The following is a 41,174-nucleotide window of genomic DNA, read 5'->3' as shown; positions in this document are numbered from 1 at the left end:
TTTTGCGCACCTGCCCCACCGCGGCGCCCCACGCGAGCCGCCCGCTACACTCGTCCATGGACCCCGCGCGGCGTCCACCCTGTGAACCTCCCCAGGGCCGGAAGGCAGCAAGGATAAGCAGGCTCTGACGGGTGCGCGGGGTCCGCTTTCATGTCCGGGGGCCCGCAACTCGAGACCTGTCGGTGGTTGCCGGTAGTCTCGCGGCGTGGCTCTCGCGCTGTATCGGAAGTACCGCCCGGCGACCTTTGCCGAGGTCGTCGGCCAGGAGCATGTCACCGAGCCGTTGCGCACCGCGCTGGCGTCGGGCCGGATCAACCACGCGTACCTCTTCTCCGGGCCGCGAGGCTGCGGGAAGACGTCGAGCGCCCGGATCATGGCCCGCTCGCTGAACTGCAAGCAGGGCCCCACACCCGATCCGTGCGGCGAGTGCACCTCGTGCAAGGCGCTCGCGCCGGAGGGTTCCGGCAGCGTCGACGTCACCGAGCTCGACGCGGCCAGCCACGGTGGCGTCGACGATGCCCGCGAGCTGCGCGACCGCGCGTTTTACGCCCCCGCCGACGCGCGGTATCGCGTGTTCATCATCGACGAGGCGCACATGGTCACCACGCAGGGCTTCAATGCCCTGCTGAAGATCGTCGAAGAGCCGCCTGAGCACGTCATCTTCATCTTCGCGACCACCGAGCCGGAGAAGGTCCTCCCGACCATCCGCTCGCGGACGCACCACTACCCGTTCCGGCTGATCCCACCGGGCGCGATGCGAGGGTTGCTGGAGAGCAATATCGCCGCCGAGGGAGTCACCGTCGAGCCGGCGGTGTATCCGCTGGTCATCCGCGCAGGTGGCGGGTCCGCCCGGGACACGCAGTCCGTGCTCGACCAGCTGCTGGCTGGCGCCGGGCCCGATGGCATCAGCTACAGCCGCGCGGTGTCGCTGCTCGGGGTCACCGACGTCGCACTGATCGACGACATGGTCGACGGGCTGTCCGCCGACGATTCCTCGGCGGTGTTCGGCACGGTCGAGAAGCTGACCGAAGCCGGCCACGACCCGCGCCGCTTCGCTACCGACCTGCTGGACAGGCTCCGCGACTTGGTCATGCTCCGCTCGGTGCCGGACGCCGCCGAGCGCGGTCTGGTGTCGGCCCCGGAGGACGAGCTGGGCCGGATGGTCGCGCAGGCCGAGCGGGTCGGGCTCGCGACGTTGTCGCGTTACGCCGAGATCGTCCACAACGGACTTCTGGAGATGCGCGGGGCCACCGCGCCCCGGCTGGTGCTGGAACTGCTGTGCGCCAGGATGTTGCTGCCCTCGGTGTCCGAGGATGAGGCGGCCTTGCTGCAGCGGCTCGAACGTCTTGAGCGCCGGGCGGTTTCGGGCGGACCTGCCGTCGCGGCCGGTGGGCAGCCGGCCGCTCCGGTCGCCGAGGCGCCCTACCAGCGGCCGTCGCAGCAGCCCGCCGCTGCTCCGGCAGCGCAGCCCGCAGCCGCTCAGGCCGCGCAACCCGTTGCGGCGCCGGTGGTCGCGCCCCCTCCGCCAGTCGCCCCACCCGCCGCGGCCCGGCCTGTCGCAGCCCAGCCGGTCGCAGCCCAGCCCGTCACGCCGCCTGCTCCCGCTCCGGTCGAGCAGCCTGCCGCGGACGCCGAAAGCAGCGGCGGAGTGGACGCAGCCAAGATGAGGCAGCTCTGGCCGCAGATTCTCGGGTCCATCCGCAAGATGCCCAGCGGCCGCAGCACCGAGGCCATGCTCACGCAGGCGACGGTGTACAGCGTCGAGGGCAACGCGGTCACGTTGACGCACAGCGCCGAACCGCTGGCCAGAAGGCTCTCCGAGCAGCACAACGCGGAAAAGATCGCGGCCGCGCTGTCGGATGTCCTCGGCGGGACTTGGCAGGTCCGGTGCGTGCACGGCACCCCGTCCAACGCGCCGGCCAGGCCCGCCAATGCGCCCGCCCAAGCCCGGCCGGCCCAGGCCACAGCCGCGGAGCGGTCGTACACGCGACCCTCCGCGTCACCTCAGCCTGCCGCCGCTGCCCCGCCGCCCCCGGCCGCTCCGCCTGCCCCCGTCAAGCAGCCCGAGCGTCCGACGCCGCCTCCGCAGCGGCCTACCCCGGTCCAGACCGAGCCGGATATCCCGCTGCCCCCCGAGCCGTCCGACGAAGACGATGACGACGTCTACTCGCCCGACTCCAGCCCCGCTCCGCCACCGCCTCCGCCGGACCCCGAGCACGACCCGGACGCCCGCGCGCACAAACTCCTGTCCGAACACCTCGGCGCCCGCCTGCTGGATTAGGCCGTGTCCCGTGGATCTCGGTCGATGGGATTCGTGATCCAGGTGGTCGCTGGCAAGGCGGAGCGGTGCCCTCGTACCGGTGCTGTACCCGGGCATCGCGACAACGCGGCAAGCGGCCGCCTGGGCGCGGACACCGCGACCATGGATCTGCGGGACACGGCCTAGGCCCCGACGTAGGTTTCGATCGCGGCGGCGATGGCGTCGGCGTAGCGCTGGCGGCCGTCAGCGCTCGACATCGTGGCGGCGTCGGCGGCGTCCCGCATGTTGCCGCACTCGATGAGCGCGGCCGGCCTGGTGGACAGGTTGAGCCCGCCGAGGTCCGGCCGCGGGAACAAGCCGTTCTGCCCGATGTAGTTGGCCGTGGTGAAGCCCTTCGCGCGGATCCCGTCGCGGAGCACGGTCGCTAGTTTCGTCGTCGGCGCGCCCTGCTCGGCGTTCAGCGGCGGTGACGAGGTTTCGACGTGGAAACCGTGTGCCCCAGCCGAATTCGACCCGTCGCCGTGGATGGAAACCACCGCCGTCGCGTTCGCCGCGTTCCCGATCTCCGCGCGCTTGTCGACGCACGGGCCGACACCGGAGTCATTGTCGCGGGTGTAGACGACCTTGATGCCGTTGGCTTCCAGTTCGGCGCCGACGCGCTTCGCGACGTCGAAAGTGAAGGCGTGCTCGGGGTAACCGGCGTTGGTCGAGGTGCCCGTCGTGTTGCAGGCTTTCGTCTGGCCGCGCCCGGCCGGGACGAGTCTGTTGATCTCGGCAGGGTTTTTGGCGTTCGCGCCGTTGTGCCCCGGGTCGAGCACCACGACTATCCCGGACGACGGCGGCTTGGCTGAAGAGGACGACGTGCTGGGCGGCGGGGGCGGACTCGGTGTGCCCGTCGGTGACGACGTTGTTACCGGAGCCACTGGAGTCACCGGAGTGGTCGCGGCGGGTGCCACCTGACCGTCCGGCTGACAGCCCGCGAGCAGGATGAAGGTGGCCACTACCGGAAGAACCGCTCGCCTACGCACGGCGACCACGGTGCCACACCGAGGACGGCTAGTCTGGAAGACACGTGCGTTCTCCGCAGGAAGGATCTTCTCGATCATGGTGCAACCCGGTGGTGGCTTCGACATGCAGGCGATCCTGCAGCAGGCTCAGCAGATGCAACAGCAGCTGGCGTCCGCGCAGGACGAACTCGCGAACACCGAGGTGACGGGCACCTCCGGCGGCGGGCTCGTCACCGCGACGGTGACCGGCGCGATGGAGCTCACGAACCTCGTCATCGACCCGAAGGTCGTCGACCCCGAGGACACCGAAACCCTCGCCGACCTGGTCGTCGCCGCCGTGCGTGACGCCTCGGCCAACGCGCAGAAGCTCACCGAGCAGAAGCTGGGCCCGCTGGCCGGCGGCCTCGGCGGCGGCATGCCGGATCTCGGCGGGCTGGGCGGCCTCGGCGGCCTCGGACTTCCGGGCGCCTGACTTGTACGAAGGTGTAGTCCAGGACCTGATCGACGAGCTCGGGCGGCTGCCCGGCGTCGGTCCGAAGAGCGCGCAGCGGATCGCTTTTCATTTGCTGGCAGCCGATCCCGCCGATATCGGGCGGTTGCAGGACGTGCTCGGCAAGGTCAAGGAAGGCGTGCAGTTCTGCGAGATCTGCGGCAACGTCTCCGAGCAGACCACCTGCCGCATCTGCCGTGACACCCGCCGCGACCTCACGGTCATCTGCGTGGTCGAGGAGCCCAAGGACGTGGTCGCGGTGGAGCGCACCCGCGAGTTCAAGGGCCGCTACCACGTGCTCGGCGGCGCGCTGGACCCGCTTTCGGGCATCGGCCCGGAGCAGCTGCGGATGCGGGAGCTCCTCGCCAGGATCGGCGGCGCCGAGGTCACCGAGGTGATCGTCGCTACCGACCCGAACACCGAGGGCGAAGCGACCGCGACGTACCTGGTCCGCATGCTGCGCGACTTCCCCGGCCTGTCCGTCACGCGCCTCGCGTCGGGCCTGCCGATGGGTGGCGACCTCGAATTCGCCGACGAACTCACCCTCGGCCGCGCCCTCTCCGGCCGCCGCGCCATGTAGGACTCGTGAGTGTTCCGGCGAGCTAGAGGCGGCCGGAACGCTCACGAGTCAGCAGTAGCCCAGCTGCGCGAGGGTGTCCACGATGACCTCGCTGGGGTGGTACTTGCCCATCAGCGACGCGGTGCGGCGGTTCTGGTAGCTGTCGAGGAACTCCCGCAGCTTGTCCGCGCTCATCTCGGTCAGCAGCACGTTCTGGCCGATGCCCACGTGCCGTTCGGTGCGGTGCCGGTGGATCGCGCACGGCACGCCGAGGTAGCCGCATTCCTCCTGCAGCCCGCCGGAGTCGGTGACGACGTACTCGGCCCGCGCGATCAGCGGCAGAAACTTCAGGTACCGCAGCTTCGGTCGGAGCTGGAAGTTCTCGTCGAACAGGTTGCCCAGCCCGAGCCGTTCGATCTTCTCGCGTTCGGGCGCGCCGGCCATGTACAGCACCGGCAGCTTCCTGCTCTGCTCACGCAGGATCTCGAGAGCCTCGCGGTACTTGTCTGCTCGCGACAGCAGTTCGAACCGGTGCAACGTGGCCAGGCCGAACTTCTCCGGGAGCCCGTCGAGCACGGGTTCGTCGACGGCTTGGCGCATAGAGTCGATCGCCGTGTTCGCCTCGGTGTCGACGACGACGCCGCGGGCCCGGCGCAGGTTCCCGACCTCGCGGGACGTCGGCGCGAAGTGGATGTCGACGAGCTTGCCGGTGATCTTGCGGTTGAGCTCTTCGGGGAACGGGCTCCGGATGCTGCCGGATCGCGCGCCGGCCTCGATGTGCGCGACGCGGGCCTTCAGCACGTACTTGCCGATCAACGCGCCATAGGGCGTGGTGAACGTGTCGCCGTGCACCATCACCAGCGGCGGGCGGCCGTCCGCCGCGAGCGTTTCCCGCAGCTCGGCGCGCCTGGTCCAGGCCGTACGCGCGACTGCCGCGGCCCACGCGGGCACTTGGGCTGGGGTCTCGAGGTTGTGCGCGCGGTCCTTCGGCACCAGCCAGACCGCGGGTTCGGGCAGGTGCAGGTCGGCCAGGACGTCGGCGACCTCGTCGACGTGCTGCGCGGTGAACCAGATCTCCGGGGTCGTGCCGCGTTCGGTGATCGCGTGATGGACCGGCGCGATTTTGATCAATTCCGCCGTGGTGCCAAGAATGAAAGTGATCACCGGACGCCTTTTCTGCTCAGGGATCCGATGCTGGGCACATCGTGACCGGAGACGCAGGATAGCCTCGCCCGGGTGAGTGCGAATTCGCCGAGGCTCAGTGTGGTCATTCCGGTCTGCAACGAGCAGAACTGGATTGACCGCTGTGTCGACGCGCTGAGTGCTTCGGCGCGGGCGGCGGACTGGCCGATCGAGCTCGTCGTCGTCGATGACGGCAGTACCGACGCGACCCCGGAAAAGCTTGCTACGCTGGGAAAACGCTACGACATTGCGGTGCTCAGCCAGGCTAATGCCGGCCGGTTCGCCGCCCGGGCCGCCGGTCTCGCGAAGGCGTCCGGTGAGTGGGTCCTGCTGCTGGACAGCCGGGTCATCGTCGATATCGGGTCGTTGAGTTTTCTGCAAGAGCAATTAAAAGAATCACCCGATCGTATGGTCTGGAACGGGCATATCGCGGTTGCTTCGGAACACAATCCGTATGCGGGCTTCATGGCCGGGCTGGTCAAGATCGGCTGGCGTCGCTATTTCTCGGACCCGCGGTTGACTTCGTTCGGGATCGACGATTTCGACAGCTACCCCAAGGGCACGACGTTGTTCTGCGCGCCGAAAGAGCTCCTCGAGGCTTCCGTCGCGGCGTTCTCGTCGCTGTTCGAGGACACGCGTCTCTCCAGCGACGACACCCGGATGCTGCGCTGGATCGCCGAGCGGCGGCGGATCAACCTCTCCCCGGAGTTTTCCGCGACCTACCACGGGCGTGACTCGCTCAAGAAGTTCGCCGCCCAGTCGTTTTTCCGCGGCACGACGTACGTCGACTCGTACCTCGCCTCCCCGGGCCCCGCGCGCAACGCCATGTTCGGTGCGCTGGCAGTCGGTGTGGCCGGACTCGGATTCGCCGCGAAGCGCCCGAAAACGACCGTTGCGGCCGGTGTCGCGGGAGCCGTTGCGGCCGGTGCCGTGGTCAAGCGATGCGGCGGGACGACGGCGGAAGCCCGCGCGGTGACCACCTTGCTGCCACTCTTCGCCACCGGCTTCGCCGCAGGCCTCCTCCGCGGCCTTTTCCTGGCTCTCCGCGCGCGCTCCCGTCGAGGACCCCTCGGGGCCACCCTTGTGGCGTTGAACGCCAACGCGGCGGCCGCCATCAGGATGGCCCCGAGGGAACGTGAGCCGCACCCATGACCACCGCCACGAAGCCGCAAAACGGCACGGCTGGGAAGTTGGGGCTGTCGCTGCTGGTGTCGATGGGCTTGGGGTACGTCCTCACGGTCGCGTGCGCGCGGCTGCTGCAGCCCGCCGACTACGCCGTGTTCATCACCTTCTGGGGCCTGGTCATGGGCCTCGGCAGCACGCTTTCCCCGCTCGAACAGGAACTCTCGCGCCAGTCCGCGGTCGCGGCCCTCACCGGCGGCCGCGCGGGAAAGCCCGCGTTGCGCGCGATCGGCGTCGGCATCGCGGCGGTCGTGGCCTTTTCTGTCGTGATCCTGCTGCCGCCGATCAACAACCGGCTGTTCAGCGGACATTGGGCGCTCGCGCTGATCGTGCTCGCCGGCGGGGTCGCGTTCGCCTGCCAGTTCGGCGTGCGCGGTCTGCTGATCGGACAGCACCAGGTCAGGCCGTTCGCCGGGCTCGTGGTCGCCGAACCCGCCGTCCGCGCGCTGCTGCTGGGCCTGGTCGTGGTGACGGCGGTTTCCGGGCTCTGGACGCTGTCGATCGCCGTCGCCGCCGGTTCGTTCGCCTGGCTGCTGTTCCTGCGCCCCGCTCGTCGACTTGTCGACGTCCACCTCGACGGCGAGTCCTGGCCGGTCATCACCCGCCGGATGCTGGTGCTGCTGCTCGGCGCCGCCCTGACGGCCAGCGTCATCACCGGCTACCCGGCGCTCGTCGGCCTGCTCGCCCCGGGCGGCGACAAGGCCAAGACCGGCGGGTTGTTCGCCGCCCTGGTCGTCGCGCGGATCCCCCTGACGCTGATCGGCCCGGTCCAGTCCCTTGCCGTGCCGTTCGTGGTCAGGCTGTCGGCCACTGACGCGGGTAAGCACAAACTGCGTCGCGTACTCGTGCTCGGCACGGCTGGGGCGCTCGTCGTGGCGGCGGCCGGCGCGCTGGTGGGCGACCTGGTCGGGCCCTGGGCGGTCGCCCTGCTCAACGGGTCGAAGTACCAAGTCGCGGGCTGGGCCGTCGCGGGTCTGGTGTGGTCCTCGGTGCTCCTCGTGCCGATGCAGTTGCTGACCGCGGTGCTCGTCGCGCGCACACAGGCGAACCGCGTGCTCGTGACCTGGGCGGTCGTGACCGTGACGGCGTCGGCGATCCTTCTGTTCTTCCCCGGCGACACGGTGTCGCGCGCCGTGATCGCGTTGGCCGCCGCCCCCGTAGCCGGTCTCGTTGTCGTGCTCGCCTTCGTGCTTGAAAGGTCCCGATGAACGTTGTGGTCGTGGTGCTCGCGTTCTGGCTGCCGGGCCTGGTGTTCGGCGCGGCGATCCGATTGCGGGGCTGGACCCTGGCCGCGAGCGCGCCCGTCCTGACCTTCGGCCTGGTTGCGCTTGGCATCCCCGTGCTAGGCGCGCTCGGTATTCGCTGGAACCTGCTCGACGTCGTGTTGTGGACGCTGGTGCTGTCCGCGCTGGGATTCGCCGGGTCGTGGCTCTTCCTCCGCCGGAGCGACAAGAGCGACCAGAGCGGCAAGCCGGACGAGCCGAAGCTGCCCCTGCGCGATCACCTGGTCATCGGCGGCGGTGTGCTCATCGGGCTCGCCGTCGGCGCGGTGACGTTCCTGCGCGGCGCCAAGAGCATCGACAACGTCCACCAGAGTTCGGACGCGCCGTTCCACGGCAACCTCGTCCGCTGGATCGCCGAGCACGGCGACGCGCGGCCGTCGACGGTCGGCACCATCGCGAACCTGCCGAACGAGACCCACTACTTCTATCCCGACACCTACCACGCGCTGCTCGCCTTGATCCTCGACAAGGCCGGGCTGGCGATGCCGCAACTGCTCAACCTCGCGGCGTTGACGGTGATCCTCTGCGTCCCCGTCGGCATCGCGGCGCTCGGTGTGGCCTGGCGGCTGCCTCCGATCGCGACCGCGGCCGCCGCCGCGGTGTGCACCTGGTTCACGGCGTTCCCTTACGACCTGCTCTGGCGCGGGCCGCTGTGGCCGTACGCGGCCGGCGTCGCGCTGATCCCAGCGGTGCTCGCGCTGGCACGGCGTCTGCTGGAACCGCGTGGCATAGCGGGTCCGGTGGCGATCTCGGTCGGCGTCGCCGGGCTGACCGGCCTGCACAGCAGTGTGGTCTTCGTTGTGGTGGGCTATTTCCTGCTGATCCTGCTCGCAGTCGTGTTTCGGTTCGAGCCGATCAACTGGCGCCGGTCATGGCCCTCGCTCGTCGCCACCGCGGTGGGCAGTGGCGTGCTCGCGGTGCTCCTGATCCTGCCGTCGCTGTACAACGCCGCGGGCGTGACGTCGGCGTCCTGGCCGACGTCGGCGACCGTGTCCGGGGCGGTCGGCGAAACCATCACGTTCTCGCCGATGGCCGCCGTGCCGCTGTGGTGGATCGGTGTCCCGGCGATTGTCGGGGTATTCCTGCTGGTCAAGCACCGGCGGATGCTGTGGCTGGTCGGCGCGTACGTGGTCTTCGGCGGCCTGTTCGCCGCGGCGGTGTCCATCGATACGCCGCTGGTGCACACCCTTGGCAGCATCTTCTACAACGACCAGTACCGGATCGGCGCGCTCATCCCGCTCGCCGGCGCGGTCGCGTTCGGCGAGTTCGTCAACACGGCGTCGGGCAGGATCGCCGCGTGGCGACCGAACTGGAGGCCCGCGACAGCGACGCTGGCCTGCGCGCTTGTGCTTGGACTGGTCTTGGCCGCGCTGAGCAAGGGCGGTTACATCGGCCGCAACGCCGCGCGGTTCGCGACCAGCTACACCGATGGGCCCACTGTCAGTAGACAGAAGGAAGCCGCGTTCGAGTGGTTGGCGGAGCACACCCTTCCCAGCGAGCACGTGATGAACGACTTCACCGACGGCTCCGAGTGGATGTATGCGCTCGACGGCGTCATGCCCGTCGAGTGGAACTTCTACGGCGCCGACCGGGGCACCGAAGCCAACTTGCTCACCTTGCGCCTCAACAACATCGATCAGGACCCGAGCGTGCGCAAAATGCTCGGTGACCTCAAGGTCCGCTACGTCTTGGTGGGCAAGGGCTTGATCGCGGGCAAGCCGTCGGCCGCGGCCGGATTGGCGAACCTGGACGCGAATCCGGTGTTCCGCGTGGTCTACCGGAACCCGGACGCGACGATCTACGCCATCGACGGTCAGCCGGACGTCGTGCGCCCCGCAGCCCCGTAACGTGCGGTAATGGGGTGTGGTCACCCATTCGAGTAAGCAGGTCCGCGCGTAGCGTCGCGGCGTGGCCGTAGCGACCGATCGTGTGCTGGTGGTGATGCCTGCGCTCAACGAGCAGGCCAGCGTCGCCGCGGTGATCACGCACGTGAAGCAATCGCTGCCGGGGATGGACGTGCTCGTCGTCGACGACGGGTCCTCCGACGACACGGCCGCCCAGGCGCGGCAGGCCGGCGCGCAGGTCGCGCGGCTCGCGGTCAACCTCGGTGTCGGCGGCGCGATGCGCACCGGTTTCCGCTATGCCGTCGCCCGCGGGTACACCGTCGTCGTCCAGGTCGACGCCGACGGTCAGCACGATCCCGACGAGGTCGCCGCGTTGCTCGACGCGCTCGAAGACGCGGACATCGTGATCGGCTCCCGGTTCGCGGGCAAGGGCGCGTACCAGGCCCGCGGCCCGCGCAAGTACGCGATGGTCGTGCTGTCATTGGTGTTCTCGCGGCTGGCGAAGACCAAGCTCACCGACGTGACGTCCGGGGCCAAGGCGATGGGGCCGCGCGCGATCAAGCTGTTCGCCGGGTACTACCCCGCCGAATATCTCGGCGACACCGTCGAATCACTCGTCATGGCGATCCGCGCCGGACTGCGGATCAAAGAAGTCCCGGTGCTCATGCGGGAACGGACGGCGGGCACGCCGAGCCATTCCCCGATCAAATCGGCGGTGTATCTCAGCCGCGCCGGGTTGGCGCTGCTGCTGGCTTTGGTCCGCCGCCGTCCGGCGATCGACTCCTCCGATTCCGCCTAAAAGGGAACTCTTATGGCCGGTTGGCGCATTCTCAGTATCGTCATCGCGTGTCTGGTGCTGTTCGTCGTCATCGAAATGATGCGCCGCCGGAAACTGCGGGAGAAGTACGCGGGTCTCTGGCTGGTCGTCGGCATCGGCGTGGTCGTGCTCGCGGTCGTCCCGGCCGCCGCGCAGTTCATGGCTCGGCTGACCGGCGTCGAGACGCCGTCGAACCTGGTGTTCTTCATGGCCGGAGTGGTGCTGGCGCTGGTCGCGCTGCATCTGTCCACTGAGGTCGGACGCCTCGAGGAGGAGATGCGCACGGCCGTCGAGGAGAGCGCGCTACTTCGCTGCGAGCTCGAGGACAGCCGACGCGAACTCGAGGCCAGGCTTATCGCGCTGGAAGCTGCCACTGCCGTGCCGGACAACGTCAGGCGACTTCCCGGCATCCGCTTCGCCCGCGCCTACCACTAAGCCCCTACAGTTGGCGGCCTTCACGTCGTTCGGACGGCAGGCGGTTATGGACGCGGAACTCGACGCGCTGCGGGCGTCGGCGGCGAAGCTGGGCGGGGTCCGCGTGCTGGCCATCGACGGCCCCTCCGGGGTCGGCAAGTCGACACTCGCGGCTGAGGTCGTCAGCGCGTTGCGCGCCGCCGGAGCCAGCGTCGAACTGGTCGCGTCGGATGACTTCGCGACCTGGGCGGACCCGGTGTCGTGGTGGCCGTGCCTGGTCTCCGGGGTGCTCGAGCCGCTAAGTCTTGGTCGGCCAGGGCGATACCGGAAGATGGTCTGGGCCGATCGAGTTCCCCGGCTCGGGCCGTGGGTCGACGTCGCGGTGCCGGAAATCCTGGTACTGGAAGGTGTTTCGACCGGTCGGGCGTCGATGCGGCCGGCGCTGTCCAGGTTGTGGTGGGTCGACGGACTTTCGCCCGCGGAGTTGCTGGAGCGCGCTGTCGCCCGTGATGGCGAGGCCGACAGAGGTTCGCTCAGCGAGTGGCAGGCCTTCGAACGCGGTTGGTTCACCGTTGACAACACCCGGCTTCACGCGGATCATACGGTGCTCAGGGCATTCAGGTGATCACTCTGGGGTGATGACAATTACGGCTTAGCGGACAAAACCGGCCAAAGTTTCACGATCGTGATCTTACAGACTTATCTGATGGATGAGTTCCGGTTACTGTCGGCGGTCACATAAGTCCGGTTCGTCCCGACTGTCCTGTGCCGGGTAAGCCGAACATCTCCCAAGGGGTGCCAGATGCTGCAAACGCGGTTGGCACGAACACGCCGGATAGCCCTGATCGGGCTAGCCGGCGCACTCGTGCTTTCACTGTCCGCCTGTGCCGAGTCCAAGCGTGACGAGGGCGGGGCGGGGAAGACCGGTGGCACCCTCGTGTTCGGCGCGGCCGGCGCGCCGAAGCTGTTCGACCCCATTTTCAATGACGAGGGCGAAACGGACCGCATCACGCGGCAGGTGTTCGACACGCTCATCGCGTTCAAAGAGGGCACCACGGAGCTGACTCCCGGCCTCGCCGAGAAGTGGACAGCCAGCCCGGACGGTAAGACCTGGACGTTCGACCTGCGCAAGAACGTGAAGTTCCACGACGGCACCGCGTTCAACGCCGCGGCCGTCTGCTTCAACTTCGACCGCTGGTACAACATGAAGGGCGCGCCTGCCCAGAGCCAGATGATCTACTACGGCGATATCTTCGAGGGTTTCGCGAAGAACGAAGGCGACGCCAGCGGGAAGCCGCTCTACAAGTCCTGTGAAGCCAAGGACGACAACACCGCGGTCCTCAACCTCAATGCCTACAAGGGCGCGTTCCCGGCCGCCTTCGGGCTCGGTTCGTTCAGTATTTCCAGCCCGGATGCGCTGAAGAAGTACGACGCCGACAAGGTCACGCAGTCCGGCGAATCTTTCTCCTACAGCGATTACGCGCTCTTGCACCCCACCGGCACCGGGGCGTTCAAGTTCGAGTCTTACGACAAGAACGCGCAGACGATCACCCTGGTCCGCAACGAGGATTACTGGGGTGACAAGGCGAAGCTCGACAAGATCGTCTTCAAGGTGATCACCGACGAGAACGCGCGCAAGCAGGAGCTCAAGGCCAAGACGATCGACGGCTACGACCTCGTTTCGCCGCAGGACTATGCCGGGCTCAAGACCGACGGGTTCACCGTCACCCCGCGTCCCGCGTTCAACCTGCTCTATCTGGGCATCAACCAGAAGGGCAACCCGGCGCTGAAGGACCTGCGGGTCCGTCAGGCACTGGCGTATGCGCTGAACCGGGAACAGCTGGTCCAGACCAAGATGCCGGAAGGCGCCAAGGTCGCCAAGGAGTTCCAGCCGGAGACGCTCGCCGGATATGCCCCGGACGTGCAGGAATACCCGCACGACGTCGCCAAGGCGAAGGAACTGCTGGCCGCCGCCGGCGCGTCCAACCTGACGCTGAAGTTCTACTACCCGACCGAGGTCACCCGGCCGTACATGCCGAACCCGCAGGAGATCGCGTCGGCGCTGTCGGACGACCTCAAGGCCGTCGGCATCACGATCCAGCTCGTCCCCGAGCCCTGGAACGGCGGCTACAAGGACGACATCCAGAAGTTCGGCAAGCAGGACATCCACATCATCGGCTGGAACGCGGACTACGCCGACGCCGGCAACTTCCTCGGCACGTTCTTCGGCCGGGAGAAGGCGGAGTTCGGCTTCACCAACCAGGCCCTGTTCGACGAACTGTCCAAAGCGGACTCGACGGTAGACCCGGCCGCCCACGCCGCGGCCTACCAGCAGGCCAACCGTGACCTCATGTCGAAGTACCTGCCGGCCGTGCCGATCCTGAGCTCGCCGCCCGCCTTCGTCACCGCCGCGAACGTCACCGGCATGACGCCGAGCCCGCTCAACAACGAACACTTCAACACCGTCAGCAAGGGATAACCTCACGCGGCACTAATTAGCCGACAAGGGGTGGGCGTCGACGACGCCCGCCCCTTGCCCGCCACCTGGGGCTAACGCAAAGGGAAATCCATTGCTCCGATTCATCACGCGTCGGCTGCTACAAGCGATACCGACGCTGCTCGTACTGTCCATTTTGGTCTTCGCGTGGCTGCGCTCACTGCCCGGCGGTCCCGCCGGGGCCCTGCTGGGCGACAAGGCGACCCCGCAGAAACTCGCGGACCTCAACCACGTCCTCGGGCTCGACCAGCCCATCTGGGCGCAGTACCTCGACTTCCTCGGCCGAATCCTGTCCGGGGATTTCGGGAACTCACTCGCCAGCGGTGACACCGTGCTCGCCGAAATCGGCCGCGCTTTCCCCGCGACCGTCGAACTGACCGTGAGCGCGTTGTTCTTCGCGATCGTCGCGGGCATTCCGCTCGGCTACCTGTCCGCGAAGTACCGCGGCCGGTTCTTCGACACCAGCACGCTCATCGGCACTCTCGTCGGGGTCGCGATTCCGGTGTTCTTCCTCGGGATCCTGTTCAAGTTCCTGTTCGCGTCGGGCCCCTTCCTGCACATCCTGCCGCCGTCGGGGCGCGCGTCGATCGACATCGACGCCACGCACGTCACCGGGTTCGCCGTGCTCGACGGGCTGCTGACCGGCGAATACGACGCTTCCGCCGACGCCATCCAGCATCTGATCCTGCCTGCCATCGCGCTGGGCACGATCCCGCTGGCGGTGATCGTCCGGATCACCAGGGCGTCTGTTCTCGACGTGCTCAACGAGGATTTCGTGCGGACGGCCAACGCCAAGGGGCTCGCCGCGCGCACGGTCCGCGGCCGGCATGTCCTGCGCAACGCGCTGCTCCCGGTGTCGACCACGATCGGTCTGCAGACCGGGCTGCTGCTCGCCGGCGCGGTGCTGACCGAGAAAGTGTTCAACTGGGGCGGGATCGGATCCCTGATGGCAGAAGGCATCGAGAGACGTGACTATCCACGGCTTCAGGCGCTGGTCCTGCTCGCCGCGGTCGTGTTCGTCGTGGTGAACGTGCTGGTCGACATCTCGTACGGCCTCATCGACCCGAGGGTGCGTGTCCGATGAGCACCTTGTCGAAGTTCCGGCGCGCCCGGATCGACCGGCTCGCCGAGGAGTCCGCCGGCGGCACGAGCATGCTGGCCGGTGCGCTGCGGCAGATGTCGCGAAGTCCGGTGGCCATCGCCGGCGCGGTCATCGTGGCCGTGTTCCTGGTGCTCGCCGCGTTTGCGCCGCTGCTCACCCCGAAGGACCCCTATCTGCGCGACCCGGTGTTGCTTGCCAAGCTGAAACTCGGCTCGGGCATCATTCCCGGTGCGCAGCCCGGCTATCTCCTTGGCAGTGACGAGAACGGCCGCGACTTCTTCAGCAGGCTGCTGATCGGTTCGCAGCAGACGTTGACCGTCGGGGTCATGGCCACACTGATCGGGCTCGTGCTGGGCATGGTCATCGGCGGGCTCGCCGGGGCGCTGGGCGGCTGGGTGGACTCGCTGCTGATGCGGTTCACCGACATCATGCTGTCGATCCCCGGGCTGCTGCTGGCGATCTCGATCGCCGCTATCGCGTCGAAACCCAGCCAGACCACGGTGATCATCGCGGTCGCCATCGTCAACGTGCCGGTGTTCGCCAGGCTGCTGCGCGGAGCGATGCTTTCCCAGCGGCACAGCGAACACGTGCTCGCGGCGAAGGCGTTGGGTGTGCGGCGGCGCGCGATCGTGTTCCGGCACATGCTGCCCAACTCGCTCGCGCCGGTGATCGTGCAGGCGACGCTCACGCTCGCGACGTCCATTTTGGACGCCGCGGCGCTGTCGTTCCTCGGCCTCGGAGATCCGGACCTCGACCGCGCGGAGTGGGGTCTGATGCTCGGCAATGCCCAGCGGTACTTCGACATCCGGCCGGAGCTCGGTTTTTATCCGGCGCTCGCGATCGTTGTCATCGCGCTCGGTTTCACGCTGCTCGGCGAGTCCATGCGTGAAGCCCTCGATCCCAAGAACAGGCGGTGAGATCATGGCACTGCTCGAAGTACGCGACCTGAAGGTCGTCTTCGGACGCAAGGGTGCAAGTCCGTTCACCGCGGTGGACGGTGTGAGCTTCGACGTCGATCCCGGGCAGACGGTCGGCCTGGTCGGCGAGTCGGGCTGCGGCAAGTCCGTGACGTCGTTGGCGATCATGCGCTTGCTGGCCAAGCGCGGCAACACCGTTTCCGGTTCGGTGTCGTTCGAGGGTTCCGACTTGCTTTCGCTGTCGGACAAGGAAATGGCGAACCGTCGCGGTCGCGATATCGCGATGGTCTTCCAGGATCCGCAGTCCTCGCTGAACCCGGTGATCCCGATCGGGCTGCAGATCACCGAGGTCCTCGAGCGTCATCGGGGTATGTCACGCAAGCAGGCCAAGGTCGAAGCGGAGGAACTGCTGGCGAAGGTCGGCATTCCGGATCCGAAACGACGCCTGACGGAGTATCCGCACCAGCTGTCCGGCGGCATGCGGCAGCGCGCGTTGATCGCCATCGCGCTGGCCTGCAAACCGCGGCTGCTGATCGCGGACGAGCCGACCACCGCACTCGACGTCACCATTCAAGCGCAGATCCTGGCGCTGCTGCGTGAACTGGTGAAGGACACCGGGACGGCGTTGATCATGATCACGCACGATCTCGGTGTCGTCGCGGGCCTCTGCGACGAGGTCAACGTCCTTTATGGAGGCCGGATCGTCGAACGGGCGGATCGGCACACGCTGTTTGCCGAACCACGGCACCCTTACACGCACGGACTACTCGCGTCGATCCCGCGTCTCGACGCCGCACGTGGTGAGAAGCTCGTTCCCATCAGAGGATCGGTCGCGGACAACATCCCGTGGGACGGTGGTTGTGCGTTCGCGCCGCGCTGTCCTAACGCGATCGATGCGTGTCGTGAGACGGCTCCATTGCTGGTGGACAATCTGCGCTGCCACAACCCGGTCGTGCCAGTTCTGGAGGGAACCCGGTGACTGACGACGTATTGCTGACCGTCGACGACCTGAAAGTGCATTTCCCGATCAAGCGCGGTGTGGTCATCGACCGGACGATCGGGTACGTCTACGCGGTCGACGGCGTGGACCTGAAAATCCGTCGCGGCGAGACGTACGGCCTGGTCGGCGAGTCCGGCTGCGGGAAGACCACCCTCGGCCGCGCGATCCTGCGGCTCGTCGAGCCGACCGGCGGCAAGGTGGACTTCGACGGCACGGACGTGTCGAGCCTCAAGGGCGAGGCGCTGCGCAAGAGCCGCAGCCGGATGCAGATGATCTTCCAGGACCCACTGTCAAGTTTGGACCCGCGGCAGTCCGTCGAATCGATTCTCGTCGAGGGCATGCGGGCGCACGGACTGGACAAGGGCAAGGAAAGCACCCGCGCGCGGCTGCGCGAACTACTCGCCGCGGTCGGCCTGCCGGAAAGTTCGCTGCGGAAGTACCCGCACGAGTTCTCCGGCGGACAGCGTCAGCGCATCGGCATCGCGCGGGCACTCGCCGTCGAGCCTGACCTGATCGTCGCCGACGAACCGGTGTCCGCCTTGGACGTCTCGGTGCAGGCGCAGGTCGTCAACCTGCTCGAAGAACTGCAGGACGAACTCGGGCTGACGTACCTGGTGATCGCGCACGACCTCGCGGTGGTGCGGCACATCTCCGACCGTATCGGCGTGATGTACCTCGGGTCGATCGTCGAGGAGGCGGGTGCGGACGAGCTGTACGCCGAGCCGCTGCACCCGTACACACGCGCGCTGCTTTCGGCGATTCCAGTGCCGGACCCGCTGGTGGAGGACTCGCGCGAGCAGATCCTGCTGTCCGGCGACCTGCCGTCACCGGCGAACCCGCCGAGCGGCTGCCGGTTCCACACTCGGTGTCCGTGGAAGCAGGAGAGCCGCTGCGACACCGAGCGTCCGGTGCTGAGGGAGGTCGGGGAAGCACACCGCGTCGCGTGCCACTTCGCGGAGGACATCCGCGACGGCAAGATCCCGCGCCACGCCGTCACCCCCGTCCTCGTCGACCCCACCTTGTCCTTCGACTCCGTCCCCATTTCCCCAGCTTCGGTCACCGAGGTTCTCTGACGTTCCCTCGGGGCCACCCTGAGGTGCCCCGCGTATGTCTCGCGCGCAAGAGACCCCGCAAAAGCGCAAAAGTGCGGTTTGGGCGGCTTCGGGGCGGTAGAACTGGCAGGATCGGGGCATGTTGGTCACAGTGCTCGGCGCTTCGGGTCGTACTGGGTTCCACGTCGTGCGGTTGCTACGGCGGCAGGGGCATGACGTGCGCGCCGGGTTGCGCAGCCAGGGGCGGGGTGAGCAGGTCGCGGCGCTCGGCGCGGTGCCGGTCGTCGCGGACATCACCGCCGACGCCGACGATCTGGTCGAGGCGCTCGCCGGCTCCGACGTGGTCATCAACACAGCGGGAGCGTCGGACCCGGACCCGTCCGCGGTGAACCTCGTCGACCGCGACGGCGCGATTTCCGCGATCCGCGCCGCCGAGAAGGCCGGTGTCGCGCGTTACCTGCAGCTGTCCGCTCAGTTCGCTGATTCACCTGATCAGGGCGACCGCCTGGTTCGCTCGATCCTGCTCGCGAAGCAGGCGTCGGACGCGATCCTGCAGCGTTCGAGCCTCACCTGGACGCTTGTCCGGCCCGGCACGCTGACCGACGACGTCGGCACCGGGCGCGTGAAAGTGGGCAACCACCTGGAGCCGGGGCGGGTTTCGCGGCAGGACGTCGCCGCGGTGCTGGTCGGCGCGCTCACCGAGCAGCTCACCGAGAACCGCGGCTTCGACGTACTCGGCGGCGACGTCCCGGTGAGTGTCGCGTTGGCGGGGATCGGCTGAAGTAACGGCAACCTGTCGGTACCCTGGGTATCAGTCGCCAAAACGCAGTAAACAGCGCAAAACGTACCTAGGGGCAAAAGTGCACTTCATCGACGATTGGCTGGCGCTTATCCCGCCACTGTCCGTGTACCTGATCGTCGGTCTCGTGATCATGGTGGAGAGCCTCGGCATCCCGCTCCCCGGTGAGATCGTGCTGGTCGCGGCGGCGCTGCTCGCATCGAAGAACCACAACCTGGCATGGGAGTGGATCGCGGTCTGCGGCAGCGCGGGTGCGATCGTCGGCGACAGCATCGGCTACCTGATCGGCCGCCGGTGGGGGAAGAGCCTGTTCACCTGGGCCGGGCGCAAGTTCCCGAAGCATTTCGGCCCCAAACATATCGCCAAGGCCGAGCAGACGTTCCAGAAGAACGGTGTTTGGGCCGTGTTCTTCGGCCGGTTCGTGGCGTTCCTGCGCATCCTCTGCGGTCCGCTCGCGGGCTCGCTGCACATGCACTACCCGCGGTTCCTCCTCGCCAACGCGCTCGGCGGCATCGCCTGGGCCGGCGGCACCACGGCCGCCGTGTACTACCTGGGTGTCGTCGCGGAGACGTGGCTTTCGCGGTTCTCCTACGTCGGGCTTGGTGTCGCCGTCGTGGCCGGTTTGATCATCGGTTCGGTCGTCAAGAAGCGCATGATGGGCAGCGACGACGACGAGGACACCCCCGACACCGCCGACGCCGACACCACCCCCGCCAGCGACGTCCACTAGTCGCACTACTTTGCGATCGTTGCGGACGCTAAGTACCGCAACTCGACGTCGACTTGCGGTCCAGGGCGAGCACTTTTGGACAAGAGCGCCCGGCCTAGACGCGCAGATCGGCGGCGAGTCGCGGGTCCTCGGGGGCCGGGAGCGCGGGGGCGGGCGGCTTGCGTTTGAGAGAGCCCAGCAGCACCCCGGCGATGACGAGCACCCCGGCGCCGATCTCGGCGGCGCTCGGCCGCTCGTGCAGGAAGAAGTACGACGCCGACATCCCGACCACGGGTACCAGCAGCGAGAACGGCGCCACGACGCCCGCCGGGTTGCGGCGCATCAACGTCGTCCAGATCCCGGAGCCGACGATCGTGCCGATCAGTACGACGTAGGTCAGCCCGATCAACGCCGTCCACCCGCCTGGTGTGTTCAACGTCGTCAGCGACTTCCACTGCGCGGCCGGTCCTTCGGCGATCAGCGAGATGACGAACATCGGCAGCGGCGGCACGACCGACATCCACAGCGTGAAGTGCAGCGGGTTCTCCGGCGCCGCCTGCCGCGAGCTGAGATTGCCGAAAGCCCAGCTCAGCGCGCCCAACAGCGTGAGGATGACCGGCAGCAGCGCGGCCTCGCCCGCCTGTTGCCACGCGATCGCCGCCATGCCGATGACGGCTAGCGAGATCCCGGCCAGCTGCCGTCCGCTCACGCGCTCTCGCAGGAACACTGAGCCCAGCAGGACGGTGAACGGCGCCGACGCCTGAAGCACCAGCGACGCGAGGCCGGTCGGCATGCCGGTGTCCATCGCGATGAACAGGAACGCGAACTGCCCGGTGCCGAACCCCAGCCCGTAACCGATCAGGTAGCGGACCTTCACCTTCGGCCACGGAACGAAAAGAATCGTCGGCACCGCGATCACCGCGAACCGCAGGGCGGCGGCGAACAGCGGCGGAAAGTGACCGAGCGTGGCGTGGATGGCGAGGAAGTTACAGCCCCACACCACGGCGACGAGCATGGCGAGCAGACGGTCACGGGGGGTCATAGCTCTCACTCTGACGGGTGCGACCTTGAAGGACTAGCCAGAATATCTGCAGCTACCTTGTAGCGTTGCTTCATGGACATCAACCGACTGCGTACCCTGCGCGAGTTCGCGGACAGGGGGAGCGTGACGGCTGCGGCGCGAGCGTTGCACTGCACGCCGTCTGCGGTGTCGCAGCAGCTCCGCGCCTTGCAGACCGAAGTCGGGCTGCCGCTGATAGAGCCGGCCGGGCGCGGGTTACGGCTGACCGATGCGGGCCGGGCTCTGGTGGCCAGGGCCGACGAGGTGCTGGCGGCGCTGGCCCGTGCGGAGTCCGAATTGGACACTTACCGCAGTGCGCCGAAGGGTCGCGTACGCCTGGCGATCTTCCAGTCGGCCGCGTTGATGGTGTTGCCCGGTCTGCTGAGCCGCGTGGCCGGGATCGACGGGCTGGAGATCGACGCCCGCGATGTCGATATGACCCCGCCGCAGGTCCCGGGCCTGGTCGCGGACTACGACATCGTCGTCACCCATCGCGACGAGCACGCGGCGCCGTTCGATTCCGAGCGACTGGAGATCCGGCCGCTGTTGCGCGAGCCACTCGATGTCGCGCTCCCTGTCGGTCATCGCCTGGCGGGTAAGGAGCGTGTCGAGCTCGCCGAACTCGCGGGCGAGAAATGGATCGGCGTCGCCTCCGGGTTCCCGGTGGACGACGTGCTGCACTCGCTGACCATCCGCACCGGGGTCCGGCCGGTTGTCGTTCAGCGGATCAACGACTTCAGCGTCACCGAGGCGCTTGTCGCCGCAGGACATGGAATCGCGCTACTTCCACGGTACACAATGGACACATCGCCGGGTAGCGGTCTGGTGCGCCGCCCGCTCGCTGGACTCCGCGCCGCACGGCTCGTCGAGATCGCCATGCGCCACGGCGCCTCCTCACGCCCTGCTGTGGCGACCGTGCTGGACGCCTTGCGCGCGGAGGTCGACGGACTCGTGAGTGTTCCGGCCGGTTAGAAGCAGGTTGGAAGCGGCCGGAACACTCACGAGCCACCCCCACCGGTGACCCTGTCTACGGGGTCCAGCCGCGCACTTCGGGGTATTGCCCGGTTGGCCCGTTGAGCAGGGGTTCCGGACAACCGCGCAGGTGCCGGTTGACGAACGCGTCGACGTAGGCGCGGGTGATCTGCACACCTCGCGTGCCAGGCAGCGTGTCGCCCAGGTCGATGCCGAGTTGCTGCGCCAGCAGGATGTTGTCCGTGAACGCGAAGTGATCGCTCTTGTCGACGGTGAACCAGCGTTTCCAGCCCGTCAACGCCGGCCACGTCTTGTCCCAGGCGGCCGACGCCTCCGGGTCGGTGCCGTTCGGCTGGTGCTCGGGCACGCCCATCATCAGGAACGGCCGGTCGGTGCCGACCTCGTCGAAGGTATCGATGCCGTCGAGGCTCAGCCCGGCGTCGATGCGGCTGTCGGCGCGCATCGCCGGGATCGCGCTGTATCCGCCGGCGGAGTGGCCGACCATCGCGATCCGGCTCGCGTCGATGAGTTTTCCGCCGCCCCAAACGGGTTTCGGCCCGGTCAGTTCGTTGAGGACGAATGAGACGTCGGCGACGCGGCCCGCGGCGATCTTGGCTCGGTCCTGCGGCAGCGCGCAGGCGATACACGTCGTGGTGTGACCGTCCGGGAACGTGGTTGCCGCGGACTCGTAGTTGTGGCCGATGCCGGCGACGACGTATCCGCGGCTCGCGAGGTCTTCGGCCAGTGACGTCAGCTCGGCGCGAGTCACCGTGAAGCCCGGCGAAAGCACCACGAGTGGCGCGCGCAGGCCGAGCGGTTTGGCGTCCACAGAGGAGTGTGTCTTCACCTTGGCGTACGCGTCGGCGGGCGCCCCGGGTGCGTCGAGCAGCCCGATTATCGCGGCGGATTCCTGTTGTGTCATATAGGGAGCTGTTGCGCCGCCCGTCGCACGAGCGGGATACCAGACGGACACCATCAGCTCGCGTCTCTCCGATGGCACCCACGGGTCGGCACGAGATCGGTCCGTCAGATGCAGCGTCGTCAGTCCGATCGAAAGCGGACCTGTCGGAGGAGGTAGTTCAAGGCTTGGCGTGGCCGCGGTGGCGACGCCGGTGAGGCCGATCGTCATCGCCACGACGACGGCCAGGAGAGCGGGAATTTTCATGCCTCAAGCGTCGCGAATCAGACGCGCTCTGCACATCGGGGAGCGTCCGGAGACGCGTGTCATCCTTAAGTAGCAGGCTTATCCGCCTACACGGTGACGCTTGAGACTCTCCAAGGCGATGTGCAGAGCGTCGGAAAGCGGAATGATGTCGCGCCGGATGTGCGAAAGTAGCAAACCGCCCTGCAGGCAGGCCATCGTGGCCTGGGCGAGCCGCCCGGGATCGGCGTCCGCAGCCAGTTCTCCCTTGTCCTGCAACAACGTCAGGCCGCGGGCGAGGTAGGACTCCCAGGTGCGGTACGCCTTGTCGATCAACGGCGCGTACGTCGAGTCGGAGCCGAGCTCGCCGGTCAGGTTGCCCAGCGGGCAGGCGCTCGGGCCGCCGGGGCCGCGGTGGAGATCGAGCAGGTCCTCGACCCACTGATCGAAGTTCTCCCAGGTGCGCAGCTCGCCGATGAGCGGCTGGTTGGCCAGGATCCGCTCCAGATCGTACTCGATCACGGCCTCGACCATCTGCTGCTTGTTCTTGAAGTAGTGGTACATCTGCGACTTCCCGGCGCCGCACGCGGCGAGGATCTTGTCGAGGCTCGTTGCCGCCACGCCGTTGGCGTAGATCAGTTGGGACGCGGTGCCGAGGATCGAGTCCCTGGTCCGCTTCCCTTGATCCGTCACTGCTTGCGTCGCCATGTACTGGATAGTACAGTGGCTCGAGTTGTACTGAATGGTACAACTGGATCTGGAAGGACTTGCATGTCGCTCTCCGAAACTCTCGATGGGGTAAAAGCGCACGTCAAGCAGGTTGCACCGGCTGAAATATTCGAGGTTTTCGAGGGTGCGGTGACCAACCAGGTGGTCAAGGAATCCGACTTCGCCGCCGTCGGCGCGACGGTTGCCGACTTCAAGCTGGCCGATGCGACGGGCGGTCAGGTGTCCCTCGACGAGCTGGTCGCCGACGGTCCGGCGGTGCTCACCTTCTACCGCGGCGGCTGGTGCCCGTACTGCAACGTCGCGTTGCGTAGCTACCAGCAGGAGTTGCTGCCCGAGCTGAAGAAGTTGGGCGTCCGCCTGGCCGCGATCAGCCCGCAGCTTCCCGACGGCTCACTGTCGACGAAGGAGGCGAACGAGCTCGACTTCGCCGTCTTGTCCGACGTCGGCAACGAAGTCGCCCGAACGCTGGGTATCACCTTCCAGCCGACTCCGGAGGTCCAGGCCGCCGGTAAGGCTCTCGGCAGCGACCTCAACAAGGTCAACGGCAGCACCGAGCTCGAGCTCCCGCACCCGACCGTCCTGATCGTCGGCCAGGACAAGACGATCCGCTTCATCGACGTCCACCCGGACTACACCACCCGCACCGAACCCGCCGCCGTCCTCGCCGCCCTTGGCTGAGGTGGTTGCGGCGTTCCCTCGGGGCCACCCTTGTGGCGTTCAACGCCACAAGGCTGGCCCCGAGGGGTCTTTCGCGCTGGGTCAGGAGAGGCGGGAGAGGAAGGTGCGCCAGGAGTGAGCGGGCACGGTGAGGTGGCCGGAGGCGGGGGACTTCGAGTCGCGGACGGCCGCGGCGCCGGGCGCGGTGGCGACTTCGACGCAGTCACCGTTGTCGCCGTTGCTGTAGCTGCTCTTACGCCAGGTCAGCTCGGTGCGCTCTCGGGTGGGCATGGGGCGCCTGCCTCCAGTCGATCGTAGGCATCTGCCAGGGTGGCAAGCCATGCCCGCGATTGTCCCGGATTCAGTGCCGCTATATCGAGTCTGGACAGAAAGTCCCGGTAGCGCGCGATGTCCTCGGGCTTCTCCAGGAACATCCCGGCCGCTACGCCTTCGGTGTAGGCGAGTGGCTGATTGTCGGCGTAATCCATCACACGAAACGCCCCGCCCCAGGCGCTGAACGGTCCGGCGGAATCCAGGACGACCCGGATCGTGCAGCGGTACTGGGACGTGGCGAGCACGAGATGGAGGAGTTGCTCGCTCATCACCTGTGAGCTGCCCATTGTGGTGCGCAGCGCGTGTTCCTGGAGGTAGAACGTGCAGGTCGGGGGCCGTTGGCGGGCCAGCAGCTCCTGCCGTACCAGACGTGCCTGGATCCTGAGTTCGATTTCGTTGGCGGGGCGTCGGGAACACCACTCGAAGAGCGCCCGCATGTAACCCTCGGTCTGCAGAAGCCCGGGGATGACCAGAGGCTCGTACGTCATGATCGAGGCGGCGTTGCTCTCCTGCAGGATCAGCGAGCGCAGTTCGGTCGGGAGTTCCGGGCCGTGAGGGCGTACCCAGTGTTCGCTGTCGGCTGTGGCGGCGAGCTCCAGCAGGCGTTCGTACTCCGATTGGACGAGCGGTCCGCAGCTGGCCAGATACGCCGTCACATCCAGATCCGAAGGCGGGCGGCGACCGTTTTCGATGTACGAAAGCTTGCCGTGGGTCCAGCCCAGCCGCTCGCTCAGCTGGCGTCCGCTGAGCTTCGCCCGTTCACGGCTGCGTCTGAGATCGAGGCCCAGTTCTCGCGCCCGCGCCGTGGAATTCTCGGTCATGCGATCACGCTAGAGCCGCGACCCGGCCCGGCGGCAGTGCGGCGCGGTGGGTTCACCGCAAAGGACGTGCGTGGTGCGGGCGGGCACCAGCGCCTAGGCGACCTGCGAAGACTGGTGTTTCAGGGCGAACGTGATCCCGAAGCCGAGTGCGGTCGCGATGCCGAGCGACAACAGCATGCTGATCCCCGGCTCCTGCACGATCTGCCCGCCGATGTACCCCAGCAGCGCGGCGTACGAGACCCAGAGCGTCGCGCCGATGGCGGACGCGGTCAGGAACACCGCGATCGGCCACCGCAGCGAACCGGCGAGCAGGGCACCGATCGTCCCGCCCGACGGCAGCCAGCGCGCGACGACGAGGACCGGACGCGGGTGCTGCTGGAGGTGTCCGTCGACCCAGCCGACGCCGGCGTCGATGCTCGGACGCTTGCGGAGCCTGGTCAGCATCCCACTCCCGCCCGACCGGCCCAGCGTGTAAAGCACGAGGTCGGAGACCACACACCCTGCCGCTGCGACGAGGATCACCGGCAGGAGGGTGGTCTCGTGCTGGGACGCGGCGACGCCCATGCCGATGAGCGTCACCTCGGTGGGCAGGAGCGGCACCAAGGCGACGACGAACAGCACCAGCAGTTCCGTCGTCGAGAGGTTCATATCCCGATCAACGCCGGGCATTCCCGGTCGATACCCGGAACCGCACTTCTCACAGCGGACCTACAGGTCCAGTTGCCTTACCGGTGCGAGCGGTTCACAGCCGACACCACGGCGCGCAGCGAAGCCGTCACGATCGACGCGTCGACGCCGACGCCCCAGAACACGCGGTCCGCGATGGCGCACTCGATGTACGACGCCGCGCGGGCGTCGTCGCCGGGCGTCATCGTGTGCTCGCTGTAGTCGAGGAGACGCAGGTCGAACCCGACGGTCGACAGCGCGTCGAAGAACGCCGCGATCGGGCCGTTCCCGCGGCCGGTGATGTCGTGCTCGTCACCGTCGACCACGACCGACGCGGTCATGTCGTACTCCCCGCCGCCGTTGTCGGTGACGCGCTGCCGCAGCAGCTGCAGCGGCGCCTGCGGCTCCAGGTACTCCGCCGAGAACGCGTTCCACATCGTCGAAGGGGCGACCTCGCCGCCTTCGGTGTCGGTGTGGCGCTGGATGACCTTCGAGAACTCGATCTGCAGCCGCCGCGGCAGGTCGAGCTGGTGCTCGGCCTTCATCACGTACGCGACGCCGCCCTTGCCGGACTGCGAGTTGACCCGGATGACCGCCTCGTAGCTCCGGCTGATGTCCTTCGGGTCGATCGGCAGGTACGGGACCTCCCACGGGTACTCGTCGACGGGCACGCCCGCCTTGTCCGCCTTGTCCTTCATCGCGTCGAGACCCTTGTTGATCGCGTCCTGGTGGCTGCCGGAGAACGCGGTGAACACCAGGTCACCGCCCCACGGGCTGCGCTCGGGCACCGGCAGCTGGTTGCAGTACTCGACCGTGCGCTTGATCTCGTCCATGTCGGAGAAGTCGATCTGCGGGTCGATGCCCTGGCTGTACAGGTTCATCCCCAGCGCGACGAGGTCGACGTTGCCGGTGCGCTCGCCGTTGCCGAACAGGCAGCCCTCGATCCGGTCCGCGCCGGCCAGGTAACCCAGCTCGGCGGCGGCGATGCCGGTGCCGCGGTCGTTGTGCGGGTGCAGCGACAGGATCACCGAGTCGCGGCGCTCCAGGTTCCGGCTCATCCACTCGATGGAGTCGGCGTACACGTTCGGCGTCGCCATCTCGACGGTCGCCGGCAGGTTAAGGATCACCGGCTTCTGCGGGGTCGGCTGCCAGATCTCGGTGACGGCGTTGCAGACCTCGAGCGCGTACGACAGCTCGGTGCCGGTGTACGACTCCGGCGAATACTGGAAGCGGAAGTCGGTGTCGGGGTGCTTCGCCGCCAGCTCGACGACCATCTCCGCGGCCTGTGTGGCGATCTTCTTGATGCCCTCGCGCTCCTCGCGGAACACGACGCGGCGCTGCAGGATCGACGTCGAGTTGTAGATGTGGACGATCGCGCGCGGCGCTCCTTCGAGCGACTGGAAGGTGCGCTCGATCAGCTCCGGGCGGCACTGCGTCAGCACCTGGATGCTGACGTCGTCGGGGATCGCGCCCTCTTCGATGATCTCGCGGACGAAGTCGAAGTCTGTCTGCGAAGCGGCCGGGAAACCGACCTCGATCTCCTTGTACCCCATGCGTACCAGCAGGTCGAAGAACTTGCGCTTGCGGGCGGGCGACATCGGGTCGATCAGGGCCTGGTTGCCGTCGCGCAGGTCGACCGCGCACCACAGCGGCGCGCGCTCGATGCGCTTGGTCGGCCAGGTGCGGTCGGGCAGGTCGATGTCCTCGACGAGCTGGTGCCACGGGCGGTAGCGGTGGACGGGCATGGACGTGCCGCGCTGGGTGTTCCAAACGGGCTGGTCCGCCGGCGCCGTCCGGGAAGGTTTACGGACGCGGCTCGACGTGGTGCGGGGTTCGGGCGTGGTCATGCTGGCGAAATCTCCTGCCGGAATGTGTGGACTGGGTCTTGAGACCGGCGACACCACAAAGCCCCGCGACAGGGAAGCCGGTCAGATCAGGCCCCGTCGCGGCAGCGAAGCAGGAGGTTGCGTGCCACGACCCCACCTTAACCACGACCGGCGCGTGAAGGGAAGCCGACCTGCCATCGAACTGTTACGTGCGCTGCTACGCCCGTGTTACTGGCACGTAGCGTTAGCGCGGCTGTCGTGCGAGACTGCCCCGTATGGGCGAGCACACGAGCCGAGAGGACGACGTCACGACGTCTTCCCGTGCCGAAGCCACCGAGGATTCCGAGCCGGACGCGCCGGTCAAGCACGCCTCCGAAGTCGACTGGCGCAAGATCAAGGACCAGAGCGCCGGGCTCCTCGCGAGCATCGCGCGCTGGCTGGGCATCATCTTCGCGGCCTTCCTCGTGCTCGACGTCATCTTCGTGATCGGCGAGGCCAATCCGGGCAACGGCATCGTTTTGTTCGTCAAGAGCTGGGCCGATTCGCTGTCGCTCGGCTTCAAGGACCTCTTCACGCCCAAGGACCCGAAGCTTCTGGTGCTGGTCAACTACGGCATTGCGGCGATCTTCTGGCTCGTCTTGTCGTCGATCGTCGCCAGGCTGATCCGGCGTGTCGGGGGAGTCAGCGCTTAGCCCCTCACCCGATTGGGTAGGTTCCGTGCGCCTGTGACCACGCGCACAAGTAGGGGCGACTCGATGACGTACTACGCCGACCAGCCGATTCGCCGCACCGCCCAGCTGCTGTCCGACCTCGGGGCCTTCCTGCTCACCGTCTTCGCGATCTGGCTCGGCGTCGAGGTCCACGCCCAGGTCATGAAGCTCCAGGCGCCCGGCACCGGGCTCGTCGACGCCGGCAACGGCCTGACCGGCACCTTCAACTCCGCCGCCGACCACGCCGACGACCTCCCGCTGATCGGCAGCGCCCTGGCCGGCGCACTGCACAGCGGGTCTGACGCGGGCGCCAAGCTCAGTGAGGCCGGGCGTTGGCAGATCGAGGCCGTGTCGAACCTCGCGCTGTGGGTGACCGTCCTCCTGATCGCGATCCCGGTGGTGTTCCTGCTGGTCACCTGGCTGCCGTTGCGCCTGCGCTTCATCCGCCGAGCGACCGCGGGCCGACGTCTGCAGCTGCTCGGCGAAGAAGGCCACGACCTGCTGGCCCTGCGCGCGCTGGTCACGCAGCCGCTTCCGCGGCTCGCCAAAGCCGGCGAGGTCACCACCGGCTGGCGCGAACGCGACCCCGACGTCATAACGAAACTCGCCGGCTGGGAACTGGAACGACTCGGCCTCAGCTCTTGAAGGCGGGCGTGCCCCATTGAGAGAGCGCGTACTCGCTGAGCGGGATCCGGACGCGGGGAGCGAGCTCGCGTTGGACGCTCCGGTCGTCGCCGAGGACGTCCGCCGGGGCCTGCTTGCCGACGGCGATGGCGACGCGGGGGACGACGTCGTCGGGCAGGCCGAAGGCTTCGGTCACGCCCTCGGGGGAGAAACCGGCCATCTGATGCGCGATCAGTCCCTCGTGGACGGCCTGCAGGACGAGGTTCTGGCTGGCCAGGCCGAGCCCGTACTCAGCGTGGTAGATCTGGCCCTTCTCGTTCTTCGTCACCGTCAGCGCGATGAGCAGCACGCTCGCGCGGTGCGCCCAGGCCTGGTTGCCCTCCTCGAGGGTGCCGAGGATCTTCTTGTACGTCTCGTCACCGCGTCGCCCGACCAGGTACCGCGCGGGCTGGGTGTTGCCCGCGGACGCGGCCCAGCGGGCGGCTTCGAGGATCGCGCGGAGCTGTTCTTCGGTGACCGCGGCCTTCTCGTCGTAGGCGCGTGGGCTCCACCGGCGGGCGATGACGTCGCTGACCGGGACACTCGTTTCGGCTGGCTTGTCCATGCGTTGGATACTCCCAAGCCCGTCCGTCGGCCACCGATCGGGGTGCGCTAGATCACCTGACCGCAAGGACTGTCCGCTTTGTGTTGCTGTCCGGGAAGATTTACTCCCCGGACACCCCTGGGACACAGTCGCCGATCTCGGAAGGGTGGCGAACGCGTTGCGCACCGGTAGGCTTCCACGCAAATGAGGGACACGGGGACTCTTGATGCCTCCAGGAGCCGACCCGGCCCGGCGGAGGAGGTTCGGGCGTGGCGCTCGTGGTCCAGAAGTACGGCGGTTCGTCGCTGGAAAGTGCTGACCGGATCAAGCGGGTGGCCGAGCGGATCGTGGCCACCAAGAAGGCCGGCAACGACGTCGTGGTGGTCTGCTCCGCGATGGGCGACACGACCGACGAGCTGCTCGACCTCGCTCAGCAGGTCAACCCGGTGCCGCCGGAGCGCGAGATGGACATGCTGCTCACGGCGGGTGAGCGGATTTCCAACGCGCTCGTCGCGATGGCCATCTATTCCCAGGGTGCCGAGGCGTGGTCGTTCACCGGCTCGCAGGCCGGCGTGGTGACGACGTCGGTGCATGGCAACGCGCGCATCATCGACGTCTCGCCCAGTCGCGTCACCGAGGCGTTGGAAAAGGGCTATATCGCGCTCGTCGCCGGTTTCCAGGGTGTCGCACAGGACACAAAGGACGTAACGACCCTCGGTCGAGGCGGCTCGGACACCACGGCCGTCGCGCTCGCCGCCGCCTTGAACGCGGACGTGTGCGAGATCTATTCCGATGTGGACGGTGTGTACACGGCCGACCCGCGGATCGTGCCGAACGCCCGCAAGCTGGAAACCGTTTCGTATGAGGAAATGCTCGAGCTCGCCGCCGGCGGGGCCAAAGTCCTGATGCTGCGCTGCGTCGAGTACGCGCGCCGTTACGGTGTCCCGATCAGTGTCCGCTCTTCGTTCGGTGACAAGCCGGGCACCATCGTGTCCGGTTCAATTGAGGAGATCCCCGTGGAACAAGCGTTGATCACCGGTGTCGCGCACGACCGGTCCGAAGCCAAGATCACCGTGACCGGCGTGCCGGACCACACCGGTGCCGCGGCGAAGATCTTCCGGGTCATCGCCGACAGTGAGATCGACATCGACATGGTGCTGCAGAACGTTTCCAGCACGGTGTCCGGCCGCACCGACATCACCTTCACGCTGTCGAAGGCGAACGGCCCCAAAGCCGTCGCCTCGCTGGAGAAGATCAAGGCGCCCATCGGTTTCGAATCGGTGCTCTACGACGACCACGTCGGCAAGGTCTCCCTCGTCGGCGCGGGCATGCGTTCGCACCCCGGGGTCACGGCGACGTTCTGCGAGGCGCTGGCCGCCGCGGGTGTCAACATCGAAATCATCAACACCTCCGAGATCCGCATTTCGGTGCTGATTCGCGACACGCAGCTCGACGAAGCGGTGCGTGCGATTCACGAGGCCTTCGAACTGGGCGGCGACGAAGACGCCGTCGTCTACGCAGGGAGTGGTCGTTGATGGCACCGGTACTCGCACTCGTCGGCGCGACAGGCGCCGTCGGCACGGTCATGATCGACATCATCAACGGCCGGGAAACCGTGCCGTGGGGCGAGATCCGGCTGATCGCCTCGGCGCGCTCGGCGGGCAAGAAGATCACCGTCCGCGGTGAGGAGCTGACCGTGGTCGAGCTCAAGCCCGAGGCGTTCGATGGGGTCGACATCGCGATGTTCGACGTCCCGGACGAGATTTCCGCCGAGTGGGCGCCGATCGCCGCCGCCCGCGGCGCGGTCGCCGTCGACAACTCCGGCGCGTTCCGGATGGACGACGACGTGCCGCTGGTGGTGCCGGAGGTCAACGCGGCAGCCGCTTCGGTGCGGCCCAAGGGCATCATCTCGAACCCGAACTGCACGACGTTGTCGATGATGGCGGCACTCGGCGCGCTGCACCGCGAGTTCGAGCTGAAGGAGCTCGTCGTGGCGTCGTACCAGGCTGCTTCGGGCGCCGGGCAGGGCGGCATCGACAGGCTCAACGCCGAGCTCGAAGCCGTTGCGGGCAAAGGTGTCGGCGCTGTCGCTGGTGATGTCCGCGCCGCACTGGAGACCGCCGGACTGTCTATTGAGGACGGTCCTTTCGGGCCGGCGCCGCTCGCGCTGAACGTGATCCCGGCCGCCGGTTCGTACAAGGGCGACGGCTGGTACTCCGAAGAACTCAAGGTGCGCAACGAATCCCGCAAGATCCTGGGTATCGCGGACCTCAAGGTGTCGGCGACCTGCGTGCGGGTCCCGGTGATCACCACGCACTCGCTCGCGGTGCACGCGACGTTCGCCCGCGAGGTCACCGTCGAGTCGGCGCATAAGGTGTTCGAGGCGCAGCCGACGATCGTGCTCGTCGACGACCCGGAGAACGGCAAGTTCCCGACGCCCGTCGACGTCGTCGGCGCCGACCCGACCTACGTCGGCCGGGTGCGTCAGGCGCTGGACTTCACCAACACGCTGGACTTCTTCGTCTGCGGCGACAACCTCCGCAAGGGTGCCGCCCTGAACACCTACGAGATCGCCGAGCACCTCGCTCCCACCTTCGCCTGACGTCCCAAGCGGGCACTTTTGTGGCTCTTCGGTCGTCTGTGTGGGTGCTGGTTGCTGTGGACTGGCTGCGTTTTGCCGTAGCAAGGGCCTGGTCGTCGTGTCGGTGTACGGTGAATGCCGGTGTCCGGAGCTGGGTGTGGGACTCGTCGGTCTGAGTGTGGGACTCGCCCTCGCTGAGTGTGGGACTCGCGGTGTGCACCCGGTGCTGTCAGCGGTCCCAGGCGTCACCGCGACCGCGACGCGAGGGCGCTTTTGTGGAAAAGCGCGACGGCGGTGACGCGCACCCTTGAGCGCCAAATGAGTTGTGGTTGACGGCTGCGCCGTGGATTGTTCTCCGCAACGTCAACTAGCGAAAGGGAAGTCATGTACACCGCGGTGGAGGGGTCCCGGGTACCGATCCGGATGTGGGCGGACCCGCATTCGGTCGAAGAGCAGGCGATGCGGCAGCTGCACAACGTCGCGAACCTGCCTTGGGTACACGGGGTCGCCGTCATGCCCGACGTGCACTACGGCAAGGGCGCGACAGTCGGCAGCGTGATCGCGATGCGCGACGCGGTGTCGCCGGCGGCCGTCGGTGTCGACATCGGCTGCGGCATGAGCGCGGTACGGACCTCCTTGACCGCCAAGGAGCTTCCCGACGACCTCGGCGCGCTCCGGCGTCGTATCGAGTCGGCGGTCCCGGTCGGTTTCACCATGCACAAGGCGCCGGTCAACGAGGCCAAGGTGCACCGCGTCGGTGGCTGGGGCCCGTTTTGGGACGCCTTCAAGGATCTGCACGAGGGTGTCCAGCAGCTGCAGGAACGCGCGCGCCGGCAGATCGGGAGCCTCGGCGGCGGCAACCACTTCATCGAGGTCTGCCTCGAACAGGGTGGTGCCGACGAGGGCCGGGTCTGGCTGATGCTGCACTCGGGTTCGCGCAACATCGGCAAGGAGCTCGCGGAGCGGCACATCAAGATCGCGCAGAAGCTTCCGCACAACGCCGACCTGCCGGATCGCGACCTCGCCGTTTTTGTCGCGGATACCGACGAGATGCGGGCGTACCGGCGTGATTTGTTCTGGGCGCAGGACTACGCGGCCCGCAACCGCGCGACCATGCTCGCGCTGGTCAAGCAGGCACTGGCGGACACGGTGCCCGGCACCTTGTTCGACGACGCGATCAGCTGCCACCACAACTACGTCGCGGAGGAGACCTACGACGGCGTCGACCTGCTGGTGACCCGCAAGGGCGCCATCCGCGCGGGCGTCGGTGACCTCGGCATCATCCCGGGCAGCATGGGCACGGGCTCGTACATCGTGCGCGGCCTCGGCAACTCGGACGCGTTCGAGTCGGCGTCCCACGGCGCCGGGCGGCGGATGTCGCGGACCAAGGCGAAGAAGCTGTTCACCGCCGCAGACCTCGCCGAGCAGACCGCCGGCGTCGAATGCCGCAAGGACAGCGGCGTCGTCGACGAGATCCCGGCGGCGTACAAGGACATCGATTCGGTGATCGCGGCACAGACCGATCTCGTTTCGGTCGTCGCCCACCTGAAGCAGGTCGTCTGCGTCAAGGGATGACGTGTCCTACGGCACACCCCGGTAGATTGGGCGTATGAAGAACTGGGGTGTGCCGGTGGTCCTCGTGATAGCCGGGTCCGTGCTGGTCGGTTGCGACCAGGTCAACTCGGCAGTCGATACGGCGAACAGCGCGGCGAGCAAGGCCAGTACGTGCACGGAGGCCTTGGGGCTGGCCGACCTCAACCCGCTCGCGGACCCGGCAAAGCTCAAGGCCCAGGCGGCGGACAAGGAGAAGCGCCTTCGCGACCTGGCGAGCCAGGTTCAGGACAAGGACGTCAAGAACGCTCTCGTCACGATGGCCGGGTCCTACGTCGAGGTGCAGAAGGAGCGCTTCGACGATGCGTCCGTCGTGGCGAAGTGGGCCCAGCGCAACGTCCAGCGCCTCGACGTTCTCCGCAAAGCCTGCTTCTGAGGAGCCGCCGCCTTACGTCCTTTGTGGACTCGCGAGAGCCGGTTCCGGGGCGGGGGCCGCGGCGGGTTTCGACAGTCGGAGCCAGGCGACGCCGACAGCGGCGATCGCCAGCCCGCCAATGCCGGCCGCGGCGAAGCCCCACTCCGGTGCGGTGTGGTCGATCGCGAAGCCGACGACCGGGCTGCCGAGGGCGAGTCCGATCCTTGTCGCCGAGTCCTGCAGGCCCATCGCCTCGCCGCGCACCCGGACAGGCGCGAGCGCGCTGACGGTTTCGGTGGTCGCGGCGAGCGTCGGCGCGCACAGCAGGTTGGTCGGCACCAGCACCAGCGCGAGCACCCACCAGGGATGGTCGAGCAAACCGACCGGAATTACCAGCAGTCCCATCAGCAGCATGAGCTTCGACTGCGACAGAGACCGGTGGACGGCCCCATGGACGACTCCGCCGGCGATCGACGCGATGCACATCAGGCTGACCACCAGGCCGGTCCAGTCCACCTCGCCGCTGGCGCGTAGCACGGCGAGCGTGCTCACCTCGACCCCGATCAGGGTGAACAGCGCGCCCATCGCGACCAGCAGCGTCGCGGTCATCCGGCCGTTCAGCCAGCTGCGCACCCGTGGGCGTGGGCCGGTGTGGGCAGTGGCCGACTCGTCCTCGCTGCGGATCGGCGGGTTGATCAGGAACAACGCCGACGCGGCCAGCGCGAAGCAGACGCCGATGCCGGTCAGTGCCACGCTCGACGAAACCTGCGTGACGACGAAGATCCCGGCGGACGGACCGATCATGAACGAAGACTCGACCGAGATGCTGTCCAGTGAGTACGCGGGCCGGCGCTGGTCCATCGGCACAAGGGCGGCGAGCACCTGGCGGGCGATCGACCCCGCGGGCACGGCGAAGATCCCGGCGGGCAGGGCGATCAGCAGTAGCGCCAGGTAGGGCAGATACGGCGTGCTGATCCAGAACGCGGCGGAGAACACCCCGCAGACGGCGACGATCGGACGCAGTCCGTGGCGGTCGATCAGCCTGCCGACCGTCGGCGCGCCGATCGCGCTACCCACCATCGTGGCCGTGCCGACCAGCCCGGCCGCGCCGTAGCCGAGGCCCAGGTCGGAGACGACGTGGAGGGTGAGCGTCAGGCCCATGGCCGTCATCGGCAGCCGCGCGAAAAACATCAGCAGCATCGACGTCCGGACGCCGGGCAGGGCCAGGACACGGCGGTAGGGCTCCAGGGGCACGACCTCGATGAGACACCAAGGTGGTACGCCCGTGCAACTTCTTTACCGGTGACGCGGTCCTGCTTCAAGGAGTGACGCGGCCAAGGCTTTCTTGACTCATTCCAGAAAAGGGGGCATGGTGGAGTGATCATGCCTCACCAGACAAGCCCCGTGCGGGAGCAGCTCCGATCGGCCGGTCTCCGGATCACCGCGCCGAGGATCGCTGTGCTCGACTGGCTCGCCGATCATCCGCACACCACGGCCGACCAGGTCGCGGTGGGTGTTCGCGCGGTGCTGGGTTCGGTGTCCACGCAGGCCGTCTACGACGTGCTCGGCGCGTGCGCCGGCGCGAGCCTGGTGAGGCGGATCGAACCGGCCGGACATCCGGCCCGCTTCGAAACCCGCACCGGGGACAACCACCATCACCTCGTCTGCCGCGGCTGCGGCCGGACCGAGGACGTCGACTGCGTCCACGGCGCGGCCCCCTGCCTGGAGCCCTCCAGTACGGCGGGTTTCGAGGTCGACGAGGCGGAGGTCGTCTTCTGGGGCTTCTGCCCGAACTGCTCTCAAACCCGCCACTACGAGGAGGCAACGGCGTGACAAAGCCCACCACGAACAACGTAGGTATCCCGATCGGCAGCGACAACGATTCGCTGACCATCGGCAGCAACGGTCCCATCCTGCTGCAGGACCACTACCTCATCGAGAAGAACGCGCAGTTCAACCGCGAGCGGGTGCCGGAGCGAGTGGTGCACGCCAAGGGCGGGGGCGCGTTCGGTTTCCTCGAGGTCACCGAGGACGTCAGCCAGTTCACCAAGGCCGCGCTGTTCCAGCCGGGAACCCGGACCGAGAGCCTCATCCGCTTCTCGTCGGTCGCCGGTGAGAAGGGCTCGCCCGACACCTGGCGCGACCCGCGCGGGTTCGCGGTGAAGTTCTATACGTCCCAAGGCAACTACGACATCGTCGGCAACAACACGCCGGTGTTCTTCATCCGCGACCCGATCAAGTTCCCGGACTTCATCCACTCGCAGAAGCGCCGCGCCGACAACCACCTGCGCGACCACGACATCCAGTGGGACTTCTGGACGCTGCGGCCGGAGTCGGCCCACCAGGTGACCTGGCTGATGGGTGACCGCGGGATCCCGTCGAGCTGGCGTGAGCAGAACGGCTACTCCTCGCACACCTACCTGTGGGAGAACGCCGGCGGCGAGAAGTTCTGGGTCAAGTACCACTTCAAGACCGACCAGGGCATCGACTTCCTCACCCAGGCCCGCGCGGACGAGCTCGCCGGGCAGGACGCGGACTACTACATCCGCGATCTGTACCAGGCGATCAAGACCGGCAACAACCCGAGCTGGACGCTGCATGTGCAGGTCATGCCGTACGCGGACGCCGCGGACTACCGGTTCAACCCGTTCGACCTGACCAAGGTGTGGCCGCACGGCGACTACCCGCTGATCAAGGTCGGCCGGTACGTGCTCGACCGGAACCCGACGAACTACTTCGAGCAGATCGAGCAGGCCGCGTTCGAGCCGTCGAACCTGGTCCCGGGCATCGGCACGTCGCCGGACAAGATGCTCCAGGGCCGCCTGTTCGCGTACCCGGACGCGCACCGCTACCGGATCGGCGCGAACTACGCCCAGCTGCCGGTCAACGCGGCGAAGTCCGAGGTCAACAGCTACTCGCGCGATGGCGCGATGCGGTTCAACAATCCGGGCGACCCGGTCTACGCGCCCAACTCCTATGGCGGCCCGCAGGCCGACCCCGCGTTGGCGAGCGAGACGCACTCGACGTTCGGCGTCGAGGACGAGGTCGTCCGCTCGGCGTACAAGCTGCACGCCGAGGACGACGACTTCGGCCAGGCCGGGACGCTGGTCCGCGAGGTGCTGAACGACGAGCAGCGTGAGCGGCTCGCGAACAACATCATCGGCCACGCGTCGAACGACGTGTCCCAGCCCGTGCTGGACCGCGTCTTCGAGTACTGGCGCAACGTGGACAAGACGCTTGGCGACAAGGTCGCGGCGGCTTTCCAGAAATAGGCTCCCACCACGAGGCAAGCGGCCCGGCCGGCGTTTCGACGTCGGCTGGGCTGCTCTGTGTTCGGGGCCAGAATCGCTATCGTCGTCCTATGCCCGAGCTGATCGCGCCTACTTCCCGTCTGCACGCCGCGTGGCTCGACGTTCGGGACGAATGGGGTCCCGGCGTCCACGAGGACGGGTTCGGGCTGATGCCGGAAGACGAGGTCGAGTCGCCGACCGGGTTCGCGGCCTGGGTGGCGCGGTTGGCCGACGAGGCGGGGAGTTGTATGTACCGCTGGATTGTCGAGGACGACCTGGTGGTCGGCGGGATCGCGCTGCGGCACGAGTTCGACGACTTCGTCTCGTGGGCCGGCCATATCGGCTACGGCATTCGGCCGTCCGCGCGTCGACGTGGGCTGGCCAACTGGGCGTTGGGTCAGATTCTCGATGAGGCTCGCGCCATCGGCCTGGACCAGGTGCTGGTTGTTTGCGAGGCGGACAACGTTGCCTCGGCGAGGACGATCGAGAGCCGAGGAGGCGTCCACGAGTACCTCGAGTACGCCGAAAACGACCCGGTTCGGCGTTATTGGATCAGCCTCGCATAGCTGTCCTCTGCCTTGTGGGTGAACGGCGTCTACTGGCCACAGCGGACCGGGACGGTTATGAATAACTTTTCTGCCTCACACCTGCGGCGGTACGTGCGTGGGTGACAGACCCGTCTGGAGCAGTGGCGACACGCCGTCCTGCGGAGTGATGAGGGTAAACGATCACCGATTACATCAGTATAGGTGACCCAGATGTTCTATCGAGTGAAGCGGGCACGTACGGTTACCTTTAATGGTCGTCAAGTTGATCTTCCGAGGTAAGGGCAAGGGAAACGGGTTAATCAATTGAGGGCATTGTGACCAGCATTGAATTCGGCACGTAAGGGTTAGAAATCTCCACTAACCGGTGATCGGCTGGTGTATCTCCGCCACTGCGAGTACCCATAAGTCCCGTTGGGTCCGTTGAGGCCAGGAGGAAAAGAATGAAAAGCAACATTGCTCGTACCGTCGCCGCACTCGCGGTGGGAAGTCTGCTGGCGATGGCTTCTGGCGGAGTGGCCGCCGCGGCTCCCGCCGGCGGGAGGGGCACATCCAGCACGGAGGCCGCCGCCGCGCAGGTGCTTCAACTTCGCGACGACTTGACCAGGGTGGCGTACGCCGGAGACGTAGCGGCGACCAAGGACGCGCTCGCCAAACTGAGTCCGCTGCTCGGCGACGTCGCCGCCGGCAAGCGGTACGTGGTCCAGGTCGACGCGCAGGTCAAGGCGGCCGACTCCAAGGTGCGGTCGGATGAGACCAGTCGCATCCTGGCCGATCCCACGGCCACCCCCCGTCAGTTGCCGCCGTTGCCCAACGTCGGTGCTCTGCTACCGAAACTGCCCCCGCCGCTGAGCGTGGTCAGCGACCTGCTCACCACGTTGCTCAATGCGGTGACCGGGCTGCTGGGAAGTCTGCTCAGTGCCCTGCCGATCCCGCTGCCGGTGCCGGCGCTGCCGCTCCCGGGCGTTCCGGCCCTGCCGGTCCCGGGTGTGCCGGCCTTGCCGGTTCCGATTCCGCCGGTGAAGTAGTGACGTCCATCTAGAGGGGGGATTCGGAATCCGGTGCGGACGCAGTTTCCGCACCGGATTCCGCTATTTCCGGCCTTTTCAGCTCAGGCCCACGCGGAGGGCGCCGGCGGCTTCGGCCATGGCTTCGGTGAATCGGCGGCCAAGGCCGAGGAAGTTCACATAACCGTGGATCAGGTCGCTTTGGCGGCTCAAGGCCACCTGCACACCGGCATCCTTTAGTCGCTGCGCGTAGGCCTCGCCCTCGTCGCGCAGGGGATCAAAACCCGACGTCGCGATATATGCCGGCGCGAGCCCGGACACGTCGTCGGCAAGAAGTGGGGAAAGTCGCGGGTCGGTCTTGGCGGTTCCTTCCGGGACATAGAGGTTTTCGAACCACTTCATGTCTTTGTCGCTCAGGTACAGGCCTTCGCCGAAGATCTCCCGCGAACGCCGCCGGACGCTGAAGTCTGTCCCCGGGTAGAACAGCAGCTGGAACGCCGGCGCCGGTCCGCCGCGCTTCGCCGTTACTTGGGCGAGGACCGCGGCGAGGTTGCCTCCCGCGCTGTCCCCGCCGACGGCTATCCGATCCGGATCCGCGCCGAGCTCACCGGCCTTGGCGTGGGCGTAGTCGAACGCGGCGACGGCGTCTTCGACCCCGGCGGGAAAGACGTGCTCGGGCGCCAGGCGGTATTCGACGGACAGCACGCGGACGCCGGCGCGCACGGCGAGGAAGCGCGCGGTGTTGTCGTGGGTCCGCCTCGTGCCGAGCACCCAGCCTCCGCCGTGGAAGAAGACGAGCAGACCGGACGGCTCGGGTAGGCCGAGCGGTGTGTACAGCGTCGCGTCGATGTCGCCGTCGGCGCCGGGGATGACGACGTCGCGTGTCGAAACCGGGTCGATGGTCTTGCCGCTCACCAGATGCCGCGCAAGGTCGAGCGCCGCGCGCGACTCCTCGACGGTGCCGCTGACCACTTTCGCGCCGCTCAGCTTCTGCATCCGAAGCAGCAACTGGGCGTCGAGCGCGAGCTCCAGGCCGTCGAGTCGGAGCGGGCGTCCGGCGATCAGCCGCCTGACCGGCTTCGGCAGCGCGTACAAGAGCTGGGCTGAGGCTGCCTGCACCCGGATCCGCAGCGGTATCGACATCGTTCCTCCGTATGGTCGCGCCCTGACGTTACTCGCGAGTAGGGATCGGTACCATACGCGCCGCTGCTCCGCTCGGGTGTGACGTGGACCTCCGTCCCAAATCCTGGTCCTCCACCTAACTGGAGGGGCTAACCTCGAATGCGTGAGTTCAGCATCGGTGGTCAACGTGGTCGGTATCGGCGGCTCGCTGCGAGAGGGTTCGCAGTCCGAGCGGGCGCTGCGGATCGCTCTGGAAGGCGCAGCCGCGGCGGGCGCGCAAACCCGCGCCATCACTGGCAGCGAGCTGGTCCTGCCGTTCTTCGACGCGGCGATCCCGGAGCGGACGGAGAACGCGCGGAACCTCATCGAGGCCGTCCGCGGGGCTGACGGGATCATCGTCGTCTCGCCGGGGTACCACGGCGCGTTGTCCGGGCTGGTCAAGAACGCGCTCGATTACATCGAAGACCTCCGCGACGACACCAGGCCCTACCTCGACGGCCGCGCGGTAGGGGTCGCCGCTGTCGCCTTCGGCTGGCAGGCGGCCGTCACCACCCTCGACCAGCTGCGCACGATCGCGCACGCGCTGCGTGGCTGGCCGGCGCCGCTCGGTGGCTCGATCAACTCCGCCGAGGTCAAGTTCGACGAGGCCGGCGGTGCCTCGGAGGAGAAGGTCGTCACCACGCTCAAGCTGATCGGCCGACAGGTTACGGAATTCGCCCAATCCCGTAAGACTTGAAGTCGCGTGATGCGCGCCATGAGTGGCATTGTTCTGTGCGGCCGGATGTTGTAACCGGTGTAGCGCTCAATGGGGCGCGTCACGACTGCACAGAGATGGGCGAGTTACATGGCTGAGGCTATTTACACCGCGGCGGCGACCTCCCGGGGCGACGGCAGGAACGGCGAGGTGACGTCGTCCGACGGCGTCATCGACGAGTCGCTGGCGATCCCGAAGGAGATGGGTGGCCCCGGCGGGTTGAAGACGAACCCCGAGCAGCTCTTCGCCGCCGGTTACGCGGCTTGTTTCCACAGCGCGCTCCAGGGCGTCGCGCGTCAGGCCAAGGTGAAGATCACCGGCAGCACCGTCGACTCCGAGGTCAGCCTCATCAAGGTCGGCGAAGGCTTCGGACTCGCTGTTGCGCTGAAGGTGTCGCTTCCCGGTCTCGACCAGGCCCAGGCCGACGACTTCGTCGCCAAGGCCCACCAGGTCTGCCCCTACTCCAACGCGACCCGCGGCAACATCGAGGTTGCCCTCTCCGCCACCGTCTGAGCCCGTGCAGGACTCGTGAGCGTTGCGGCCGGTTAGAACCGGCTGTGCTGTCTCAGGACTTCGTGAACACATGTGTCCCACGACATCGTGAACAGTTTCTCATACCGGTGTGTCCTGGGTCGGCCCTTGGGCCGGCCCAGGACGTCTCGGGGTGAGGGGT

The 41,174-nt window shown here is 67.5% G+C and carries 43 protein-coding genes and 1 other RNA gene; 32 read left to right on the top strand and 12 right to left on the bottom strand.

Features of this window, described 5'->3' with window-relative positions; translation table 11 throughout:
* Positions 1-54 precede the first annotated feature (54 nt).
* The 3 genes from ffs (at position 55) to JWQ81_RS22445 (ending at position 2,446) form a co-directional block, all read left to right on the top strand.
* Positions 55-151: signal recognition particle sRNA small type (gene ffs, locus JWQ81_RS22455), an RNA gene on the top strand.
* 54 nt (positions 152-205) lie between these two features.
* Positions 206-2,281 (top strand): DNA polymerase III subunit gamma and tau, encoded by a 2,076-nt coding sequence (locus JWQ81_RS22450; RefSeq protein WP_297544457.1) that lies wholly within the window; start codon positions 206-208, stop codon positions 2,279-2,281.
* Positions 2,282-2,305: 24 nt separating this feature from the next.
* Entirely contained in the window at positions 2,306-2,446 is a 141-nt protein-coding gene (locus tag JWQ81_RS22445; RefSeq protein WP_297544456.1) for a hypothetical protein, read from the top strand.
* Here JWQ81_RS22445 and JWQ81_RS22440 read toward each other — a convergent pair.
* A complete protein-coding gene (locus JWQ81_RS22440; RefSeq protein WP_297544455.1) occupies positions 2,443-3,297 on the bottom strand; it encodes an N-acetylmuramoyl-L-alanine amidase in 855 nt (284 codons plus the stop codon). The two genes, JWQ81_RS22445 and JWQ81_RS22440, sit on opposite strands and share 4 nt — an antisense overlap.
* Before the next feature lie 67 nt (positions 3,298-3,364).
* Between JWQ81_RS22440 and JWQ81_RS22435 the strand changes: the two genes are divergently transcribed.
* Complete coding sequence (locus JWQ81_RS22435) at positions 3,365-3,739, top strand: YbaB/EbfC family nucleoid-associated protein (RefSeq protein ID WP_297544454.1); 375 nt, start codon at positions 3,365-3,367, stop codon at positions 3,737-3,739.
* Between the two features lies 1 nt (position 3,740).
* Positions 3,741-4,337, top strand: a complete 597-nt coding sequence (gene recR, locus JWQ81_RS22430; RefSeq protein ID WP_297544453.1) for a recombination mediator RecR — start codon at positions 3,741-3,743, stop codon at positions 4,335-4,337.
* Between the two features lie 48 nt (positions 4,338-4,385).
* Here recR and JWQ81_RS22425 read toward each other — a convergent pair whose 3' ends face one another.
* Entirely contained in the window at positions 4,386-5,480 is a 1,095-nt protein-coding gene (locus JWQ81_RS22425) for a UDP-N-acetylglucosamine 2-epimerase (RefSeq protein WP_297544452.1), read from the bottom strand.
* Positions 5,481-5,552: 72 nt separating this feature from the next.
* On the opposite strand from JWQ81_RS22425, the gene JWQ81_RS22420 reads away from it, so the two are divergent.
* The 13 genes from JWQ81_RS22420 to JWQ81_RS22360 all read left to right on the top strand — a co-directional run bounded on the left by JWQ81_RS22420 (position 5,553) and on the right by JWQ81_RS22360 (position 19,135).
* Positions 5,553-6,650 carry a glycosyltransferase family A protein gene (locus JWQ81_RS22420; protein ID WP_297544451.1) on the top strand — a complete coding sequence of 366 codons (1,098 nt, stop codon included), beginning with the start codon at positions 5,553-5,555 and terminating at the stop codon, positions 6,648-6,650.
* Entirely contained in the window at positions 6,647-7,888 is a 1,242-nt protein-coding gene (locus JWQ81_RS22415; RefSeq protein WP_297544450.1) for a hypothetical protein, read from the top strand. Before JWQ81_RS22420 ends, JWQ81_RS22415 begins: the two co-directional genes overlap by 4 nt.
* Positions 7,885-9,810: a DUF6541 family protein gene (locus JWQ81_RS22410; protein WP_297544449.1), complete on the top strand. Its 1,926-nt coding sequence runs from the start codon at positions 7,885-7,887 to the stop codon at positions 9,808-9,810. The genes JWQ81_RS22415 and JWQ81_RS22410 overlap by 4 nt, the downstream gene beginning before the upstream one ends.
* A gap of 61 nt (positions 9,811-9,871) precedes the next feature.
* Positions 9,872-10,606 (top strand): glycosyltransferase family 2 protein, encoded by a 735-nt coding sequence (locus JWQ81_RS22405; RefSeq protein WP_297544448.1) that lies wholly within the window; start codon positions 9,872-9,874, stop codon positions 10,604-10,606.
* A gap of 12 nt (positions 10,607-10,618) precedes the next feature.
* Complete coding sequence (locus JWQ81_RS22400) at positions 10,619-11,059, top strand: DUF2304 domain-containing protein (RefSeq protein WP_297544447.1); 441 nt, start codon at positions 10,619-10,621, stop codon at positions 11,057-11,059.
* Between the two features lie 46 nt (positions 11,060-11,105).
* Positions 11,106-11,663, top strand: a complete 558-nt coding sequence (locus tag JWQ81_RS22395; protein WP_297544446.1) for a uridine kinase — start codon at positions 11,106-11,108, stop codon at positions 11,661-11,663.
* Between the two features lie 177 nt (positions 11,664-11,840).
* Positions 11,841-13,517 (top strand): ABC transporter substrate-binding protein, encoded by a 1,677-nt coding sequence (locus JWQ81_RS22390; protein ID WP_297544445.1) that lies wholly within the window; start codon positions 11,841-11,843, stop codon positions 13,515-13,517.
* Positions 13,518-13,608: 91 nt separating this feature from the next.
* Positions 13,609-14,619, top strand: coding sequence for an ABC transporter permease (locus JWQ81_RS22385; protein ID WP_297544444.1), 1,011 nt, complete (start codon positions 13,609-13,611; stop codon positions 14,617-14,619).
* Positions 14,616-15,554 carry an ABC transporter permease gene (locus tag JWQ81_RS22380; protein WP_297544443.1) on the top strand — a complete coding sequence of 313 codons (939 nt, stop codon included), beginning with the start codon at positions 14,616-14,618 and terminating at the stop codon, positions 15,552-15,554. Before JWQ81_RS22385 ends, JWQ81_RS22380 begins: the two co-directional genes overlap by 4 nt.
* A 4-nt stretch (positions 15,555-15,558) precedes the next feature.
* On the top strand, positions 15,559-16,533 hold the full coding sequence (locus tag JWQ81_RS22375; protein WP_297544442.1) for an ABC transporter ATP-binding protein: 975 nt from the start codon (positions 15,559-15,561) through the stop codon (positions 16,531-16,533).
* A complete protein-coding gene (locus JWQ81_RS22370; RefSeq protein ID WP_297544441.1) occupies positions 16,530-17,627 on the top strand; it encodes an oligopeptide/dipeptide ABC transporter ATP-binding protein in 1,098 nt (365 codons plus the stop codon). Before JWQ81_RS22375 ends, JWQ81_RS22370 begins: the two co-directional genes overlap by 4 nt.
* A gap of 118 nt (positions 17,628-17,745) precedes the next feature.
* Positions 17,746-18,387 carry an SDR family oxidoreductase gene (locus JWQ81_RS22365; RefSeq protein ID WP_297544440.1) on the top strand — a complete coding sequence of 214 codons (642 nt, stop codon included), beginning with the start codon at positions 17,746-17,748 and terminating at the stop codon, positions 18,385-18,387.
* Between the two features lie 79 nt (positions 18,388-18,466).
* Positions 18,467-19,135: a DedA family protein gene (locus tag JWQ81_RS22360; RefSeq protein ID WP_297544439.1), complete on the top strand. Its 669-nt coding sequence runs from the start codon at positions 18,467-18,469 to the stop codon at positions 19,133-19,135.
* Positions 19,136-19,229: 94 nt separating this feature from the next.
* Here the strand turns inward: JWQ81_RS22360 and JWQ81_RS22355 are convergent, their stop codons facing one another.
* Positions 19,230-20,156: an EamA family transporter gene (locus JWQ81_RS22355; protein ID WP_297544438.1), complete on the bottom strand. Its 927-nt coding sequence runs from the start codon at positions 20,154-20,156 to the stop codon at positions 19,230-19,232.
* Positions 20,157-20,228: 72 nt separating this feature from the next.
* On the opposite strand from JWQ81_RS22355, the gene JWQ81_RS22350 reads away from it, so the two are divergent.
* A complete protein-coding gene (locus tag JWQ81_RS22350) occupies positions 20,229-21,146 on the top strand; it encodes a LysR family transcriptional regulator (RefSeq protein WP_297544437.1) in 918 nt (305 codons plus the stop codon).
* A 55-nt stretch (positions 21,147-21,201) separates the two neighbouring features.
* Here the strand turns inward: JWQ81_RS22350 and JWQ81_RS22345 are convergent, their stop codons facing one another.
* Both JWQ81_RS22345 and JWQ81_RS22340 read right to left on the bottom strand, forming a co-directional pair.
* Positions 21,202-22,311, bottom strand: a complete 1,110-nt coding sequence (locus tag JWQ81_RS22345; protein ID WP_297544436.1) for an alpha/beta hydrolase — start codon at positions 22,309-22,311, stop codon at positions 21,202-21,204.
* Positions 22,312-22,389: 78 nt separating this feature from the next.
* Positions 22,390-22,995 (bottom strand): TetR/AcrR family transcriptional regulator, encoded by a 606-nt coding sequence (locus JWQ81_RS22340; RefSeq protein WP_297544435.1) that lies wholly within the window; start codon positions 22,993-22,995, stop codon positions 22,390-22,392.
* 63 nt (positions 22,996-23,058) lie between these two features.
* Here JWQ81_RS22340 and JWQ81_RS22335 point away from each other — a divergent pair, with 63 nt between their 5' ends.
* A complete protein-coding gene (locus tag JWQ81_RS22335; RefSeq protein ID WP_297544434.1) occupies positions 23,059-23,694 on the top strand; it encodes a peroxiredoxin-like family protein in 636 nt (211 codons plus the stop codon).
* Positions 23,695-23,775: 81 nt separating this feature from the next.
* Here the strand turns inward: JWQ81_RS22335 and JWQ81_RS22330 are convergent, their stop codons facing one another.
* The 4 genes from JWQ81_RS22330 to leuA all read right to left on the bottom strand — a co-directional run bounded on the left by JWQ81_RS22330 (position 23,776) and on the right by leuA (position 27,340).
* Positions 23,776-23,964 (bottom strand): DUF397 domain-containing protein, encoded by a 189-nt coding sequence (locus tag JWQ81_RS22330; RefSeq protein WP_297544433.1) that lies wholly within the window; start codon positions 23,962-23,964, stop codon positions 23,776-23,778.
* The gene (locus JWQ81_RS22325; protein WP_297544432.1) at positions 23,937-24,827 is read right to left on the bottom strand and encodes a helix-turn-helix transcriptional regulator; all 891 of its coding nucleotides are present in this window, start codon (positions 24,825-24,827) and stop codon (positions 23,937-23,939) included. Before JWQ81_RS22325 ends, JWQ81_RS22330 begins: the two co-directional genes overlap by 28 nt.
* A 93-nt stretch (positions 24,828-24,920) precedes the next feature.
* On the bottom strand, positions 24,921-25,496 hold the full coding sequence (locus tag JWQ81_RS22320) for a DedA family protein (protein WP_297544431.1): 576 nt from the start codon (positions 25,494-25,496) through the stop codon (positions 24,921-24,923).
* Positions 25,497-25,552: 56 nt separating this feature from the next.
* On the bottom strand, positions 25,553-27,340 hold the full coding sequence (gene leuA / locus JWQ81_RS22315; protein ID WP_297544430.1) for a 2-isopropylmalate synthase: 1,788 nt from the start codon (positions 27,338-27,340) through the stop codon (positions 25,553-25,555).
* A gap of 254 nt (positions 27,341-27,594) precedes the next feature.
* On the opposite strand from leuA, the gene JWQ81_RS22310 reads away from it, so the two are divergent.
* Positions 27,595-28,011 (top strand): hypothetical protein, encoded by a 417-nt coding sequence (locus tag JWQ81_RS22310; RefSeq protein WP_297544429.1) that lies wholly within the window; start codon positions 27,595-27,597, stop codon positions 28,009-28,011.
* Between the two features lie 63 nt (positions 28,012-28,074).
* On the top strand, positions 28,075-28,674 hold the full coding sequence (locus JWQ81_RS22305; protein WP_297544428.1) for a hypothetical protein: 600 nt from the start codon (positions 28,075-28,077) through the stop codon (positions 28,672-28,674).
* On the opposite strand, the gene JWQ81_RS22300 is transcribed toward JWQ81_RS22305, so the two are convergent.
* Entirely contained in the window at positions 28,664-29,257 is a 594-nt protein-coding gene (locus tag JWQ81_RS22300) for a nitroreductase family protein (protein ID WP_297544427.1), read from the bottom strand. The genes JWQ81_RS22305 and JWQ81_RS22300 overlap by 11 nt on opposite strands.
* A 248-nt stretch (positions 29,258-29,505) precedes the next feature.
* On the opposite strand from JWQ81_RS22300, the gene JWQ81_RS22295 reads away from it, so the two are divergent.
* From JWQ81_RS22295 to JWQ81_RS22280, 4 genes are all read left to right on the top strand, one after another.
* Positions 29,506-30,771: an aspartate kinase gene (locus JWQ81_RS22295; RefSeq protein WP_297544426.1), complete on the top strand. Its 1,266-nt coding sequence runs from the start codon at positions 29,506-29,508 to the stop codon at positions 30,769-30,771.
* Positions 30,771-31,838, top strand: a complete 1,068-nt coding sequence (locus tag JWQ81_RS22290; protein ID WP_297544425.1) for an aspartate-semialdehyde dehydrogenase — start codon at positions 30,771-30,773, stop codon at positions 31,836-31,838. Before JWQ81_RS22295 ends, JWQ81_RS22290 begins: the two co-directional genes overlap by 1 nt.
* A gap of 363 nt (positions 31,839-32,201) precedes the next feature.
* Complete coding sequence (locus JWQ81_RS22285; RefSeq protein ID WP_297544424.1) at positions 32,202-33,392, top strand: RtcB family protein; 1,191 nt, start codon at positions 32,202-32,204, stop codon at positions 33,390-33,392.
* Positions 33,393-33,426: 34 nt separating this feature from the next.
* Positions 33,427-33,804 (top strand): hypothetical protein, encoded by a 378-nt coding sequence (locus JWQ81_RS22280; RefSeq protein ID WP_297544423.1) that lies wholly within the window; start codon positions 33,427-33,429, stop codon positions 33,802-33,804.
* A gap of 12 nt (positions 33,805-33,816) precedes the next feature.
* Here the strand turns inward: JWQ81_RS22280 and JWQ81_RS22275 are convergent, their stop codons facing one another.
* Complete coding sequence (locus JWQ81_RS22275; RefSeq protein ID WP_297544422.1) at positions 33,817-35,037, bottom strand: MFS transporter; 1,221 nt, start codon at positions 35,035-35,037, stop codon at positions 33,817-33,819.
* Positions 35,038-35,166: 129 nt separating this feature from the next.
* On the opposite strand from JWQ81_RS22275, the gene JWQ81_RS22270 reads away from it, so the two are divergent.
* From JWQ81_RS22270 to JWQ81_RS22255, 4 genes are all read left to right on the top strand, one after another.
* On the top strand, positions 35,167-35,616 hold the full coding sequence (locus JWQ81_RS22270; RefSeq protein WP_297544421.1) for a Fur family transcriptional regulator: 450 nt from the start codon (positions 35,167-35,169) through the stop codon (positions 35,614-35,616).
* On the top strand, positions 35,613-37,055 hold the full coding sequence (locus JWQ81_RS22265) for a catalase (RefSeq protein ID WP_297544420.1): 1,443 nt from the start codon (positions 35,613-35,615) through the stop codon (positions 37,053-37,055). The genes JWQ81_RS22270 and JWQ81_RS22265 overlap by 4 nt, the downstream gene beginning before the upstream one ends.
* 89 nt (positions 37,056-37,144) lie before the next feature.
* Positions 37,145-37,639 carry a GNAT family N-acetyltransferase gene (locus JWQ81_RS22260; RefSeq protein ID WP_297544419.1) on the top strand — a complete coding sequence of 165 codons (495 nt, stop codon included), beginning with the start codon at positions 37,145-37,147 and terminating at the stop codon, positions 37,637-37,639.
* Positions 37,640-38,061: 422 nt separating this feature from the next.
* The gene (locus JWQ81_RS22255) at positions 38,062-38,646 is read left to right on the top strand and encodes a hypothetical protein (RefSeq protein WP_297544418.1); all 585 of its coding nucleotides are present in this window, start codon (positions 38,062-38,064) and stop codon (positions 38,644-38,646) included.
* Between the two features lie 78 nt (positions 38,647-38,724).
* Here the strand turns inward: JWQ81_RS22255 and JWQ81_RS22250 are convergent, their stop codons facing one another.
* Positions 38,725-39,768 carry an alpha/beta hydrolase gene (locus JWQ81_RS22250; RefSeq protein ID WP_297544417.1) on the bottom strand — a complete coding sequence of 348 codons (1,044 nt, stop codon included), beginning with the start codon at positions 39,766-39,768 and terminating at the stop codon, positions 38,725-38,727.
* Positions 39,769-39,910: 142 nt separating this feature from the next.
* Here JWQ81_RS22250 and JWQ81_RS22245 point away from each other — a divergent pair, with 142 nt between their 5' ends.
* Both JWQ81_RS22245 and JWQ81_RS22240 read left to right on the top strand, forming a co-directional pair.
* Entirely contained in the window at positions 39,911-40,483 is a 573-nt protein-coding gene (locus JWQ81_RS22245; protein WP_297544416.1) for an NAD(P)H-dependent oxidoreductase, read from the top strand.
* Between the two features lie 108 nt (positions 40,484-40,591).
* Positions 40,592-41,014, top strand: coding sequence for an organic hydroperoxide resistance protein (locus JWQ81_RS22240; protein ID WP_297544415.1), 423 nt, complete (start codon positions 40,592-40,594; stop codon positions 41,012-41,014).
* Positions 41,015-41,174: the final 160 nt, after the last annotated feature.

The organism is Amycolatopsis sp., from assembly GCF_025464955.1.
Lineage (GTDB): Bacteria > Actinomycetota > Actinomycetes > Mycobacteriales > Pseudonocardiaceae > Amycolatopsis.
The sequence above is the reverse complement of the archived record's forward strand: the minus strand, read 5'-3'. Positions and strand labels throughout refer to the sequence as shown.

Coding starts and splice junctions, on each gene's coding strand:
- JWQ81_RS22445 (WP_297544456.1), top strand. CDS start 2,306: ATGGGATTCGTGATCCAGGTGGTCGCTGGCAAGGCGGAGCGGTGCCCT.
- JWQ81_RS22435 (WP_297544454.1), top strand. CDS start 3,365: ATGGTGCAACCCGGTGGTGGCTTCGACATGCAGGCGATCCTGCAGCAG.
- JWQ81_RS22415 (WP_297544450.1), top strand. CDS start 6,647: ATGACCACCGCCACGAAGCCGCAAAACGGCACGGCTGGGAAGTTGGGG.
- JWQ81_RS22410 (WP_297544449.1), top strand. CDS start 7,885: ATGAACGTTGTGGTCGTGGTGCTCGCGTTCTGGCTGCCGGGCCTGGTG.
- JWQ81_RS22400 (WP_297544447.1), top strand. CDS start 10,619: ATGGCCGGTTGGCGCATTCTCAGTATCGTCATCGCGTGTCTGGTGCTG.
- JWQ81_RS22395 (WP_297544446.1), top strand. CDS start 11,106: ATGGACGCGGAACTCGACGCGCTGCGGGCGTCGGCGGCGAAGCTGGGC.
- JWQ81_RS22390 (WP_297544445.1), top strand. CDS start 11,841: ATGCTGCAAACGCGGTTGGCACGAACACGCCGGATAGCCCTGATCGGG.
- JWQ81_RS22380 (WP_297544443.1), top strand. CDS start 14,616: ATGAGCACCTTGTCGAAGTTCCGGCGCGCCCGGATCGACCGGCTCGCC.
- JWQ81_RS22375 (WP_297544442.1), top strand. CDS start 15,559: ATGGCACTGCTCGAAGTACGCGACCTGAAGGTCGTCTTCGGACGCAAG.
- JWQ81_RS22365 (WP_297544440.1), top strand. CDS start 17,746: ATGTTGGTCACAGTGCTCGGCGCTTCGGGTCGTACTGGGTTCCACGTC.
- JWQ81_RS22355 (WP_297544438.1), bottom strand. CDS start 20,156: ATGACCCCCCGTGACCGTCTGCTCGCCATGCTCGTCGCCGTGGTGTGG.
- JWQ81_RS22350 (WP_297544437.1), top strand. CDS start 20,229: ATGGACATCAACCGACTGCGTACCCTGCGCGAGTTCGCGGACAGGGGG.
- JWQ81_RS22345 (WP_297544436.1), bottom strand. CDS start 22,311: ATGAAAATTCCCGCTCTCCTGGCCGTCGTCGTGGCGATGACGATCGGC.
- JWQ81_RS22340 (WP_297544435.1), bottom strand. CDS start 22,995: ATGGCGACGCAAGCAGTGACGGATCAAGGGAAGCGGACCAGGGACTCG.
- JWQ81_RS22335 (WP_297544434.1), top strand. CDS start 23,059: ATGTCGCTCTCCGAAACTCTCGATGGGGTAAAAGCGCACGTCAAGCAG.
- JWQ81_RS22330 (WP_297544433.1), bottom strand. CDS start 23,964: ATGCCCACCCGAGAGCGCACCGAGCTGACCTGGCGTAAGAGCAGCTAC.
- JWQ81_RS22325 (WP_297544432.1), bottom strand. CDS start 24,827: ATGACCGAGAATTCCACGGCGCGGGCGCGAGAACTGGGCCTCGATCTC.
- JWQ81_RS22320 (WP_297544431.1), bottom strand. CDS start 25,496: ATGCCCGGCGTTGATCGGGATATGAACCTCTCGACGACGGAACTGCTG.
- leuA (WP_297544430.1), bottom strand. CDS start 27,340: ATGACCACGCCCGAACCCCGCACCACGTCGAGCCGCGTCCGTAAACCT.
- JWQ81_RS22310 (WP_297544429.1), top strand. CDS start 27,595: ATGGGCGAGCACACGAGCCGAGAGGACGACGTCACGACGTCTTCCCGT.
- JWQ81_RS22305 (WP_297544428.1), top strand. CDS start 28,075: ATGACGTACTACGCCGACCAGCCGATTCGCCGCACCGCCCAGCTGCTG.
- JWQ81_RS22300 (WP_297544427.1), bottom strand. CDS start 29,257: ATGGACAAGCCAGCCGAAACGAGTGTCCCGGTCAGCGACGTCATCGCC.
- JWQ81_RS22290 (WP_297544425.1), top strand. CDS start 30,771: ATGGCACCGGTACTCGCACTCGTCGGCGCGACAGGCGCCGTCGGCACG.
- JWQ81_RS22285 (WP_297544424.1), top strand. CDS start 32,202: ATGTACACCGCGGTGGAGGGGTCCCGGGTACCGATCCGGATGTGGGCG.
- JWQ81_RS22280 (WP_297544423.1), top strand. CDS start 33,427: ATGAAGAACTGGGGTGTGCCGGTGGTCCTCGTGATAGCCGGGTCCGTG.
- JWQ81_RS22270 (WP_297544421.1), top strand. CDS start 35,167: ATGCCTCACCAGACAAGCCCCGTGCGGGAGCAGCTCCGATCGGCCGGT.
- JWQ81_RS22260 (WP_297544419.1), top strand. CDS start 37,145: ATGCCCGAGCTGATCGCGCCTACTTCCCGTCTGCACGCCGCGTGGCTC.
- JWQ81_RS22255 (WP_297544418.1), top strand. CDS start 38,062: ATGAAAAGCAACATTGCTCGTACCGTCGCCGCACTCGCGGTGGGAAGT.
- JWQ81_RS22250 (WP_297544417.1), bottom strand. CDS start 39,768: ATGTCGATACCGCTGCGGATCCGGGTGCAGGCAGCCTCAGCCCAGCTC.
- JWQ81_RS22240 (WP_297544415.1), top strand. CDS start 40,592: ATGGCTGAGGCTATTTACACCGCGGCGGCGACCTCCCGGGGCGACGGC.